A 52999-nucleotide genomic window follows, 5' to 3' on the forward strand; every position below is an offset into this window, starting at 1 on the left:
CCGATCAATATCCTCATCACCGCATCTCCAGATGGAACCGGGAGAATTCTAGGGCCGGACGCTGCGGCTGGCAACATGTCGATCGGGGATGTCGATTGGGCGCTAATCAATCGCCCAATCCTGGCGCGCAATCCCTTGCGCATAAAGCAGCGCCGACAGGTCGCCATGGTCGATCCGCGCGCCCGCGGCGGCGGCGACCAACGGCTTGGCGTGATAGGCGACGCCCAGCCCCGCCGCGCGGATCATGTCGAGATCGTTGGCGCCGTCGCCCACCGCCAGCACCTGGTCAGGCGACAACCGGTATTCGTCGACCGCCGCCTGCAAGGTCGCCAGCTTGGTCGAGGCATCGACGATCGGCCTGGCAACAATGCCCGCCAGCTTGCCGTCGGCAATGTCCAGCCGGTTGGCGATGGCGCGGTCAAACCCGATCGCGCGCGCGACAGGCTCGGCAAAGCGCGTGAACCCGCCCGACACCAGGATCGCTGTCCCGCCGCGAGCCCGCATCGTGGCGACCAGCGCCTTTGCCCCGGGCATGATCTTTACCCGCTCATCGAGGCAGCGCTGGATCACGCCCTCATCCAGTCCTTTCAGCAGCGCGACGCGGGCATCGAGCGCCGCCGCGAAATCCAGCTCGCCGCGCATCGCCGCTTCGGTGATCGTCGCGATCTCGTGCTTGATGCCGGCATAATCGGCGAGTTCGTCGATACATTCGACGGTGATCATCGTCGAATCCATGTCGGCGATCAGCAGCTTCTTCTCGCGGCCGGCGGCGGGCTGGACGACGACGTCGACGCCAAGAATTGCTCCTTCCAGTGCGGACCGGGCGGCGTGTGGTGCCCGTGGGAACGGAATGTCAGCCGCCTTGTCCGGGTCGATCCAGGAAAGCTGACCCGGTTCGCAGCCGGCATCGAGCAACCGTCTTGCGGTGACCGCCAACGTGTCGTGATCGAGCATTTCGGCTGCTATCAACGTCGCGATGAACATGCGCGCTTCCATCATCTCGGTTCGGGCTGAGCAAGCGGAGGTCGGGCCTGATGGCACTTCCTAGGGTCGCGCTCATCGCAGGGCCGACCGCCAGCGGCAAGTCCGCGCTGGCGATGGCGATCGCCCGGCGGCATGACGGGGTGGTCGTCAACGCCGACAGCGCGCAGGTCTATCGCGACCTGCGCATTCTGTCGGCGCGCCCGTCGCCGGACGACGAGGCGGCCGTTCCGCACCGCCTGTTCGGCCATATCGACGGCGCCGACATTTGCTCGGCCGCGCGCTGGGCCGGCGATGCCCGCGTGGCGATCGCCGAGGCGCATGCGGCGGGCCAATTGCCGGTGCTGGTCGGCGGCACCGGCCTGTATCTGCGCACCTTGCTCGACGGTATCGCGCCGGTGCCGGAGGTCGCCCCCGCGATCCGTGCGGAGGTGCGCGCGCTGCCGGTTTCGGTCGCCCATGCCCGGCTGGCCGTGGCCGACCCCGCCGCCGCCATGCACCTCGCGCCTGCCGACACCATGCGGGTGGCCCGCGCGCTGGAGGTGAAGTTGTCGAGCGGGCGGACGCTGGCCGAGTGGCAGGCCCGGCGCGTCGGCGGGATCGGCGAGACGGTGACGCTGTTGCCGATGATCCTGCTGCCCGATCGCGACTGGCTGTTCGCGCGCTGCGACGCGCGGCTGGCGGCGATGGTCGCGGATGGCGGCGTCGACGAGGTGCGCGCGCTGCTGGCGCGACGCGACGTGCCCGCCGACGCCCCGGTGCGCATGGCGATCGGCATGCGCGAGATCGCGGCGATGCTGGCGGGCGAGATCAGCGAAGCGGCGGCGCTGGCTCAGGCCCGCCTGGCCACGCGCCGCTATGCCAAGCGGCAATATACGTGGTTCCGCAATCAGCCGCCGGTGGACTGGACACGAACCAATCACAACGAAACGAACAATATCATACATTTTTTTGAAAGTAAGTTACTTATATAGGGCTTGACGAGTTACTTTTGTAACTCTAGCAGCGCGCTTCCTTTGGCGCTATGGCACGCCACGAAAGGCTGGAACCGATGGCGAGCGAGAAAAGTGGCGCGGATATCCTGATCGAGGCGCTGTGCGACCTGGGGGTGGAAATCATCTTCGGCTATCCCGGCGGCGCCGTCCTGCCGATCTATGACGCCCTGTTCCGGCAAAAGCGTATCCGCCATATCCTGGTTCGCCACGAACAGGCGGCGACGCACGCCGCGGAAGGCTATGCGCGATCGACCGGCAAGCCCGGCGTGGTGCTCGTCACCTCGGGCCCCGGCGCGACCAATGCGGTCACCGGCATCACCGACGCGCTGATGGATTCGATCCCGATGGTGGTGATCACCGGCCAGGTCGCGACGCACCTGATCGGCTCCGACGCGTTCCAGGAAGCCGACACGATCGGTATCACCCGCCACTGCACCAAGCACAATTACCTGGTGAAGGACCCCGCGCGGCTGGGCCCGGTCATTCATGAGGCGTTCCATATCGCGACCAGCGGGCGGCCGGGGCCGGTGGTGGTCGACATCCCCAAGGACGTCCAGGTCGCCACCGCCAGATATGCCCGGCCTGGCCCGATCCAGCACAAGACCTATCGCCCGCAGGTCAAGGCCGACCAGGGCGCGATCGAGCAATTGGTCGACATGCTGGCGGCGGCCGAGCGTCCGGTACTCTATACCGGCGGCGGGATCATCAATGCGGGGCCGGGAGCATCGCAATTGCTGCGCGACCTGGCGCGGATCACCGGCGCGCCGGTCACCTCGACGCTGATGGGGCTCGGCGCCTTTCCGGCGTCCAGCCCGCAATGGCTGGGCATGCTGGGGATGCACGGCACCTACGAAGCCAATTGGGCGATGAACCAGGCCGATCTGATCGTCAATCTGGGCGCGCGGTTCGACGATCGCGTGACCGGGCGGCTCGATGCGTTCGCGCCGCATGCCCGCAAGGCCCATGTCGACATCGACCGGTCGAGCATCAACAAGATCGTCCGCATCGACCTGCCCATCGTCGCCGATGTCGGCCGCGCGCTGGAGGACATGGTCCGCGTGTGGAAAGCGCGCCAGCATCCCAGGCCCGATTTGTCCGATTGGTATGCGCGGATCGACGGCTGGCGGGCAAAGCGCAGCCTCGACTTCATCGATCCGGCGCACGAGATCATGCCGCAACGCGCGATCCGCGCCTTGTGGGAGGCAACGCATGCCCGCAGTCCGATCATCACCACCGAAGTGGGCCAGCACCAGATGTGGGCCGCGCAGCATTTCGGTTTCGAGGCGCCCAACAAATGGCTGACCTCGGGCGGCCTGGGCACGATGGGCTATGGCCTGCCCGCGGCGATCGGCGCGCAACTGGGCAACCCCAACGCGCTGGTCATCGACATTGCCGGCGAGGCGTCGATCCAGATGAACATCCAGGAACTGGGGACGGCGTCGCAATACCGGCTGCCGGTGAAGGTCTTCATCCTCAACAACGAATATATGGGCATGGTCCGCCAGTGGCAGGAACTGACCTATTCGAGCCGCTATGCGGAAAGCTATTCGGATTCGCTGCCCGATTTCGTCAAGCTGGGCGAGGCCTATGGCTGGAAGGGCATCCGCATCGAACAGCGCGACCAGCTCGACGACGGCATTGCCGACATGCTGGCGCATGACGGCCCGGTGATCGTCGATTGCCGCGTGGCGAAGCTCGCCAATTGCTTCCCGATGATCCCGTCGGGCGCCGCGCATACCGACATGATGCTCCAGGTCGCCGAAATCTCCGGCGAGATGAACGACGAAGCGAAGGCGCTGGTGTGATGCGTGAGATCGGCAAAATCCTTTCCGGGACGCGGAGGGATTAAGATGCACATCGAGGAACAGACCGCCGAGCGGCATACGCTGGCCGTGATCGTCGACAACGAACCGGGCATCCTGGCGCGGATCGCCGGCCTGTTCACCGCGCGCGGCTATAATATCGAGAGCCTGACGGTCAGCGAGATCACCGCCGACAAGGCGGTCAGCCGGATCACCATCGTCACCTCAGCCAGTCCGCCGGTGCTCGAACAGATCGTGGCGCAGCTCGACCGCCTGGTCCCCGTCCACAAGGTGCGCGACCTGACCGCAGAGGGCGACCATGTCGAGCGCGAACTGGCGCTGGTCAAGGTGCAGGGCAGCGGCGACCATCGCATCGAGGCATTGCGGCTGGCCGATGTCTACCGCGCGCGGGTGGTCGACGCGACCACGTCGAGCTTCGTGTTCGAAGTGACCGGGGGCACGAGCAAGATCGACAAGTTCGTCGAGCTGATGGGCGAAGTCGGCCTGATCGAGGTCGCACGCACCGGCATCGTCGCGATCACCCGGGGGCGCGAGGCGGCCTGATTATTTCCAGTCGAAAATCGTACCAACGCTGACGACGAGCGAGATCACGCCGGTGGGCAACAACAATAACGGCATGTCGGTGACGGCGGTCAGTATGCCGGGCCATATAGGCCATAATATCAGGCATAATGCCTGGGGCGCGCCGGAACCGGTAATCGTCATTACGACAATCTCGCTGCTCGTCACCGTTTTCGCGGGCTTGTTCCAAAAGCGCCGCCAAATCACATGCAATGCCGGGAACGCCACGGTGGAAATAAGGACGGCCACCGAGAGGGAGGGGTTGATGGATGTTGCCCCCGATCCCCCCATTCAGGAAACAGCCGCGCCGGAATCGTCGGACTCCGCGCTTGCCGTTTGCACGGTCAGCGCGCGTTCCTTGAATGCTCCCGAAAATACCGTAACAGCCAGGCCAATTGCCGCGCCAACGATGGGCAGTAATTCCGGCACCGCCGCTAACGTTATGCCTGCCAGAGCTGCGCTTACGCCCGCGCCCGTAGCCAGACTGCCCAAGGTCAAGAAGGCTTTATCGAAAACCGACGGTCGCATGACTCGTGAACGTAGATATTGAATCGAACCACGTCAATCAAAGGGAGCTAGCAATGCGTGTCTATTACGATCGCGACGCCGATCTGAACCTGATCTCGACCAAGAAGATCGCGATCGTCGGTTACGGGTCGCAAGGCCATGCCCATGCCCAGAACCTGCGCGATTCGGGCGTGAAGGAGGTCGCGGTCGCGCTGCGCGACGGCTCGACGACCGCCCGGAAGGCGATCGATGCCGGCTTCCGGGTGATGTCGAACAAGGAAGCCGCCGGGTGGGCCGACATCCTGATGATCCTGGCGCCCGACGAGCACCAGGCGGCGATCTGGGAGAACGACCTGAAGGGCTACATGAAGCCCGGCGCCGCAATTGCCTTCGCGCACGGCCTGAACGTCCATTTCGGGTTGATCGAGCCGCCCGCCGACATCGACGTCATCATGATCGCGCCCAAGGGTCCGGGCCACACCGTGCGCAGCGAATATGTCAAGGGCGGCGGCGTCCCCTGCCTCATCGCGATCCACCAGGATGCGAGCGACAACGCGCACGACATCGCGCTGGCCTATGCCTCGGGCGTCGGCGGAGGCCGGTCGGGCATCATCGAGACGAACTTTAAGGAAGAATGCGAGACCGACCTGTTCGGCGAGCAGGCGGTGCTGTGCGGCGGCATCACGCACCTGATCCAGGCCGGGTTCGAGACGCTGGTCGAGGCCGGCTATGCCCCCGAAATGGCGTATTTCGAGTGCCTGCACGAGACCAAGCTAATCGTCGACCTGCTCTATGAAGGCGGCATCGCCAACATGCGCTATTCGATCAGCAACACCGCCGAATATGGCGACATCACCACCGGGCCCAGGATCATCACTGCCGAGACCAAGGCCGAGATGAAGCGCGTGCTCGCCGACATTCAGGGCGGCCGCTTCGTCAAGAATTTCGTCCTCGACAACCGCGCCGGCCAGCCCGAACTCAAGGCCGCGCGCAAGGCCGCCGCCGCGCACCCGATCGAGCGGGTTGGCGCCGAACTGCGCGCGATGATGCCGTGGATCGGGGCCAACAAGCTGGTCGACAAGGACCGGAACTGATGCCGGTCCCGACGAACGGAAACGTTGCGTTGCCGTTCCACCGTTTGACGGCGGCGATGCAAGCGGGCACCCTCCCTGTCAGCTAGAACTTGCCCGCCCCCCGGGACTTGCCCGCTCACGGAGTCACCCATATGCGCCATACTGCAGCCTTGATCGCCGCCACCACTCTCATCGCCGTCCCCGTGATCGCGCAGCAGGCGATGACCAGGCCGGGATCGAAGAATCCCGCCTTGGTCACGGCTGGCAGCTATACGGTCGATCCCGGCCATACGCTGGTTGAATGGACCGTCGATCACATGGGTTTCACCCCCTATTTCGGGTTGTTCGGCGACATTACCGGCAAGCTGACGCTCGATCCCAAAAAACTGTCGGCGGCAACGGTCACGGTGACGATCCCGGTATCGAAGATCACCACGGTCAATGCCGCGCTGACCGCGCACTTGACAAGGCCGTCGGCGTCCGGCGGCAAGCCCGACTTTTTCGGCCCGGCGGCGGCCGACGCGACGTTCGTTTCGACCTCTGTCGTCCCCAGCGGCGCGCAAAAGGCGAAGGTGACCGGCAATCTGACCCTGAACGGCGTCACCAGGCCCGTGATCCTCGACGCCGAATTCTATGGCGCGGGCAAGACGCCCCCGCAGATGGGCGGCAAGGAAGCGCTGGGCTTCACCGCTAAGGGCGTCATCAAGCGGAGCGCGTTCGGCCTGGGCTTCGGAGTGCCGGTGGTCGGTGACGACGTCACGCTGAAGATCGCGGCCGGCTTCACCAAGGACTGACGGACACCGCCGCCACCCTGCCCCTTCCCGCGTTTCGAGGCAGATGCTCAGGCGGCCGTCGCCGGGCGGATCCGTGCGAAGCCTTCGAAATGCGCCCGCACCACCGGGGCCGCGCCGGCCACCAGTTGGTCGATCCGATCGGTCACGGCATCGCGATCCCTCTCCGTCCTGCGCGCGGCCATCGCCCAGGCGCCGAACTCGCTTTGATCGATGATCCGGCTGGACAGCGTCACCATTGCGCGATGCCGGGGGTCGTCGGCGATCCTGGCCAAGGTCGTCCGGACGGCCAGGTCGCTTCCCTCCAGCGCCTGCATGAAGCGCTTGCCGTCGAAATACAGCAGCCCGGTAATGCCGGCGTCGGCATTGTTGCGGCGAGACTGGGCGAGTATCGCTGTGACCTCGGATTCGCCGACGCCCGGCGCCACGGTGCTGATATAGACGATCTGCAACATGAACATCTTCCGCTTGTGGTGCTTGCCGAACCTGAACCATTCATATGAATCAACCGTAACTTGACGCAGGTTAGGGGTAGAGATCGACCGGCATTCGGCCTTATGCGGCAATCCACTGGATTTGTGCCCTCCGGTCGGTTAACGGGTTTTCGCGATGAGCGTGTCGATCCTTCTTTCGCTGCTTCGACTTACGCGCCCTTAGGCGCGGCCTCGCCCGCGTGCCCTGCGTACGCAACCCGCCTAAGGGCCTGACCCGTCCGCCTTACCCCAGCGAGAGAGCCATGCTGCGCGACCCATCGACCAAATACCGCCCCTTCCCGACCATCGACCTGCCCGACCGGCAATGGCCGAGCCGTACGATAACGCATCCGCCGCGCTGGCTGTCGACCGATCTGCGCGACGGCAATCAGGCGCTGATCGATCCGATGGACGGCGAGCGCAAGACGCGGTTCTTCGACCTGCTGGTCAAGGTCGGACTGAAAGAGATAGAGGTCGGGTTCCCGAGCGCGGGCGCGACCGAATTCGACTTCATTTTCGGGCTGGTGCGATCGGGACGCGTGCCCGACGACGTGACGATCCAGGTATTGACCCAGGCCCGCCGCGACCTGATCGAGACCAGCTTCGACAGCCTGCGCGGCAGTCCGCGGGCGATCGTCCATCTCTACAACGCCTTGTCGCCGGCCTGGCGCCGGATCGTGTTCCAGATGACCCGCGACGAGATCCGCCAGATCGCGGTCGACGGCGCGAAGATGCTGCGCGACGGTGCCGCCGCGCGGCCGGCCACCGACTGGCAATTCGAATACAGTCCCGAAACCTTCTCGACCGCCGAACTCGACTTCAGCCTGGAGGTCTGCGCGGCGGTGATGGAGGTCCTGCGCCCCACCCCCCGCCGGCCGCTGATCCTCAACCTGCCCGCCACGGTCGAGTGCGCAACGCCCAACGTCTATGCCGACCAGATCGAATATTTCGGGCGGCATATCCCGGATCGCGATTGCGTCGTCATCAGCCTCCATACGCATAACGACCGCGGCACCGGGGTGGCGGCGGCGGAACTCGGGATGATGGCGGGCGCCGACCGGGTCGAAGGTTGCCTGCTCGGCAATGGCGAACGCACCGGCAATTGCGATCTGGTGACGGTCGCGCTCAACATGTATACTCAAGGCGTTGATCCGGGGCTCGATTTGTCGGACATCGACGCGGTGGTGAACACCGTCACCTATTGCAACCAGCTGCCGGTCCATCCGCGCACGCCTTATGCCGGCGACCTGGTGTTCACCGCCTTTTCGGGCAGCCACCAGGACGCGATCAAGAAGGGATTCGCCGCGCAGGCCGAGCGCAACGACGGCTTCTGGGAAGTCCCCTATCTGCCGATCGATCCCCATGACCTGGGCCGCGATTACGAGGCGGTGATCCGGGTCAATTCGCAAAGCGGCAAGGGCGGCGTCGCCTGGGTGCTCGAACAGGACAAGGGACTGAAACTGCCCAAGCGGCTGCAGGCCGATTTCAGCCGCCACGTCCAGGCGCTGGCCGATCGCACCAGCCGCGAGCTCGACGCCGCCGACATCTGGGCGTCGTTCGTTGAAACCTATCGGGTCGAGGGGCCGCAGCGGCTGACGCTGGGCGCCTATGACGAGACGCGCGCCACCAATGGCGACCGGCTGTTCGCCGGGGACATCCAGGTCGACGGGACCCACCGGTCGGTCAGCGGGCGCGGCAACGGCCTGATCTCCAGCGTGCTTGCCGCGCTGGACGAGGGCTTCGGCATCAGGCTCGACGTCGCCGATTATGTCGAGCATGCGATCGGCAAGGGCAGCGACGTCCGCGCCGCCGCCTATGTCGAATGCCGCACGCCCGATGGCGCGACGATATGGGGTGTCGGCATCGACGAGGACATCGCCACCGCCAGCGTCCGCGCAGTGCTGAGCGCGGCCAACCGGATCGCCTGACGGTTCACGCGTCCAGGTTGGTGAAGTCGCCGTCCCATTGCGTCAGGCGGGCGCCGGCATCGACGAACAGCACCTGTCCGGTCACCGATCGCGCGCCGGCCAGGTATAGAACGGCGTCGCCGATATCGTCGGGCGACGGAAGGCGGTGGAGCGGCATCATCGTGCGCAGCCGGTTGATCAGCTCGGGAGAATAATCCTCGGTCGGCATGGTCAGGCCGGGGGCGACCGCATTGACCCGGATCGCCGGCGCCAGCACGCGCGCGGCAATCTCGGTAAGCCCGGCCAGCGCCATCTTCGACAGCGTATAGGCGAACTGGTCGCCATGCGGACGCACGATCCGCTGGTCGACGATGTTGATGACCGAGCGCTCGCCATCCGCGCGGGCGGGCACGGCAAGTGCGGCGAAATGCTGGGTGAGCAAGGCCGGCGCGGCGCAATTGACCGCATAATGTTCGGCGAGCGCCGCCGGCGTCGTATCGGCCAGCCGGTCCTGTCCGAACAACGACGCGCTGTTGACCAGAAGGTCGGGCGCGCGTCCCCATTGCTCGACCACCGCCGGGAGCAGGGCCTCGGCGGCCGCCAGGTCGGCAAAGTCGGCGACGGCGACTCTGAAGCGGGCGTTCGCCGCGGCCAGCACGGCCGCCATCTTGGGCGTGGGCGCGATGTCGTGATGCGCGTGCAGCGCCAGATCCCAGCCAGCCTGCGCCAGCCGCACGGCGATCGCGGCGCCCAGCCGACGACAGCCGCCGGTCACCAGCGCAAGCGGCCTTTTGCTCAGTTGATCAACTCCATCAGCGCCAGGACTTCCTTGCGGCTGCGATCGTCGGAGCGGAACACCCCCATCATCCGGCTGGTCACCATCGCCACGCCCGGAGTGCGCACGCCGCGCGCGGTCATGCAGGCGTGCGTCGCCTCGATCACGACCGCGACCCCCTGCGGCTTCAGGTTTTCCCAGATGCAATCGGCAACCTCGGCGGTCAGCCGTTCCTGCACCTGCAGCCGCCGGGCGAAACCGTGCAGCACGCGGGCGAGCTTGGAGATGCCGACGACATGGTCCTTGGGCAGATAGGCGATGTGCGCGCGGCCGATGATCGGCGCCATGTGATGTTCGCAATGCGACTGGAACGGAATATCCTTCAGCAGCACGATCTCGTCGTAACCGCCGACCTCCTCGAACACCCGGCTCAGGTGGCGGGCGGGATCGTCGTCATAGCCCTGGCAATATTCCTTCCACGCGCGCGCGACGCGCAACGGCGTGTCGACCAATCCCTCCCGCAAGGGATCATCGCCGGTCCAGCGGATCAGCGTGCGGATCGCGTCGGCGACATTATCGGGAACGGGGATCTTGGGCGACGACGCGACCAGGTCGCCATCCTCGATATCGTCTTCGTTCAAGGGCACTGCGGTAACGGCTCCACGGCACGAAATAATATCCTAAGCTAGGAGCACCGCCCATTAAAAACCAGCGAAAACCCTGATCCGGGTCGGGACGGCCTGACCTCCAGGTCGGATCGACAGATAGGTGTTGTCACGGTCGGCGGTCAGCGTCGCGAATACCCGCTCCCAGACTCCGGCATGGCACCAGCGATGCACCGTCTTCCACTTGCCATGGCGCTCGGGCGGGTGCTGCCAGTGTGCGCCGAACGCAGCACCCACAAACATCCGTTCACGAACAAGAAAGCCTGCTGTCCAGATAGCCGAACACGGCCCGGCCGACGCGGTGTCTGAGCCCGGGAAGGTCGGTCTCGGCCAGACGGGCGGCGGAGTCCACCATCGCCCGGACCACCGCGAGGATATCCTCCACCGCCCGGCGATCGATGTCGCGGTCGTACGCGTTAAGGCAGTGCTGGATCACGGCCCTGAGCTCCTCTGCGGTCCGGCCCAGCTGGTCGGCGAGCGGCAGGCGTTCTTCGAGCATGTCGAGCAGCCGGGCCAGGGCCGGACGTCGGAACTGGTGAAACACGGCGATGTCGATCATCCGCTCGAGCCCCGCCCGGCCGTCCGGAACACCCTTGAGCGGAGCCATGTCCTCCATCAGCGACCGCGTCTCGCGGGCGATCAGGGCACCGGTGATCGCGTCCTTGCTGCCGAAATACTGGTATAGCGATCCGATGCTGACGCCGCCGCGTTCGGCGATCGTGTTGGTCGAGTAGCCGCCGAGTCCCTCCGTCTCGAGAATGCGAGCAGCCGCCTCGACGATCGCGCCGACGGTCTCCGCCGAACGGCGCTGTCGCGGCGTCTTGCGAGGGGCGAGCTCCGTTTCGGTGGCACGATTCTTCATGAACCCGGGAAGCGAGTAGCTTTATGAGCGATTACTCGCAATCCTGTCACTCGACGATCGGAGGGACGGAGTTGGAAGATTGCAGCGCTGTTATCAATCGCGAGGGGAGCGGCATCGCTGCCGGTTCTGCGCCGGCCGACGTAGAGTTGCTGCGGGGCGTAGTCGGTGCGGTTGAGGAAGCCGGACGTCGGCTCCAGGAGCGGTTCTCGCCCGAGTCCCGTCCCGCCGACGGTGCCGCGCTTGTCGGGGCCGTGGAGGTGAACGACGCCATATCGACCGCGGTGCTGCGCCCTGCGCTCGTCGCCCTCCGGCCGGGCGTGCATTGGATGGAGCGTGGCGACGGGGACGAGCGCATTCCGGCGGGCGAGTGGTGGGTGGTCGACGCCTGCGAAGGGAACGTGAACCACGTCCACGGCATGAACGACTGGGGTGTCGTCGCCACGCTGGCGCGCGATGCCGAGCCCGTGCTGAGCGCGGTGGCGATGCCGGCCTGGGGAGAGACCTACTCCTCGGTCCGCGGCGGTGGCGCCCACGCGGGGACGAGGCGGCTCCGGGTATCCTGCAAGTCGGACCTGCGCGCGGCCCTGGTCTCGACCGCCCAGGCCAAGCCGGACGAGGGTCCCGAGGCCCGAAGGCGGCATGGGCGGTCGGCCGCCGCCATGCTGGAGACGGCGCTGCTCGTGCGGATGGCGGTGCCGACCACGGTCGAGCTCGTCCGTGTCGCGGCTGGGCACCTGGACGGCTTCTGGCAATTCTCGGACGTTCGGTCCGGGCTGATGGCCGGTGCGCTCCTGGTGTCCGAGGCCGGCGGGATCGTCACCGACGCTCGCGGGCTGGCCTGGACCGGGCGGAGCGACAGCATCGTCGCTGCCGGTCCCGGCGTGCACGGGAGCATGGTCGCAGCGCTCGGCGGTGTCGCGTGATCGGCGGGAGGAAGGCGATGAGGATCCTGGTCCTGGGGGCAACGGGCGGCACCGGACGGCGGATCGTCGAGACGGCCGTCGCCGATGGGCACGAGGTGGTCGCGCTCGTGCGGTCGGTCGAACGCGCTCGCGACATAGAAGGCGCGAGGCTGGTCGAGGGTGACGCCCGCGACGCGAGCGCCGTCGCCGCGGCGCTGGAGGGCTGTTCGGCAGTCGCGTGCTCGCTCGGCGCGCCGATCAGCCTTTTCGGCCGGGTCGACATATTGTCGGAGGCGACGCGTGTGCTGGTGTCCGCGATGACGCGGGGCGGCACGCGCCGGCTGATCTGCGTCACCGGCATCGGCGCGGGGAACAGCCGCGGGCACGGCGGCTTCCTGTACGACCGCCTGATCCAGCCCGTCCTGCTGCGCACGGTCTATCAGGACAAGGACCGGCAGGAAGAGATCGTCCGCGCGAGTGGCCTCGACTGGGTCCTGGTCCGCCCCGTCATGCTGACGGATGGTGCGCCCGCGGCAGCCCGGGCCAGCGCCGATCCCTCCGTTCCGCACGGACGCAGCGTGTCGCGAGCCACCGTCGCGCGCTTCATCCTGGATCAGGCGATTGGAGACGAGTGGCTGCGGCAAGCGCCCATCGTCTGGTCCTGAAGCAACGAGCAACAGCGATAGTCGAGCTTCATTAGGCATATCGTCGCCGCAATGGCGGCATCGGGCGGTCAGACCGCTGGCTTTGGCCTAGGTCGGATCGTCCATTGCGCCTCGCTTACCTCGTATCGCTTTATCCCATCCATCCGGCCTAGCCGAACGTCCGCGCCAGATCGGCATCGGGAGCGAGCGGATCGGGGCCGAAGCGGTTGCGGCCGCTGGTGCCGGGCAGGCACAGGAATACCAGCAGCACGATCGCGCAGATCACGCCGATCCCCACCAACACCGCGCCGGCGATGATCAGCGCAGCCTGCGGCGCGATCATCGCCATGACGATCATCACCGCCCCGACCAGATAGGGACCGACCGGCAGCAGGAGCCACCAGCCGCTTCGGTCGGTATCGTGCAGCCGGCGCACCTGCACCGCCAGATTGGGGAGAAGGATCGCAAGGCTGAATATCCCGCTCAGGATGCCAGTGCGCGTCATGGCGCCGAAATTGTAGCCGAAATTGTAGGCGGCGCTGCCCGAGTTCAGCGTGTTGGTCCGATCGAACGTGGTTTCTCCGCCCAGGCCGAATGCCGCGTCGAGCGCGCTGAGCACGACCGACGCGAGGATGACGAACAGCACCCACAGCCAGAATTCCTTGCGCCGCGACCGCCCCTGAAAGTCGGCATAGCGCCTGAGCGGCATCAACATCCACCGCATCTCACCCCCCTCGCGCGAAAGCGCGACGGCGCGCCTGAAACGCGCCGTCGCTTCGTCATCGAAAGATCCCGGCGACCTGCGCGCCGGTCGGATCGAGCGGATCGGGACCGAACTTATTGGGCCCCTTCGTCCCCGGCAGGCACATCAGCACCAGCACGACGATACCGCCAAGGTACGGTATCAGGCCGATCAGCACGAGCCAGCCGGTCTTGTCCTGGTCATGCAGCCGCCGCACCTGCACCGCGATCGACGGCACGATGAGCCCGAGCAGGACGATGGCAAAGACGGCGTACAGCAGATAGACGACGGCCATCGTGCCGCCGCCGCGCGGCATGCCGGCGACGACCAGGGCGAGCAGCCCCGCCATCAGCGCGTACAGGATCACGATACCCAGGGCGAACATCCAATATTCCGATCGGCTCGATCGTCCCTGAAAGTCGGCATAACGCCTGAGCGGCACTAACATCTGTTCCATCGGCTTCCCCCGTTTGATCTCCTGCGGCTGTCCGCGGCGGCAGACTGGCGCGGGACGGGACGAATTTCAACCACCAAGCGGGCATGGTGCCCGTGATCAGCCGGTCGGCGGTCGGCGGCGATAGCTCAGCGCCTCGGCGATATGCACCCGCCTCACGTCGCCGGCGCCCGCCAGGTCGGCGATGGTGCGCGCGACTCGCAATATCCGGGCATAGCCCCGGGCGGACAGCCGCATCGCGGCGGACGCCTGGGCGAGCAACTGGCGGCCGGGCTCGTCGGGCGTCGCCGCCGCCGCCAGCACGTCACCCTCCGCTTCGGCATTGGTTCGCGCGGCGGCATCGGCGTAACGCGCGCGCTGCACCGATCGCGCGGCGGCGACCCGCGCGGCGACCTGGGCGGACCCCTCCGCCGGCGGCGGCAGGACAAGGTCGGCGGCGCTCACCGCCTGGACCTCGACATGCAGGTCGATGCGGTCGAGCAGCGGCCCCGACACTTTCGCCTGGTAATCGGCGGCGCAACGCGGCGCCCGCGCGCACGCCAGCGCGGCATCCCCCAGATGTCCGCAGCGGCATGGATTCATCGCCGCGACCAGCTGGACGCGCGCCGGAAAGGTGACGTGCGCGTTGGCGCGCGCCACGCTGACCGTGCCGGTCTCGAGCGGCTGGCGCAGCGAATCGAGTACCGCGCGCTGGAATTCGGGGAGTTCGTCGAGGAACAGCACGCCGAGATGCGCGAGGCTGACCTCGCCCGGCCGCACGCGCAGGCCGCCGCCGACCAACGCCGCCATCGAGGCCGAATGATGCGGGCTGCGAAACGGCCGCGCGGTGGTGATCCGACCGCCGTCCAGCGTCCCCGCGATCGACTGGACCATCGACGCCTCCAGCGCCTCGCCGGCGTCCAGCGGCGGCAGGATGCCGGGCAGGCACGACGCCATCAGCGACTTGCCCGCGCCCGGCGGGCCGACCATCAGCAAATTGTGCCCGCCGGCCGCCGCAATCTCCAGCGCGCGCTTGGCGGTCTCCTGCCCCTTGACCTGACGGAGATCGGGGCCGGTCGCCGCCACCGCCGCCTCGCCCGGGCGCGGCGCGGCGATCAGCTGGGTCCCCTTCAGGTGGTTGAGCAGCGACAGGATGTCGGGCGCGGCGACGACGTCCACCGATCCCGCCCACGCCGCCTCGGCGCCCTGCACCGCCGGACAGATCAGCCCCCTGCCCTTGGTCGAGGCGTGGAGCGCGGCCAGCAGCACGCCGGGCGACGGCGCGATCCGGGCGTCGAGCCCCAGCTCGCCGACCACGACGAAGTCGCCCAGCGTCTCGGCATCGACCACGCCCATTGCGCCGAGCAGGGCCAGGGCGATCGGCAGGTCGAAATGCGTGCCCTCCTTGGGCAGGTCGGCGGGCGACAGGTTGACGACGATCCGCTTGGGCGGCAGCGACAGGCCGATCGCCGCGATCGCCCCGCGCACCCGCTCGCGGCTTTCCCCCACCGCCTTGTCGGCGAGACCGACGACGGTGAAGCTGGGGATCCCGGCGATCAGGCTGACCTGCACCTCGACCCCCCGCGCCTCCAGCCCGAGATAGGCGACCGTGGAAACGAGCGCGGTCACCGGAGGACGAGCCGGCGATGAACGCTGAAGAGAACGCCGAAGACCAACGCCTCCCCCCGCGCAGTGTTGCCCCGCCCGACCATAGCCGCAAACGACCGGACGAACAGGCCGATTCGTCGGCCGGTCGCGTTGACTTGGCACGGGGTTGGGGGTATCGGCGCCGGCCAAGAGGCCGTCCCTCCCGGGGCGGCCGTTTCGCGTTGGCATGATCTTAGGGAATGAACGATGAAGCGGACCTTTCAGCCGAGCAACCTGGTGCGCGCGCGCCGGCACGGCTTCCGCGCGCGGATGGCGACGGTGGGCGGTCGCAACGTGATCCGCGCCCGCCGCAATCGCGGCCGCAAGAAGCTGTCGGCTTAACGTCTGGTCCTGCTTTGCAGGATGTTGGTGCCGGCCCGCTCCCCCACCTGGCTTCCCAATCGATTTATCCCATGGAAGGCCGGATGGGGGAGCGGGCCGGCACCGTTCCCAGTATAGCCATGACAACTCTCACAAAACGGCGCGATTTCCTGGCCGCCAATGGCGGTCGGCGCGCACCCATGCCGGCCTTCGTGCTGCTGGTCCGCGATCGCGGTGACGGCGATCCGGCAATGCGCATCGGCTATACCGTGACCAGGAAGATCGGCAATGCGGTGGTCCGCAACCGCATCAAGCGGCGCTTTCGCGCGCTGGCGCGATCGGTGCTGCCCATGGGCGGCGTGCGCGGCGCCGACCATGTCCTGATCGGCCGCAGCGAGGCGCTGGTCCGCGACTTCGCGCGGCTGGAAGGCGATCTGGCCAAGGCATTGCGCAAGGTCGCGCGATGATCGTCCGATGATCGCCCGGCTGCTGATCCTGCTGGTAGTCGGGTGGCAAAGGGGGCCGTCGGCGATGATGCCCCCGACCTGCCGGTTCCAGCCGTCGTGTTCGGCCTATGCAATAACCGCGCTTCGCCGCTATGGCGCGCTGAAGGGCGGGTGGCTGGCGATCAGGCGGATCGGCCGATGCCATCCCTGGGGCGGGTATGGCCCCGATCCCGTCCCCTGATTTCTGACCGAAGGCTGCCGCGCGGGTGAATAACGACAATCGCAATTTCCTGACGTTCGCGGTGATCGCCGCGCTGATCCTGTTCGGCTGGCCGCTGATTGCCGGCCGCCTGTTCCCTACCGCCAATCCGCCGGTGACCCGGGTCGAGGGCGGCAAGACCAGGGTCCAGCCCAATCCCGGGGCGGATCCCACCGCCGATTCGCCGGGTGCGCTGCGCGACCGCGCGGCAGTACTGAAGGAAAGCCCGCGCGTCGTCATCGACACGCCGACGCTGAAGGGATCGATCAACCTGAAGGGCGTGCGGATCGACGACCTGATCCTGGTCCAGTACAAGGAGACGATCGCCAAGGATTCGGCGCCGATCCGCCTGTTGTCCCCATCGGGCGCCGCGAATGCGTATTTCACCGGCTTCGGCTGGCGCGACGACGGGCTGAAGCCGCCGACCGGCGACACGGTGTGGACCGCGTCGTCGTCCGTGCTGGCGCCGGGCAGGCCGGTCACGCTGACCAGCGCCAACGCCCAGGGCCAGCGCTTCGCGATCCGCATTGCGATTGACGACGGCTATATGTTCACGATCGACCAGATGGTGGCCAATGGCGGCAATGCGGCGGTGCCGGTGGCGCCGTACGGCCTGGTCAGCCGCGCGGGCGTGCCCACCGATCCCGATACCTGGACGATCCAGATCGGGCCAATGTCGGTGCATGAGGGCAAGGCCGATTACGGGACGAACTTCAAGGACGTCGACAAGGGGCCGCAACGTTTCACAACGGCCGGCGGGTGGCTGGGCTTTACCGACAAATATTGGCTTACCGCGCTGATCCCCGATCAGAAGGCGCCGTTCGACGGCCAGTTCCGCGCCGGCGCGAACAAGGCGTACCAGGCCGATTATGCCCGCCAGCCCCGCATGCTCGCCCCCGGCACGTCGCTGACCCAGACCAGCCACTTCTTCGCCGGCGCCAAGGAAGTCCGCCTGCTCGATTCGTACGAACAGAAACTGGGTATCGACGACCTCAGCTTCGCGATCGACTGGGGCTGGTTCTGGATGGTCGAGAAACCGATCTTCTACTATCTCGACTGGCTGTTCCGCACGGTCGGCAATTTCGGCGTGGCGATCATGCTGCTGACGCTGACCATCCGCCTGCTGATCTTCCCGATCGCCCAGCGCCAGTTCGCCAGCATGGCGGCGATGCGCGCGATCCAGCCGAAGATGAAGGCGCTCCAGGAAAAGCACAAGGACGACAAGGTTCGCCAGCAACAGGAAGTGATGGCGCTGTACAAGACCGAAGGCGTCAATCCGCTTGCCGGCTGCGCGCCGACGCTGCTCCAGATCCCGATCATGTATTCGCTGTACAAGGTGCTGCTGCTGACGATCGAGATGCGCCACCAGCCGTTCGGCCTGTGGATCCGCGACCTGTCGGCGCCCGACCCGCTGACGCCGATCAACCTGTTCGGCCTGCTGGCCTTTTCCCCGCCGCACTTCATCGCGATCGGCGTGATCCCGATCCTGCTGGGCGTATCGATGTGGCTTCAGTTCCGGATGAATCCGGCGCCGATGGACGAGGCGCAGAAACAGGTCTTCGCACTGATGCCGTGGGTGCTGATGTTCGTCATGGCGCCCTTCGCGGTGGGCCTCCAGGTATATTGGATCACGTCGAACCTGCTGACCGTGCTGCAGCAACGCATCCTCTATGCGCGGCATCCGGCGCTCAGGCAGCCGGTGGCCAAGGTGCAGTGACGGCGTTCGGTGACGATGCGATCGAGGCGGCGCGCAGGATCTTCGCCGGGCCGGTCGGGTTCCTCAAGTCAGCGCCGGCGCTTGAGCATCTGCCTGACGCGGTCGTCCCCGAAGTGGCGTTTGCGGGCAGGTCGAACGTCGGCAAGTCGTCGCTGCTCAACGCGCTGACCAACCGCAATGGTCTCGCGCGCACCTCGAACACGCCGGGGCGGACGCAGGAGCTGAACTTCTTCGACATGGGCGATCCGCTCGCGTTCCGGCTGGTCGACATGCCGGGCTATGGCTTTGCCAAGGCGCCCAGGGACGTGGTCCGCACATGGCGGTTCCTGATCAACGACTTCCTGCGCGGGCGCGACGTGCTGAAGCGCGCGCTGGTGCTGGTCGATGCGCGCCACGGCCTGAAGGATGTCGACCGCGAGGTGATGGACATGCTCGACAAGGCGGCGGTCAGCTATCGCCTGGTCCTGACCAAGGCCGACAAGATCAAGCCGACCGACCTCGACCGCGTCATCGGCGAGACCCGGGCCGAGGCCCGCCAACGCCCCGCCGCGCATCCCGACATCCTGGCGACGTCGAGCGAGACCGGGCTCGGCATCGCCGCCCTGCGCGCCGCGGTCATCGAGGCGATCGGGTAGGATCCAGGCTTGTGAAGGTGCCTTGCCTGCCGCTATCGCCGGCGCATGCTCAAGCTCATCATCGGCAACAAGGCCTATTCCAGCTGGTCGCTGCGCGGCTGGCTGGCCTGCAAGCAATCGGGATTGCCGTTCGAGGAGGTCGTCGTCCCGCTGTACGACGCCGATTGGGACAAGCGCCGGCAAGGCGACGAGTTCGCGCCGTCATCGGGCAAGGTGCCGATCCTGTGGGACGGCGACATCGTCGTGTGGGACAGCCTGGCGATCGTCGAGTTCCTGGACGACCGCACCGGCGGCGAGAAGTTCTGGCCCCATGGCGACGCCGCGCGCGCGATGGCGCGATCGATGGCCGCCGAGATGCATTCGGGGTTCGCCGCCTTGCGCAGCAAGCACGGGATGAATATCCGCAACGTCTATCCGCCGTCACGGCCCGACAACGACGTGCTGGCCGAACTGGAGCGGCTGATGGAATTGTGGGCGCAGGCGCGGGCCCGGTTCGGCGGCGACGGCGAATTTCTGTTCGGCGATTTCGGCGCGGCCGATATCATGTTCGCCCCCGTCTGCACGCGGATCGCGACCTATTCGCTGCCGATCGCGCGCTTTGCCGGGCCGTACGTCACCGCCGTCCTCAACCATCCCTTCCTGCAGGACTGGATCGCCGCCGCGCAGGAGGAGGATTGGGTGATCGAGAAGTTCGAGCAACCGGCGGCGGCCTAGGGTGCGCCAATCGGGATAGTCGCCGGCGCGGGGGCGCGGGGATTGTGTCGAGGTCGAGCTTGGGCAATGCCGTCTTCTTTGCTGGAGACCTTTGGTGCCGGATGTCGTCGAGCTGGCCAGGGCGCTGATCGCCGCCGACAGCGTCACACCGGCGCGCGGGGCGGTCTTCGACGTGCTCGCCCGCTCGCTTGCCGACATCGGGTTCGACGTCGATCGCTTCGTGGTCGGCGAGGCGCCCGACGGCCCGGTCGAGAACATGATCGCCACCCGTCCTGGCAGCGGGCGCCATCTCGCCTTTGCCGGACACCTGGACGTCGTGCCGCCGGGCGAAGGCTGGACCGGCGGCGCGTTCGATCCGGTGGTGCGCGACGGCCTGCTATACGGGCGCGGCGCGGTCGACATGAAGGGGGCGGTCGCCGCGTTCGCCGCGGCCGCGGGCCGCGCCGGGGGATCCACGCTGACGCTGCTGATCACCGGCGACGAGGAAGGGCCGGCGACCCATGGCACGCGCGCGATCATCGAGCGCATGGCGACGCGGCACATCGCGCCGGACATGTGCATCGTCGGCGAACCGACATCGACCGCGCGGATCGGCGATACCGTCAAGATCGGGCGGCGCGGATCGCTCAACGTCTGGATCGAGATACCGGGACGGCAGGGCCATGTCGCCTATCCGCACCTGGCCGACAATCCGATCACGCCGCTGATCGCCGCGCTCGCCCGGCTGCAGGCGATCGAGCTCGACACCGGCACGGCGTGGTTCCAGCGATCGAACCTCGAGATCACCGATGTGGCGGTCGGCAACCCGGCGGCCAACGTCATCCCGGCCAAGGCGGGCGCGCGGCTGAGCATCCGCTTCAACGACCTGCATCGCGGCGAGGACCTGATCCGGCTGGTGGAGGCGACGGTGCGCGCCCATGCGCCCGGCGCACGGTTCAGGGCACGCATCTCGGGCGAGGCGTTCCTGACCGCGCCGGGCGCGCTGTCGGCGCTGGTCGTCGCCGCGATCGCCGAGGTGGCCGGGGTGACGGCCGAGTTGTCGACCACCGGCGGCACCAGCGACGCCCGGTTCCTGGTCAAATTGTGCCCGACCGTCGAACTCGGACTGGTCAACGCGACCATGCACAAGGTCGACGAGGCGGTGACGCTGGACGACCTGGCGATGCTGACCGCGATCTATGCGCGGATCATCGAACGCGCGGCGTGAGACGCAATCCTTCATCGGTGGCTGTTCGACCTTTATCGCCTGGTGCGCGGGGCTGGCTTTGTACATCGAGATGAACCTCGCCAGCCTGTTCACCCTGCTGCTGGCGGTGCTGGCCGATTACCGCGTTACCCGGAAGGGGTGGAGCGCCAGCAATACAAGCCCGTTGCGTTCGGCACCGGCATCTGGATCACGTTATTCCCGCTTGGGCTTGTGATCATCGAACGCATCGAGCTGCGCGAACCCCCAAGACATGACGGCCTACCGGCGACAATGGCGCGATCATTCGACGGTGACGGACTTGGCCAGGTTGCGCGGCTGATCGACGTCGGTGCCCTTGGCGACGGCGACGTGATAGGCGAGCAGTTGCACCGGCACGGCATAGACCAGGGGCGCGATCAGCGGGTGGACCTTGGGCATGGTGATCGTCGCCATACAGCCCTCTCCCGCCGCCCGGATGCCGTCATAGTCGCTGATCAGGATGACCTTGCCGCCCCGCGCCTGGACCTCCTGCATGTTGCTGACGGTCTTGTCGAACAACGGCCCCGACGGCGCGATGACGATCACCGGCACGGCGTCGTCGATCAGCGCGATCGGGCCGTGCTTCATCTCGCCCGCCGCATAACCTTCGGCATGGATGTAGCTGATTTCCTTGAGCTTCAGCGCTCCTTCCAGCGCCAGCGGATAATCGGTGCCACGCCCCAGATAGAGGACGTCGCGCGCGCCCGCGACGTTGTGCGCCATCGCCGCGATCGTTTCGTCATAGGCCAAAGCCGCGTTCAGCGCCGCCGGCGCCTCGCCCAGATGGCGGACGATCTCCTTCTCCTCGGCGGGGCTCAGCCGGCCCTTGGCACGCGCCAGGTTCGCCGCCAGCGCCGCCAGCACCGCCAGCTGGCAGGTGAATGCCTTGGTCGAGGCGACGCCGATCTCCGGCCCGGCATGCGTCGGTAGCAGCAGGTCGGCCTCGCGCGCCATGGTGCTGGTGGGCACGTTGACGACGGCGGCGATCTTCTGCCCCTCGGCCTTGGCGTGGCGGAGCGCAGCAAGGGTGTCGGCGGTCTCGCCAGACTGGCTGATGACGATCATCAGCCCGCCTTCCTCCATTACGGGCGCGCGATAGCGGAACTCGCTCGCGACATCGAGGTCGACAGGCACGCGGGCGAATTGCTCGAACCAATATTTGGCGACCATTCCCGCATAGAAGCTGGTGCCGCACGCGACGATCGTCACGCGCCTGATCGCGCCGAGATCGAAGTCGGGGATCGGCAGCGTCACCCGGTCCTCCATCCGCTGAAGGTAGCTGCGCAATGTCTGCGCGACGACGATCGGCTGCTCGTATATCTCCTTGAGCATGTAATAAGGGTAATTGCCCTTCGACGTCACTTCGTGGCTGGCGCCGGAGATCGTGATCGGTCGATCTACAGGATTATCGTCCTTGTCGTAAATTTGCGCGCCGTCCCGCGTGATGACGACCCAGTCGCCCTCGTCGAGATAGGCAATCCGCTGCGTCAGTGGCGCGAGCGCCAGCGCGTCCGATCCGAGATAGGTCTCGCCATCGCCGTAACCGACCACCAGCGGCGAGCCGAGCCGCGCGCCGACCAGCAATCCGGGATGCCTGCGGAACAGGATCGCCAGCGCGAACGCGCCGTGCAGTCGCGGCAGCACCGCCGCCACCGCCGCGGCAGGGGTCATACCTTCCTCGACCTTTTCGCTGACCAGATGCGCGACCACCTCGGTATCGGTCTCGCTGTCGAACGTCCGACCCCGCGCGATCAGCTCGTCGCGCAGCGGCTTGAAATTCTCGATGATGCCGTTGTGGACCAGCGCCACCTCGCCGGTCGCGTGCGGATGCGCGTTGCTCGTGGTCGGCCCGCCATGCGTCGCCCAGCGGGTATGGGCGATGCCGGTATCGCCGGACAGCGGGTGCGCGGCGAGTTCATTGGCCAAATTGACCAGTTTCCCGGAAGCACGCCGCCGCTCGATCCCGCCCTCGAATACGGTCGCAATCCCGGCCGAATCATAGCCGCGATATTCGAGCCGCTTGAGCCCGTCGAGCAGGCGATCCGCCACCAATTTGGTGCCGACGATACCGACGATACCGCACATGCGGGATACTTTCAGACTAGAGGGTGTAGGGTATCCGAATTCCGGGCATTTCGGGCGGGAAAGCCTTGGTGTTGCGGGTGATGAGCAGGGCTCCGCGAACCCGCGCGGTCGCCAGGATGAGTGCGTCGAGCAGCTTCATGCGGGTGGCGTGGCGGATGTCAGCGGCGATCGTGGCGATCTCTTCGTCGAGCTCCACGACGTCGAAATGCCCGATCATGCGCCTTATCCGTTCACGGGCCTGCGATGGCTCGCCCGCCAGCACCTCGCTCCACGTGACGCGACTGATCCGGTGCGTGTCGTACCGGGCAATCTCCTCCGCCGCTTGCGGATAGCGGCGCAGCCAGTCGATCACGATATCGGTGTCGAAAAATCCAGCGCTCACGGCCAGCGCTCACGGTTCGTCGCGGTCGCGCCGCATATCCCGCTGATACTCGACCGCATCGCCGATATCGTCGCGATCCTTCCAATAGCCGAAGCCCTCACCGTAGATCCACGATTTGTCGACTTCCTCGCGAAGATGCCGCGCCACCGCGTCGCGTATCTCGGCCGCACGTGAACGCTTCGTCCGGGCCGCCAGCGCGTCGAGCTTGCGAATGTCATTCTCGGGGATATCGACCAGCGTGCGCATTGTGTATCGATATCATGACACGATATCATGCGCCAGCCTTTCTCGCCCGCATGCGATCCCGGAAACGCCTTGCCCAGCCGGCCTTCGCGATCTGCTCGGGGCGAGCCAGGCACAATGCGTCAGGCTCGACGTCACGCGTCACCACCGATCCGGCGGCGGTGATCGCCCCTGCCCCTATCGTTACCGGCGCAACCAGCGCCGAGTTGGAGCCGATGAACGCCCCCTCGCCGATCTTCGTCGCGTATTTGAAGAAACCGTCGTAATTGCAGGTAATCGTGCCCGCGCCGACATTCGCCCCGGCGCCGATCTCGGCATCGCCCAGATAGGACAGGTGGTTGGCCTTGGCGCCCTTGCCCAGCACCGCCTGCTTGAGTTCGACGAAATTGCCGACATGTGCCGCCTCGCCCACCACCACACCGGGACGCAGGCGGCTATAGGGCCCGACAATCGCGTCCTTCTCGATGATGGCGCCGGCAATGTGGCTGAAGCCCCTGATCGTGACGCCATCGGCGATGGTGACGCCGGGGCCGAAGATCACGTCGGGCTCGATCGTCACGTCGCGACCGATTATCGTATCGTGCGCGAACCACACTGTCTTAGGCGCAATCAACGTCGCGCCGTCGGCCATCGCCCGGGCGCGGCGGCGATGCTGCCACGCCGCTTCGACGGCGGCGAGTTCGGCACGGCTGTTCACGCCCGCGACTTCCCCGGCGTCCGTCTCGACCACCGCCGATGCGCGACCGTCGCCGGCGGCCAGCATCACGATATCGGGCAGGTAATATTCGTGCGCCGCATTGTCGTTGCCGACGCGGGCGAGCAGCTCGAACAGGTCGGTCGAGCGCACCGCCATCAACCCCGAATTGCAGAGCGTTACCGCACGTTCTTCGAGCGAGGCATCCTTGAACTCGACCATCCGCGCGATCCGGCCTTCGGCGTCGGCGATCACCCGGCCATAAGCGGCGGGGTCAGCGGGGCGGAAGCCGAGCACCACAATCGCGGGGGCATCGGCGGCATGCAGCCGGTCGAGCATGCGCTGCATCGTCGCGGTCGTCACCAGCGGCACGTCCCCATAGAGGATCAGCACATCGCCGGCGAACCCCGTCAACGCGGCCTGCGCCTGAGCCACCGCATGGCCCGTGCCGAGCTGGTCGGCCTGAACCGCTATCCCTACCCCCAACGGCACAACCGCCGCCTCGACCTGATCGCGGCCGGCGCCGGTGACGACAATTGTTCGCACGGCGCCGAGCGTGGCGACGCTGTCGACCAGATGGAGCAGCATCGGCCGCGCGGCGATCGGATGGAGCACCTTGTGCAGGTCGGACTTCATCCGCGTGCCCTTGCCGGCGGCAAGAATGATCGCGGCGATCGGTTCGGGCATGCGGGACCTCCGCCGCGCGCCCTGCCACGAACGTCCTGTCAATTCCATAGCGTCGCTGGCACGGGGAAGTATGACGCCCTTCCCGTTCGACATCGTCGGCTTCGACCTCGATGGAACGCTAGTCGACAGCGCCGCGGACCTTTCGGCGGCGGTCAACCACGCATTGTCGGTCGATGGCCGGGCGATGCTGCCGGTAGATCAGGTCCGGCCGATGATCGGGGGCGGCGTCCGGCTGCTGCTGGAGCGCGCGATGGCGGCAACTGGCGACGCGGATGCGGCCAGAATCGACGCCCTGCTGCCCGTGCTGCTCGATCATTATGCGGCGCATATCGCCGTGCACACCCGGCCGTTTCCCGGCGTGGTGGCGGCGCTGGATGCGCTGGCGGCGCGCGGCGTGACCTTGGCGGTGATGTCCAACAAGCTCGAGCGGTTGTCGGTCGCCCTGCTCGACGCGCTGGGCCTGCGCAACCGCTTCGCCTGCATCATCGGCGGCGACACGATCGGCATCGCCAAGCCCGATCCGGCGCCGATCCGCGAGATGATCCGGCGATGCGGCGGCGGTCGCGCCGCGTTCGTCGGCGATTCGCACTTCGACGTCGCGGCGGCGCACGGCGCAAATATCCCCGTGGCGACATTCGGCGCGATTTCGGGCGCCGATATCTCTTTCACCCGCCATGCTGATCTGCCGGTGGCGCTGGAGGAACTGGCGGCAGGTTCGGGGAGATCGCGGTGGACCTGATGGCATGACCTCCTTTGCATTCTGCTCAGCCGCTCCTGCGCCACTTGGTCCACAAATGCCGCGCCAGGATCGCGGGCGGCATTCTCAGCCAATGCGACCGGACGTAGAATCCCAGCCGGGTAAACGACCGCGTCTGCCGTCCCCAGCCATCGCGCGCGGTCAGCCGCCGGGCGACCAGCGGATCGAGCGCATCCCGCCCCCGCCAGCCGCCGGGTATCTGCGTGCCGTAAAGCGCGTTCGCCTGCCGCGCCGCGCGCGCCACTGCGGGCCAGACGCCATGATGCCGGGCACGCTCGGCCAGTCCGGCGACGCCGAATTCCGCGACCAGGCAATGGATGTCCCACAGGTTGCGCATCCCGCCGCCCAGATCGCCGTCGGCGAACAGGTGCGCGGCGGCATGGCAGATCATATCGGCGGGCGCGAGAATGCCGAGCCCGCCGCGCAGCGGCACCGCATTGGCCAGCATCGCCGCGGCATCGGGCGTCGCTCGCGCGGTCAGCGGCAGAATCGTGTGGTGGACATCGATCAGGCGATCGCGCGCGGCGTGGATCAGCGGCGGCAGTTCGTGCATCCATCGGCGATAATAAGCGTCATCATAGGGGTTTGGCTTGACCCATTCCCATCCGGCATCGAGCAGCGCCCGCTCGACCGCATCGAGCGCGGCGCGCGGTACCAGGATGTCGAGGTCGCCGACAAACCGCCCGCGCCCCGCCTCCAGCCCCGCGGCAAGATAGGCGGTGCCCTTCAGCAGCACGATCGGAACACCTAGCGGGCCAAGCGCGCGGCGCGCCATCTCCGCCTCCCACAAGGCCGCCGTCCGCCCCTGCTCCGCCGACGCGCGCGCGTCCGCCAGGAAACGCGCGGCGGCCGTCGGCATTGCCAGGCCAGCCAGCCGGTATGCCAGCGTGGCGCTCAGCAATTCGGCGCGCGCCATCGTCAGCAACGCGGTCCAGCCGTCGCCATTCAGCCGTTCGACCGACGTTGGATCGGCCAGGGCGCGCGCGAGCAGCCGGGCGTGGTGGCGGACGGTCACGTCGTCGCCCATGCCTGCTCGACCAGCCGCAGCGCGGCTTCGTTATCGGGATAGTCGATCGCGCATGCCGGCACCGTGGTCACCAGCCGGGTCAACGCCTCGAACCCGCGCTCGCCCAGCGCGACGTAGTTGGTCGACGCCTGGGTCAGCCGGACGAACATCTCGCTCGGCGCGACCGGCCGGATGTCGGCATCGTGTCCGAAAGCGGGGAACAGGATCAGCGCCGGATGCGCCGGGTCGGCCATCGCCGCGATCGCCCGGGTGTCGGGCACCAGGTGGCGGATCGCGCCCTTTGGCGTATCGGCCAGCAGCGGCCCCCAGCGTCCTCCGGGCGTGGCCCGTGCGACCACCGCGATCGCCGCGTTCTTCACACTGACGAGCCGGGGAAAGGCATGGACCAGCCTGGTCGCCGGATCGAGCAGCACGAACTCATCGCCCATCAGCCGCCACCCGCGCCCCGCAAGCAGCGCCGCAAGGGTCGACTTGCCCGCTCCGGAGACGCCGGTCATCACCAGCGCATGGCCGTCGCGTTCGACCGCGCTGGCATGGAGCAGCAGATAGCGGCGCTGGCCCAGTGCCATCTGCAAATTCATCGCCATTTCCGCCGCGAGCAGGCCGTGCCGCAAGGCCACGGGCGCCGCCTCGGGCAGGACGAAGTCGCCGCCCATCATCATCTTGGGCCGAATCCAACGACGCCAGGGCCTGGCCGCGAACAGGCGAACGGTAAAATCCGGAATACCGTCCTCACACCCGGGATAGTCGCGATACAGGTCTGCGAGCTGATCGATCGGCGCGCGCCAGTCGGCTCCGACGCGGAAACCGACCGGCCCGATCCGGACATCGAACCGGTGCCTCATTGCCGCTCCACCAGCCCGATCGCCACGAGTTCATCAAGCCGCGCGCGCAGGGCGTCGGCGTCGGCGTCGGCAACGTCGAAATGCTCGTTCAGCCTTGCCAGCAGCGTGTCTAGCGCCAACGCCTCATCGGCCAGCAAGGCGAGAACCTCCGGCATGGGTGACGCGACCAGATGGGTCTGTCCCGACTGACGATGATAAAGCGCGGTCAGCATGTCGATCGGGTGAAGTACGATCGCCGCCGCCGGCACGCCGCGATAACGGGTCACGGCACGACGCTAGCCGCGCGGCATCTGCAGCGAGGCAAAACAGGTAAAGCCGGCGGTCCCCTGCTGAAGGCGACGGATATAGGCGGTATAGGCATTGCTCTGTTCGGAAGTCGTGCCGGGCAGCATGCCGCCCTTGAGCGCGACGCGCACCTCCTCCGCCTTGAACGGCCGCGACACCGGGGGGAACGCACCCTTGGTCCCGGCGGGCACCACCGAACCGTCGGCGGCTATATAATTGCCCGCGCGGCCCGGATCGGGCACCGGCACCTCGCACACCATCACCGAGGCGTTGGCCTGCGCCAGCGCCGGGCGGATCGAGATGACCGCCGACGCGCCTGCGGCGCCGAGCATCAGCGCGCGGCGGGCGCCGTTGCGCGGCCCGTTGAGATCCGTGTGCGTTGGATCGGCCATTGCGCCAACGCCTTTCACATTCGCGGCACCCTGGCAACCCGCTGGCATGGTTATCGGCCGCCGGGTACAGGCGCCGGCAATGGCGCACCTGTTAGGCACCCGTATCATGCTCGCGATGCTTGCCGCGATGGTCGCGGCGGGCGCGGTGTTCCTGCTCGACGCCGATCCGACCGCCGGTCTGGTCGCGCTGGTCGGCGGGATGGCGGCCGCGCTGATCGCGGCCGGAGCGGGCGACGCCGCAGCGCCGCCGCTCCCCGACCCGGAACCTGCCCCGGTCATACCGCCGATCGGGCCGGTGCTGGAGGCGATCGTGGAGCCGTTGCTGGTGGTCGCCGACGGGCGCGTCGGCGACGCCAATGCGGCGGCGCGAAGGCTGCTCGGCAATCACATCATCGGCCAGGACGTGCGGCTGGCGATCCGCCACCCAGCCGCGGCGGACCGTCTGAACGCGCCGTCGGGGCTCGCCGATGCGGCGCCGATCAACCTGGTCGGGCTGGGCACGCTCGACCAACGCTGGGAAATGCACGTCGCCGACGTGCCGTCGGGCCAGCGGATCGTCCATTTGATCGATCAGACGGGCAATTATGCCGCCGAGCGCGTCCGCGTCGACTTTGTCGCCAATGCCAGCCACGAACTGCGCACGCCGCTCGCGTCGATTCTGGGCTTTGTCGAGACGCTTAGCGACGACAAAGCGGGCGCCGATCCTGCCACGCGCCAGCGCTTTCTGAAGGTGATGTTCGACGAGGCGCGGCGGATGCAGCGGCTGATCGAGGATCTGATCTCGCTCAGCCGCATCGAGGCGGAGAAATACCGCCTGCCCGATCGCTCGGTGGCGCTCGCCGCGCTCATCACCGACGTCCGCTCGGAATTGCTCGACACCCACGATCCACGCGCCCGCGCCATCTCGACCGATCTGGCGGAGGGCGTTCCCGCGGTCGTCGGCGACCCTGCGCAGCTGAGTCAGGTGCTCCACAATCTGCTTGGCAATGCCATGAAATACGGGCGTGCCGGCACCCCGGTAATGGTCCGGCTGTGGCGCGATTCGGCGAACATGGTCAGGCTGTCGGTCGCCGACGAGGGCGATGGTATCGCGTCCGAGCATATCCCGCGGCTGACCGAGCGCTTCTATCGCGTCGATGCCGGGCGCAGCCGCTCGCTGGGGGGGACGGGGCTTGGCCTGGCGATCGTCAAGCATATCGTCGAACGGCACCGTGGCCGCCTCGATATCGCCAGCGAAGTCGGCAAGGGCACGATCGTCACAATCGTCCTACCGCCCGCAATGTCATCAAAGAGTAACACGGTTGTCACACAGGATCGCTGAGCGGCCTGTATCCTGGGCATATCGAGGGGGTCGACCATTGTTTCCCCTCGAGGGAGGACTGACATGTTCCGTACCATCGCCCTCATCGCTTTGGCCGCAATTCCGCTTGCAGCGTGCACTGACCAGGCCGGCAATGACGGCGCGACGCGCGACCAGATCAGCGTCGTGGGCTCCTCGACGGTATTTCCGTTCACCACCATGGTCGCCGAACAATTCGTCGCGAAGACGCCGGGAGCCAAAGCCCCGGTAATCGAATCGACCGGGACCGGCGGCGGCATGAGCCTGTTCTGCAAGGGCGTCGGCGGCCAGTTCCCCGATATCGAGGATGCCTCGCGCCGGATGAAGGCCGGCGAATATGCAATGTGCAAGACAAACGGCGTCACCGACATCATGGAGGTCCAGATCGGCATCGACGGCATCGCCTTTGCCGAGGCGGCGAGCGGCCCCAAGCTGCAGCTGACGCCCGCCGACGTCTTCAAGGCGCTGGCCGCGACGCCGATGAACCAGAAGAACCAGGCGAAGACGTGGAAGGACGTCAATCCCGCGCTGCCGGCGACGCCGATCCAGGTCTATGGCCCGCCATCGACCAGCGGCACGCGCGACGCCCTGGCCGAACTGATTTTGGCCAAAGGCTGCGAGGCGCTGATGCCCGCGATGGTCCAGATGAAGGCGTCCTCGCCGGACGGATACAAGACGATCTGCACCAGGATTCGCGACGACGGGGTCTATATCGACGCCGGGGAGAACGACAATCTGATTGTCCAGAAGCTCCAGGCCAATCCCAATGCGGTCGGCATCTTCGGTTATTCGTACCTGCAGGAGAATAAAGGACGGCTGACGGGAGTGCCGCTGAACGGCATCGAGCCAACCTATGAGACGATATCGTCGGGTGCCTATCCCGGAGCACGGCCGCTCTATCTTTACGTCAAGAAGGCGCATCTGGCGGCAATTCCCAATCTGGGCGCCTTCCTCCAGGTTTATGCCGAAGCGTGGGCGCCCGACGGCCCGCTGGTCAAGCGCGGCCTGATCGCCGCGCCCGCCGACATCCGCGCCAAGTCGGCGGCGATCATCAAGGACGGCACCATTCTCGATCCCGCCATCCTGCGCTGACTGATCCAACCGAAAGCGTACCAGTCCGTTGTCGACCCCTGCTTTGTTGTTCCTCGTCGCCGGTCTCGGCCTGATCGGATGGTTGACCGCGCGCGCGCGTGCCGCCGCGTTCCGGCGCGTGTCGACCCGGCGATTCTCTTCGCTGCCGTCGCACCATGCCTGGTTCAGCGCGCTGTGGACCATCCTGCCGCCCCTGCTGCTGCTGCTGGTCTGGGGCGCGGTGACGCCGGCGATGGTGACCAACGAGGTGCTGGCGAGCCCCGCGGCGGCGCAATTGCCCTCGCCGGGCTTTGCCCGTGCGTCGATCCTGTCCGAGGCGCGGGCAATCGGTGCCGGTCGGCGAACGACGGCCATGACCCCGCTGGCGGCAATGCTGGCGCCCGCTTATGCCGATGCGCAACGCCGCTACGACTGGATCGGCGCGGCGATGGCGCTGCTGCTGGCGGTGGCGGGCGGTATTTATGCATTTACACGCATCCGGCCGGGGTTCAACGCGCGCACCCGGCTGGAACGCGTGGTCATGGCGGCCTTGCTCACCGCATCGTTGATCGCGGTGGTGACGACGTTGGGCATCGTCGCCTCGCTGCTGGTCGAAAGCGCGCGGTTCTTCGGGATGGTGCCCGCGACCGATTTCCTGTTCGGCACGCACTGGAGCCCGCAGCTGATCGACCCCACCCGCCCCGGCGCGACGCTGGGCGCGGTGCCGCTGTTCTGGGGCACGTTCTTCATCGGCGCGGTGATCGCGATGCTGGTCGCCATTCCTTTCGGGTTGATGAGTGCGATCTACCTGACGCAATATGCCAGTCCCCGGCTGCGTCGCTGGGCCAAGCCCACGCTGGAGATCCTGGCCGGGGTGCCAACCGTCGTTTACGGCTATTTCGCCGCGCTGACGGTGGGGCCGGCGGTGCGCCGGCTGGGCGTCGCGATCGGCGTTCAGTCGGCGACATCGGAAAGCGCGCTGGCCGCCGGGCTGGTGATGGGCGTGATGATCATCCCGTTCGTCTCGTCGATGGCCGACGATGCCCTGGCAGCCGTCCCCGCTGCGATGCGCGACGGCAGCCTGGCGATGGGCGCGACCAGCAGCGAGACGATCCGCCGCGTGCTGTTCCCCGCCGCGCTCCCGGGCGTGGTCGGCGGGGTGTTGCTGGCGATCAGCCGGGCGATCGGCGAGACGATGATCGTGGTGATGGCGGCGTCGGGCGCGGCGACGATCAGCCTCGATCCCTTTGCCAGCGCGACGACCGTCACCAAGCAGATCGTCGACCTGCTGACCGGCGAGGCCGCGTTCGACAGCCCCAAGACGCTGGCCGCCTATGCACTCGGCCTGACGCTGTTCGTCGTCACCCTGTTGCTCAACGTCATCGCGCTGACTGTGGTGAAACGGTATCGCGAAACCTATGAGTGACACGATTGTAGCCGGCGTGCCGGTGACCAGCGCCCAGCCCGCCAATCGCGCGCCGACCGACTGGCGCACGACATCGATGCAGCACCGGATCCGCCGCCGTTACGCCGCAGAGCGCCGGTTCCGGTTGATCGGATTGCTGGCGGTGGCGATGTCGGTCGGTTTCCTGGTGTTCCTGCTGGCGACGATGGTCGGCAACGGCGCGCGCGGCTTCACCCGAACCGAGATCGCTTTGCCGATCGACTTCCCGGCAAGCGGGCTGGGCCTGACGCCGCAGCGGCTGACGGGTCCCGGCGCCGACCTCGTGCTGGCCGGTGCCGATATCGACAGCGTCGTCGATCAAGCCGCGACGGTCGCCTTCGGCGCGGGGGGCACGGCCTATTTCTCCGATGGCGCGGCCGCGGCGGCGCGCAGCGCGCTTAAGGCCGATCCGGGGCTGGTGAGGCGCAAGGCATTGCTGTGGCTGCCGGCGGCGACCGGTCTGGATGTCGCGGCCAAGGCGAACGGCACGCCAACCGACGAAGCGACTGTAGCGCGCCTGCGCCAGGGCGGCCGGCTGGTCACGCGATTCAATTCCGGGTTCCTGACGATGGCGGATTCGACCGACCCGACGATCGTCGGCATCTGGGGCGCGCTCAAGGGATCGCTGCTGACGATGGCGGTGACGTTGCTCATCGCCTTCCCGGTCGGCGTGTTGTCGGCGCTCTACCTGGAGGAATATGCCCCCCGCAATCGATGGACCGATTTGATCGAGGTATCGATCAACAATCTGGCCGCGGTGCCGTCGATCATCTTCGGCCTGCTTGGCCTGGCGGTATTCCTCAACATCTTTCACCTGCCACGATCGGCGGCGATCGTCGGCGGGCTGACGCTGGCATTGATGACGATGCCGGTCATCGTCATCGTCGGCAGGAATGCGATCAAGGCGGTGCCGCCGTCGATCCGCGACGCCGCGCTGGCGCTGGGCGCCAGCCCGGTGCAGGTGGTGTTCGATCACGTCCTGCCGCTGGCATTGCCCGGCATCCTGACTGGCACGATCATCGGCATGGCGCGCGCCCTGGGCGAGACCGCGCCGCTGCTGATGATCGGCATGCGCGCGTTCATCGTTACCCCGCCCGACCGGCTGACCGATCCGGCGACGGTGCTGCCGGTACAGATCTTCCTCTGGTCCGACGAGATCAGCCAGGGGTTCGTCGAAAAGACCAGTGCCGCGATCATCGTGCTGCTGGTGTTCCTGCTGGCGATGAACGGCATCGCCATCTATTTCCGCAACCGTTTCGAGACGCGCTGGTGACCGGCCCCCGCCCTGCCCCGTACAAGATGACCGCGCGCAATGTCAGCGTCTTCTACGGCGCCAAGCAGGCGCTCGATCAAGTCTCGATCGACGTCAACCAGGACAAGGTGACCGCGCTCATTGGTCCGTCGGGCTGTGGCAAGTCGACCTTCCTGCGGACGCTCAACCGGATGAACGACACGATCCCCTCGGCCCGCGTCGAAGGCGAGATCGCGCTGGATGGCGAGGACATCTATGCGCCCGCGATGGACGTCGTCCAGTTGCGCGCGCGGGTCGGCATGGTGTTCCAGAAGCCAAATCCGTTCCCCAAGTCGATCTATGAGAACGTGGCCTATGGCCCGCGCATTCATGGCCTGGCCTCGTCCAAGGCCGAGATGGACCAGGTCGTCGAACAGTCGTTGCGACGCGCAGGGCTGTGGGAAGAGGTCAAGGACCGGCTGAGCGACACCGGCACCGCCTTGTCGGGGGGGCAGCAGCAGCGGCTGTGCATCGCGCGTGCGATCGCGGTCGATCCCGAAGTGATCCTGATGGACGAGCCATGCTCTGCGCTGGACCCGATTGCGACCGCCAAGATCGAGGAGCTGATCGCCGAGATCAAGGGTCGCTACGCGATCGTCATCGTCACCCACAACATGCAGCAAGCCGCGCGCGTGTCCCAGCGGACCGCGTTCTTCCACCTCGGCAGCCTCGTCGAATATGGCGAGACGTCGGACATCTTCACCAATCCCCGCGAAGTGCGGACCAAGGATTACATCACCGGCCGCTACGGCTGAGGAACCGCGACATGTCCACCGGCCACGAGCATACCGTCAAGGCGTTCGATCACGACATCGGCCAGATCCGCGCGCTCATCTCGCAGATGGGCGGGCTGGCGGAACAGGCGATCGTCGACGCGATGCAGGCGTTGCAGCGCAACGACCTGGACCTGGCGCAGCAGGTGCGCCGCGCCGACAAGGAGATCGACCGGATCGAGGCCGAAGTCGAACGCATGGCGGTAACGGTCATCGCGTTGCGGGCGCCGATGGCCGACGACCTTCGCGAGATCATTGCTGCGCTGAAGATCGCCGCCGTGGTCGAGCGGATGGGCGATTACGCCAAGAACATCGCCAAGCGCGTGCCGATGATCGAAAGCGAGATCACGATCGAGCCGATTTCGGTCCTGCCGGCAATGGCCAAGCTGGCATCCGAGATGGTCCATGACGTGCTCGACGCCTTTGCCGCGCGCGATGCGCAAGGGGCGGTCGCGGTGTGCGAGCGCGACCGCACGCTCGACGATTTCTACGACAGCATCTTTCGCACGCTCGTCACCTTCATGGTCGAGAATCCGAAGACCATCACCCAGGTCGCGCACCTGCTGTTCGTCGCCAAGAACCTGGAACGGATCGGCGATCACGCCACCAATGTCGCCGAAATGGTCTATTTCGCCGCGACCGGCACGAAGATGGCGGAGCGTGACCGCGGCAAGAATTACATCGGCTGAACGGAGGAAACGATGGCGCGCGCCAAGATGCTGCTGGTCGAGGATGATGCTGCGCTAGCCGAATTGCTGGTATGGCATTTCCGTCGCGAGGATTTCGACATCACGCAGACACCGGACGGGGAAGAAGCGCTGCTGCTCGTCAAGGAGGCGACGCCCGACATCGTCCTGCTCGACTGGATGGTCGAGGGGTTGAGCGGGATCGAGGTGTGCCGCCGGCTGCGACGCATGCCGGAGACCGCAAACGTGCCGATCATCATGCTGACCGCGCGGGGCGAGGAAGAGGATCGCGTACGCGGGCTGGAGACGGGTGCCGACGATTACGTGACCAAGCCGTTCTCGCCGCGCGAACTCGTCGCCAGGGTCGGCGCCGTGCTGCGTCGCGTTCGCCCCGGGCTGGCGGGCGAGCAGCTGATCTATGCCGATATCGAGATGGACACGGTCGGCCACAAAGTTCGCCGCGGCGGCAATGTCGTGCCGCTGGGGCCGACCGAATTCCGGCTGCTCAAGCACTTCCTGGAACATCCCGGATGGGTATTCTCCCGCGAACGCCTGCTCGATGCCGTATGGGGACATGATTCGGAAATCGAGTCGCGCACGGTTGACGTCCATATCCGCCGCCTGCGCAAGGCGATCAACCATGGCGACCGGCCGGACCTGATCCGGACCGTGCGCTCGGCCGGTTATGCGCTCGATACCGGCAACTGACGACGAACGCCCTTGAATCGGGGGCGAAACGATGGACCCGGGAACGGATTGGGACGTTTGACCTTCAAGGCATATCGTCGAGGAGAGTGAAATGAAACTGATCATCGCAACGGCACTGGCCCTGGTCGCGATCCCCGCCATCGCCCAGGACACGCCGGCTCCGGCGCCGATGCCGCAGGACATGCCGGCACCCGCGCCGGGCCCGGGCGCGATCCCACCCGCGCCGATGGCGCCGCCGGCTGCCGTACCGATGGCGTCGCCCGCGCCGATGTCCGATCCGGCCGCGCCCCCGACGACCGCAACCGCGTTGCCGTCCCCCTCGGTCGACCCGGCATCGCCCGCGCCGGCACCGCTGGCCAGCTACCCGATCTGCAAGAAAGGGCAATATGACAAATGCATGGAGCGCGGCAGCCCCAAATGAACTGATTTTCCGCGGGTTGTTGGGGGATCGTTAACACCGATTTGCGATCCGCCCATCATGCCCGATGAGCCCCTGTCCGAACATTGTTCGCTGATGGCCAGGTCCGGCGGACCGCCCAAGCCCAAGGAACGGCCGGCGGACTGTCCGCCGGACGCTGCCTATATCAAGACAATCGGCAAGGGGGGTGCTTGGACCTTACCGAGCACAACGTTCCCGATCGTGTTCGAAGGCGGCGACGGCGACGACAAGGTCACCGTCATCGGCAATGGCGGCAAGGGCGTGCTGGTCTCCGGCGGCAAAGGCAATGACAGCCTGACCGTCGAAAGCGACTGGGTATGGCTGTCGAACACCATCGGGCCGGGGGCCAGCCTGATGCTGGCGGCGCTGGTAATCGTGTTGGCCGCGATCGTTATCCTGGCCTGGCGCGCGCTGACGCCGGGGGATCGCGACCCGCGCTGACCCGGCATAGCGATCAGTCCACGACCAGCTTCAACAGCCGCCGCTCGATCGGGGCCAGCACCGGTCCCAGGTCATGGCCGCGCTTCATCACCGCGCCGTGCTCGTTGACCAGCGCCCAGATGCCCTGTCGCGTCCGCAATACGGGGCGCTTCTCGATCCGCAGTTCGGGATGCTCGGCCGCCCGCCTGAATGCCGCGAACACGGCGGCGTCCCGTCCCAGCTCGATCGCATAATCGCGCCAAAGGCCTGCGGCGACCATGCGGCCGTAGAGATCGAGGATACGGGTAAGTTCGAGACGATCGAAGCCGATCTGCGTCGGCCGCCCGCCGGGCAGCGGAAACGGCGTGATGCTGCCCATCAGGCGCGGTCGCGCTCCGGCTCATGTTCCTCGAGCAATGCATCCAGCCGCTTGCGCAGCGTCTCCACCTCACAGCGGAGCAGCTCGACCTTCTGCGTCGCCGGGTCGAACGCCTCGCTGCACGGCGTGCCGTAAGCCAAAAAGCTTTGGTCGCGTCCTTCGACCATGATCGGACGCGCCGGGATACCCACCATCACCGCACCCTCGGGTACATCCTTGGTAACCACCGCATTGGCGCCGATCCGCGCGCCGGGGCGGACGGTGATCGGCCCCAGCACCTGCGCGCCCGAACCGATGATGACATTGTCCATCAACGTCGGATGCCGCTTGCCGGCAATACCCTTGTCGGGGCTGGTGCCGCCCAGTGTCACGCATTGATAGATCGTGACGTTGTCGCCGATTTCGGCGGTTTCGCCGATCACGGTGAAACCATGGTCGATGAAGAAGAACCGGCCGATAGTGGCGCCCGGATGGATATCGATGGCGGTCAGGAACCGCGCATAATGGTTGACCAGCCGCGCCAGGAAAAACCATCTCGACCGATAGAGCTTGTTGGCGACGCGATGAAACCCGAGTGCCCAGACACCCGGATAAAACAGAATCTCCGCGAGCGATCGCGGAGCGGGATCGCGGGCCCGGATCGAATCGAGATAGGCCGTCATTCCACGCAGCATCGCGCGTCCCCTTCAGCGATCGCCGCTATCTAGGGGTTCATGTCGGCGATTGCCAGCATCGTCCCGCCCGCGCACAGCCGCCAGATCAGGCGGTCGCGGCGTGAACCGTCGCCACCGCGGTCATCACCGCGCCCCAGCGGACCGCGTCCTGGATCGCCTGCGCCGTCACGCCCGCCTTCTTCAAGACCTGCTCATGTGAATCGATGCACATGCCGCACCCGTTCATCGCGCTTACCGCCAGGCTGAACAATTCGAAGTCGGCGTGATCTATACCCGGCTGGCCGATCAGGTTCATGCGCAGCTTGGCCGGCATGTTGCGATATTCCTTGTTCCCGGCAAGGTGCGTGAATCGGTAATAGACGTTGTTCATCGCCATGACCGCCGCTGCCCCGCGCGCCGCATTGGCGGCTTCCGGCGACAGCTTGCCCTGAACCTCGGCCTCCGCGGCGTCGACCAGCGGCTTGTAGCCCGAGGCATGCGCGCAGCACAAAGCGAGCCCGTATTTGCGTAGATCCCCCAGCGATGTCTCGTTGAGCAGCGAGCTTACGTTCAGCCGGATGTCCTTGGCGAAATCGGGAAGCGACTGAGCGAAGTCCTTGAGCGACATGGTGATCCTTTTCAGACAAGCGGCCACCCCGGCGAGAGCCGGGGTGGCCGGGATACGATGGCGCGGGACCAAGGGGACCAGGCCCCGCGCCGGGGCGCGGCGCTGAGGCCGCAACCATTCAGCCGGCGAAGATCACGCCGCGATCTTGAGGACGTCGTCGCCCTTGTTCCAGTTGCACGGGCACAGTTCGTCGGTCTGGAGCGCATCGAGCACGCGCAGCGTTTCCGCCGGATTGCGCCCCACGTTCAGCCCGTTGACCTGCACCGCCTGGATGACGCCGTCCGGATCGACCGTAAACGTCGCGCGATAAGCGACGTTTTCCTCGCCATCCACGATGCCCAGCGCAGAGGCGAGCTTGGCGCCGTTGTCGGCGATCCACGGAAAGTCGGCCGCCGCGAGATCGGGGTCGGACTTGCGCCATGCCAGGTGGACGTGGCTGGTGTCGGTCGACGCGCCGATCAGCACCGCATCGCGGTCCTCGAAATCACCCTTCAGGCCGGCATAGCCGACGATTTCGGTCGGGCAGACGAAGGTGAAGTCCTTGGGCCAGTAGAACACGATCTTCCACTTGCCGGGAAAGGCGGTGACGACGTTCAGCGTCTCCCCGGCCGGCAGAGCATCGATTCCTTGCTGCACTGCAACGGCGAGATCGGGAAACTTGTCTCCAACGGTCAGCATGATTGATAAACTCCGGTCTTTGAAACGGTGACGATAACAATGGGCGGCGTCGAACGCCGCCTTGCTGCAACGCACATATATGCCTGGCAATTCACCAATCCAATGGGTTATTTACCCGCCGTTGATTGACTGGGACGATGAATGGCAACGTACCTGCCGACCTTGAAGCAGCTGCAATATCTTGTGGCGCTGAAGGACCACGGTCATTTCGGCCGCGCCGCCGAGACCTGTTTCGTGACGCAATCCACCATGTCGGCAGGCATCAGGGAGCTTGAGACACTGATCGGCGTGACGCTGGTCGAGCGCACGCGCCGCGTCGTGCGCTTCACTCCCCTGGGGGATCGGATCGCCGACAAGGCGCGCCGCGTCCTACGCGAAGCCGAGGAACTGGGCGACATGGCGCGCGCGGCGGGGCGACCGCTGTCGGGCGAGATGCGGATGAGCGTCATCCCGACGATCGCCCCGTTCATGCTGCCCCGCATCCTGCCCCGGCTGCGCCGCGATTATTCGGACCTGCGGCTTTATCTGCGCGAGGAGCCGTCGGGTGCCGCCTGTGAGGGATTGCATCACGGTCGTACCGACTGCGTGCTGCTGGCATTACCTTACGCGTGTGGCGAGGTTACCGCCCGGGCGTTATTCGGCGACCGGCTGTATGTCGCCTTTTCGAATGCCGAGCTGCCTGACCCGCCGAGCACGATCCACGCCGACGAAATCGACGAGAACCGGCTGCTGTTGCTGGAGGACGGCCATTGCCTCAAGGATCATGCGCTGGCCGCCTGCAACCGCCCCGAGCTGCGCGCCGAGGCGATGATGCTGGGCACGTCGCTCCACACGATCGTCCAGATGGTCGATAACGGACTGGGCGTCACCATGCTGCCCCAGATGGCCGTGGATTCAGGCATTCTGAACAACACCGATATTTCAGCGCGGCCGCTCGCCGCCAATCACGCCGAGCGCACGATCGCCTTGGTGTGGCGGCGCGCCAGCCCCCGCGAGCGCGACTTTCAGCTGCTCGCCGACGTTCTTGCCGAAGCCCGCTGACCGCAACCGTTTCGATCGTGGATCGTATCTATCCGGTGGCGGCGCCCGTTTATGCGGTGCCCCAGAACCAGATAATCCGGAGAAGACGATGAAGCCAATCTCGATCCCCTTCCTGGCCCTCGCCGGCGCCCTTGCCGCTGGCGGCGTGGCGATGGCGCAGGACAAGCCGGCGTCCAGCGCGGCACCTGCCCCAATTGCCACGCCCGCCGCATCCGACGTGCCCAATCCCACGGTCGGCGGCGCGGCGATGGATGCGACCAAGACGATCGTCGCCAATGCCGGCGCCGCGCCCAACCTGACCACGCTGGTGAAGGCGGTGACCGCGGCGGGACTGGTCGAGACGCTGTCCGGCCCCGGCCCGTTCACGGTGTTCGCGCCGACCGATCCTGCCTTTTCGCGTCTCGCGCCGGGTACGGTCGATCAGCTGCTGAAGCCCGAGAACAAGGCGGCGCTCACCAAGGTGCTGACCTATCACGTCGTGTCCGGCACGATCACCTTTGCCGATCTCAAGGCGAAGATCGCGACCGGCGGCGGCACCGCCACGCTGACCACGGTCGAGGGCGAGCCGCTGAAGGTGACGATCACCGGGGCGGACGTCGTCACGCTGACCGACGTGAACGGCAATATCAGCTATCTTGAGACACCCGACGTCCGCCAGTCGAACGGCATCGTCCACGTCGTCAACGGCGTGCTGCTGCCAAAGCTCAACTAACCCGCCAGCGGTCGGCGGCGCGACGGTCTTCGTCGCGCGCGTCGACCCAGCGGGGGCCGCCGTCCCGCGCCTCGCGCTTCCAGAACGGCGCGTCGGTCTTCAGCCGATCGATCAGGAAGGCGCAGGCCTCCAGCGCCGCGGCACGATGCGGTGCGGCAGCGCCGACGAACACGATCCGCTCCCCCGGCCGCATCGTCCCGACGCGATGGACAATGGCCGCGCCGGTCAGCGACCAGCGTTCGATGGCGTCGCGAGCGAGCCGTTCCAGCGCCGCCTCCGTCGCCCCGGGATAATGTTCGAGGAACAGCTCGCGCACGTCGCCGTCGGCACGTACCAGGCCGGTGAAAATGGCTACGGCCCCCGCCCCGCCAAGCTCGATCGCCGCCTGTTCCCTGCCGACGTCGATCTCGGCCCCGCTCACCAGGATGCGGATCATCCGCCCGTTACCGGAGGAAAGATCGCCACCTCGCGGGCGGCGCCCAGCGGCGTGTCCAGAGAAACAAATATCTGATTGGTCGCCGCGCGCAGCCTACCCGGCTCGGCCAGCATCGCGGCATGGCCTGGTCCCCGCGTCGCCAGCCAGGCGATCAGATCGGCCACGGTGACCACACCGGGCGGCGGGTCGACCCGCTCCGCTCCCATGCCGATGCCTTCGCGCACCCACGCGAAATAGAGGATGTCGAGCGCCATCAGTCCATATGCTTCAGGCCGACGCGCAGATAGTCCCAGCCGGTAACCAGCGTCAGCATCGCGGCGCCCCACAACGCCGCCAGCCCCACCGAATGGACCCATGCCAGCGCGGGGAGCGCGCCGGCCAGGATCAGCGCGCCGAGCGCCATCAGCTGCAACGTCGTCTTCCACTTCGCGAGCTGCGACACCGGCACCGAAACCTGCAATTGGGCCAGGAATTCGCGCAGTCCCGACACCGCGATCTCGCGCAGCAGGATGATCAGCGCGGCGATCAGGTGGATGCCGCCAATGTCGTGCGTCCCCACCAGCATCAGGATCACCGCGGCGATCATGATCTTGTCGGCAATCGGATCAAGGAACACGCCGAGCTTCGATACCGTACCCTGGGCGCGGGCGAGATAGCCATCGAAATAGTCGGTCACGCCCATCAGGCAATATAGAGCGAACGCAATCGCATAGCCGGCCGGCCAGCCGGGCCACCATAGAGACGCGACAAGCAGCGGCACCGCGACGATCCGCGACAACGTCAACAGATTGGGCAACGTCCACATTGATGGTGCCCTAGGGGCCGTGCCCGGTTCCCGCAACGGTCGTGATTGTCGAGGCCGGCGCCACGATTCCCCGCCGTCCGGGTACCCGCCGGCGAAATCCTTTAGGATTGTCGATTGCCCCCGCGCTCGGCTATGCGGTGCTTCCTTTCACGATCGGGCACACTCTCCACATGCTGAATGCGCTCGGGTTGTTGAAGGAGCGCCATTTCCTGCCGCTGTTCGTCACGCAGTTCCTGGGCGCCTTCAACGACAATCTGTTCAAGACCAGCATGGTGCTGTTCGCGACCTACCAGATTTTCAACGACGCCCGCGTGGAACAGAATTTCAACGCGCTGGCCACCGCGCTTGGGGTGCTCCCGTTCTTTCTGCTGTCGGCGCTGTCCGGGCAATTGGCCGATACCAACGACAAGGCCAGGATCATCCGCATCGTCAAGACGGCGGAGATCGGCATCATGCTGCTGGGGGCGGCGGGCATCATGGTCGCGCGCTGGGGCGTGATCGACGACATCGGTCTGGCCAAAAGCGCGGGCATGGGCATGATGCTGGGCGCGACCTTGTGCCTTGGCGTGCATTCGGCGTTTTTCGGCCCCATCAAATATGCGATCCTGCCACAGCATTTGGAGCCCGAGGAAGTGCTGGGCGGCACCGGGCTGGTCGAGGCCGCGACCTACCTGGCCATCTTGATGGGAACGGTGCTCGCGGGTTTCCTTGCGGTGCAGGCCGCCGCGGCCGTCGTGATAATTGTCGCATTGGTCGGGTGGGTAGTGGCGCTGCGCGTGCCGCCGGCGCCGCGTGCGGGACCCAAGCTGGTCATCAACTACAACCCGATCACGTCGTCGTGGCGACTGGTCAGCGGGACCATGCATATCCGCCGGCTGTTCCTGGCGATCTGCGCGATCAGCTTCTTCTGGACGATGGGCGCGGTGCTGATCATCATCTTCCCCCCGCTGGCAAAGAACGCGCTGACCGCCGACAAGCACGTGTCGACAATCATGATCGCGCTGTTCTCGGTGGGCGTGGCGGTCGGGTCGGTCGTGATCAACGCGCTGCTCAAGGGACAGACGTCGGCGCGCTATGCGCCGGCCTCCGTATTGGCGATGGGTGGTTTCGTGATCGCCTTCTCGCTGTTGGTGCGCGCCTGGCCTGCGCCTCCCGGCGGCGGGCTGTACGACTGGATCAGCTTCTTCGAGATGCCGCGCTCGATCCTCATCGCACTGTCGCTCATCGGCATCGCCATTACGGGCGGAATGTTCGTCGTGCCGCTCTACGCCTTTCTGACGACAACCGTCAGCAAGGATCAGACGGCACGCACGGTCGCGGCCAACAATGTCGTCAATTCGGGCGCGATGACGATCGGCGCCGTGGTCGTCCAGATTCTGTCCGGGGTCGGCATATCGCCGGCCAACATGCTGTTCGTCGTCGCGGCGATGTGCCCGATATCGGCGTGGCTGGCGCAAAAGCTGCACCGCGCCTGTGACTGAGCGCCTCAGCAGATCAACGTGTAGATGCAGATGAAAAAGGCCGTGAAGCTGAGCGCGAACAGCTTCAGGTCGGTCTCGTCCGAACGCCGGGAAGGCTCAGCAAAGGCAGCCACGCGCCGCCGCAGGGGATGGCCGGGGCCGCGAACGGTTGTGCTGGTAAGCTGATCCATGGCCGCAGGTTAACGCGCCGTTTACGCTTCCGGCCAGCGCAAAGAATAGTTAACCGCCGTCCCGGCGGGAGACAAAGCACAGCAGACGCGGTTAACGCCCGACGCGCCTCAGCGCGCCATTACCGCAATCGGACAAACAATGGTCGGCAAGGGTGGTGGAGCCGAGGGGGATCGAACCCCTGACCTCTGCAATGCCATTGCAGCGCTCTCCCAGCTGAGCTACGGCCCCATCCGTCCGGAAAGGCGCCCTAAACCAAGCGGCGCGCCTTTGGCAAGCGGAGCGGTTTACCCTCCGCCGCCGGTCATCCTGAACATCCGATCATCCTGAACCCGGTCACTCTCGATGTCCGATCAATGTTCGTCGTCATCGTCCTTGGTCGCGACCCCCAGGTCGTCGTCACCGCCCAGATCGACCTCATCATCGGCAGAGGGTTCCTCTTCCTCGCCGATATCCAGGTCTTCGCCTTCCAGGTCGCTGTCGGACTTCTCCGGCTTGGCGGCCTTGACCACCTCGAACGGCATCGGCTGCTTCGACTTGAGGATCGGTTCGGGCTGCCACGCGGCGCCGCAATTGATGCACGTGACCGGATCGTCCTTGGTCAGGTCATAGAAACGCGTCGCGCATTTCGGACACGTGCGTTTCGTGCCCCATTCCGGCTCAACCATGCCGTAGATACCTTTCGATTTCGCTTGGGTTGCCGGGATGGCCGGCAAAGTGGGGTGCGCCTTGCCATAGCGCAGGGCGGCTGTCAAAGCGCCGCATCCATGTCGTATCAGGCCGCCAAACCGCTTCAGATCGCCCCGGCGCGTACGCTTTCGGGGACTGTTTCGGTGCCCGGCGACAAGTCGATCAGCCATCGCGCGCTTGTGCTGGCGAGCCTGGCGGTCGGCGAAAGCAGCATATCGGGCCTGCTGGAGGGTGACGACGTGCTGGCCACCGCCGCCGCGCTGCGCGCGATGGGGGCGATGATCGAGCGCGGCGACGACGGGACCTGGCGCATCCGCGGCGTGGGGGTCGGCGGCCTGCTGCAGCCGCCGGGCGCGCTCGACATGGGCAATTCGGGGACCTCGACGCGGCTGCTGGCCGGGCTCGTCGCCAGCCATCCGATTCACGCGACGTTTATCGGCGACGCTTCGCTGTCCCGCCGGCCGATGGGCCGCATCATCGATCCGCTGTCGCTGATGGGGGCCGACATCACCGCCAGCCCGGGCAGTCGCCTGCCGATGATGGTGGGGGGGGGGTGTCCGGGGGTGCCGATCAGATATATGCTCCCGGTCGCCTCGGCCCAGGTCAAGTCGGCGATCCTGCTGGCGGGGCTAAACACGCCCGGAATCACCCGCGTGATCGAGCCGGTCGCGACGCGCGACCATAGCGAGCGGATGCTCACCGGCTTCGGCGCGGAAATCGCGATCGAGGAGACCGATCGCGGGCGCCTCATCGCGATCACCGGCGAGGCCGAGCTGAAGCCGCAGCATATCGTCGTCCCCGGCGATCCGTCCTCGGCGGCATTCTGGGCGGTGGCGGCGTCGATCGTCCCCGGCGCCGCGCTGACGATCCGCAATGTCGGGCTCAACCCGACCCGCGCCGGCCTGTTCACCGCGCTCAGGATGATGGGCGCCGACATCACCGAATGCGACCCGCGCAGCGTCGGCGGCGAGCCGGTCGCCGACCTGCTCGTCCGCCACGCCAGCCTGACCGCGGTCGACGTGCCGCCCGAACTCGCGCCGAGCATGATCGACGAATATCCGGCGTTGTTCGTCGCCGCCGCCTTCGCCGCCGGGCGCAGCGTCGCGCGCGGCGCGCAGGAATTGCGCGTCAAGGAATCGGACCGGATCGCGACGATGGCGGCGGCGCTGGGCAAATGCGGCGTGACGGTGGAGGAATTTGCGGACGGTCTGGCGGTAACCGGCTCAGGGGGCGAGGCGATTGCCGGGGGCGCCACCGTCGCGACGCATCTCGACCATCGCATCGCAATGGCAATGACGGTCGCCGGGCTCCACGCCAGGGCGGCGGTGACGATCGACGATGCCGCGCCGGTCGCGACGAGCTATCCCGATTTCTTCGCAACGCTGGCGCGGCTGGGCGGCGCGGCATGCTGATCGATCGCCGCCTGCTGATCGGCGGCGGACTGGCGAGCCTGGCGCTTGCCGGCCTGCCGCGCCCGGCCCGGGCCCGCGGACCGGCGAGCTATCCGGCGCCCGATCGCGAGGCGATGGTGCCGGTCCCCGGCGGCAGGGTCTATGTGCGGGTGAATGGCGACCTGGCCGGACCCCGCGCGCCCATCGTCCTGATCCACGGCGGCCCGGGGGGGACGCACGCCGCCTATCTGGATGCGCTGGCGCTGGCCGACGAGCGCGCGGTGATCCTTTATGACCAGCTCGATTCAGGGCGGTCGGAGCGGCCGATGAAGCCGGCCAACTGGCGGGTCGGCCGCTTCGTCGACGAGGTCGCGGCGATCCGCGCCGCGCTCGGCATTACCCGCTGGCACGTATTGGGCCACAGCTGGGGCGGGACGATCGCGCTCGAATACGGAGCGCGGGGTGCCGCCGGGCTGTCGAGCCTGATCCTTGCAAGCCCGTTGGTATCGACCGCAAACTGGCTGGCCGACGCGCGGGTCCGGCTCGGCGAACTGCCGCCCGCCATCGCCGGCGAGATCGCCCGGTGCGAGCCCCTGCCCAGCCCCCGCCCGGCGACGTGCGAGGCGGCAACCAACGCCTTCTACGCCGCGTTCAACGGGCGAGAGACGGACAGCGACGGCATGATCGCTTATTATCATGACAATGCAGGGCCTGGCTTCAACGCGACGCTCTACCGCGCAATGTGGGGCGACAGCGAATTCGTCGCGACCGGCTCGCTGCGCGGTTACGATGGCGAGCCGTTGCTGGCCCGGCTGGATGGCGCACGCACGCTGTTCGTCGGCGGCCAGTATGACGAGGCGCGTCCGCAGACGCTCGCCGCCTTCGCCGCGCGCGTGGCCGGGGCGGAACTGGCGACGATTCCCGGCGCCGCGCACGGCATCTTCACCGACCGTCCCGAGGAAACAATTGCGCTGCTGCGCGGCTGGCTACGTCGCAAGGACGCGGCATGATCATCGCCGTGGATGGTCCGGCGGCGTCGGGCAAGGGCACCGTCGCCCGCGCGCTTGCCCGCCATTACGGCCTGCCGCACCTCGACACCGGACTGCTCTATCGCGCGATCGCCCATAACGTATCGCGCGAGGAGCTGAACCCGGAGCGTGAGGCCGATGCCGTCGCGGCGAGCAAATTTCCCGACAGCCTGCTCGATGACGAGGCGTTGCGATCGGACGAAATCGGCCGGCTCGCCTCGATCGTCTCGGCGCATCCGCTGGTCCGTGCCGCCTTGCTCCACCGCCAGAAGCGCTTTGCCGCACGGCCCGGCGGCGCGGTGCTCGACGGGCGCGACATCGGCACGGTGATCGCGCCGAACGCCCAGGTGAAGCTGTTCGTCCGCGCCACGCCCACTATCCGTGCCAAGCGCCGCCATGCCGAACTGCGCGCGCGCGGATCGACGATCAGCCTCGACCGCGTGCTCGCCGACATCCGCGCCCGCGACCTGCGCGACACCGGCCGCAGCACCGCGCCTTTGGTGATGGCGGCCGACGCGATCCTGCTCGACACCAGCTTCCTGTCGATCGACGCGTCGGTGCAGAAGGCGATCGAGCTGGTCGACCACCGCCGCGCCCATCGCCTGCCCGCCGGATAGCGCGTCATCGCCAGCCGACAGCTTGCTTTTCCGGTGTTCCTCGGCTAGCGCGCCCGCATCCGGCGAGACAGGTGCTCGTGGGGGGTGGCGCGGAGGTTTCCCTCCTGCGCCTTTTTCGCTTTGGCGCAACCTCCATGATCGTTAATTGCCGGTGTCGCGAAGGGCATCCGGCCATCGCGGCACATCGGCCCAAGACCGCCGGATACAACCGGCTGGCCGGAAACGTCTGATTAGGAACCGCAGCTTTTATGGCCAGCCTGGCAAACCCCACCCGCGAGGATTTCGCGGCCCTGCTCGAAGAGACCCTGGGCAGCGCAGACGGCTTTGAGGGCCGCGTCGTCAAGGGCACCGTGACCGGCATCGAGAACGACATGGCCGTCATCGACGTCGGCCTGAAATCCGAAGGCCGCGTGCCGCTGCGCGAATTCGCCGCGCCGGGCCAAAAGGCCACGCTGGCGGTCGGCGACGAGGTCGAGGTGTTCGTCGACCGTGTCGAGAACGTCCATGGCGAAGCGATGCTATCGCGCGACCGTGCCCGCCGCGAAGCCGCCTGGGACAAGCTGGAAACCGAATTCACCCAATCGGCACGCGTCGAGGGCGTCATCTTCGGCCGCGTCAAGGGCGGCTTCACGGTAGACCTCGATGGCGCCGTGGCGTTCCTGCCCGGCAGCCAGGTCGACATCCGGCCGATCCGCGACGTCCAGCCGCTGATGGACATCCCGCAGCCGTTCCAGATCCTGAAGATGGACCGCAAGCGCGGCAACATCGTCGTGTCGCGCCGCGCCGTGCTCGAGGAAACCCGTGCCGAACAACGCTCTGGCCTAATCCTCAGCCTTGCTGAGGGGCAGATCATCGACGGCGTGGTCAAGAACATCACCGATTATGGTGCATTCGTCGACCTGGGCGGCATTGACGGCCTGCTCCACGTCACCGACCTGAGCTACAAGCGCGTCGGGCATCCGAGCGAAGTGATCAACATCGGCGATACCGTGCGCGTCCAGATCATCCGCATCAACAAGGACACGCAGCGTATCTCGCTGGGCATGAAGCAGCTCGAAAGCGATCCGTGGGACGGCGCCAGCGTCAAATACCATATCGGGGCGAAACTGTCGGGACGCGTCACCAACATCACCGAATATGGGGCGTTCGTCGAACTGGAGCCGGGCATTGAGGGCCTGGTCCATGTCAGCGAGATGAGCTGGACCAAGAAGAACGTTCATCCCGGCAAGATCGTGTCGACCAGCCAGGAAGTCGACGTCGTCGTGCTCGAGGTCGATCAGGACAAGCGCCGCATCTCGCTGGGCCTCAAGCAGGCGCAGGCCAATCCGTGGGAGAAGTTTGCCGAGGAGCACCCGGTCGGCTCGACGGTCGAGGGCGAGGTCAAGAACGCCACCGAATTCGGCCTGTTCATCGGGCTGGACGGTGACGTCGACGGCATGGTCCACATGTCCGACATCGCCTGGGGCATTTCGGGCGAGGACGCGCTCAACCTGCATCGCAAGGGCGAGACGGTATCGGCCATCGTGCTCGACATCGACGCCGAAAAGGAACGTATCTCGCTCGGCATGAAGCAGTTGGAGCGTGGCGGTCCTTCGGCGGCGGGCCCGGCGTCCGGCGGCGCCGCGGCGGGTGGTGATCGGCTCAACAAGAATGCGATCGTCACCGTCTCGGTCCTCGAAGTGCGCGATACCGGCCTCGAAGTACAGGTCGGCGAGGACGGCGCGACCGGCTTCATCAAGCGCACCGATCTGGGCCGCGACCGCGACGAACAGCGTCCCGAGCGCTTCCAGGTCGGCCAGAAGTTCGACGCCATGGTCACCGGCTTCGACCGCTCGAAAAAGCCCACCTTCTCGATCAAGGCGATGCAGATCTCCGAGGAGAAGCAGGCCGTCGCGCAATACGGATCGTCCGATTCGGGTGCGTCGCTGGGCGACATCCTGGGCGAGGCGCTGAAGGCCCGCGACAAGAAGTAAGGCCGCCGGGGCGGCCGGCGCCGGCCGCCCCGCACGCTGCTCGAACTGGCACAGCGCCGGCAGCGAATCGTCCTATCGACCGTCCGGGTTTGCCCTTATGGCGGTCTCTCGATAGAGGATCGCCGCGGACAAGACCGGCAGGAGAGGAAATGACGGCCGGCTTGCCGGCCACGTGTCGTTTGGGGAGACGTTTTGCGATGATCCGGTCGGAGCTTATTCAGGAACTTGCCGAACAGAATCCCGATCTCTCGCTGCGAGACATCGAGGCGATCGTGACCACGTTCTTCGATGAAATCTCGCGGCGGCTGGCGGCCGACGGCCGAGTCGAACTGCGCGGTTTCGGCGCCTTTTCGACCCGCGCGCGCGACGCCCGCACCGGCCGCAACCCCCGCACCGGCGAAATCGTCGACGTTGTCGCCAAGCGGGTGCCCTATTTCAAGCCGGGCAAGGAAATGCGCCTGCGCCTCAACGTCTGACCGCTTCGCACTTGACGCTCGCGCGCCCCTGCGCTTCGTGGGCAATGCGGCGGACGTGGCGAAATCCATAGATCAACATGTGTCGTCCGCCAAAAAAAGCGCTCTACGCCGAGCCAGTGACACAGAACCTGCGTACAGATCGCACATCGTCCTTGGCCTAGACTCGCCACCCGCTTATGCTGGGCGGCGGTGTGCGGGCGTGGCGAAATTGGTAGACGCACCGGACTTGAACGACTTGAGTGCGCGCGGGGAAATCCGCGACGTAGAACTGCTCAAATTCGGGGAAGCCTGTTAAATGGTAATCCCGAGCCAAGCCCGTTCGCGGGAAGGTGTAGAGACTAGACGGGCAGCGCCTAACCCCCGCAACGGGGCAAGGCGAAGGGATAGTCCAGACCCCGAACGCCCTAGGGCGGCGGCGAAAGCCGTGGCGGGTATGAAAATCCGTAGGGCCGCAAGGCCTGTGGGGGTTCGAGTCCCCCCGCCCGCACCACTCCCTTAAGCCATAAAAGGAAGGCTGTGTGAGAGACTGTCTGAAACGCGCTGAGGGCGCGCTGTAACGAATGCCGTCGAGTATCACGAGCTGCCGTTCGGATACGTCGGTTCGTGGGTGTCGGATCGGCGAGGTGGACGAAGGCGCGGCCGGAGCGGCGCGGCCGGACATCCGGGCAGGCGGGTTCGAGTCCCGCCGTCCGCACCAAGCGCCCGGCACCATTGGCACATGGCGTCGTCCGCGGCGTTCTGACAGAAGGCGGGCCATGCCGCCGCGCGCCCTTATCGCCTGTCTCCCTTTGCTGGCGCTGACCACGAGCGGATGCGACCGGCGGCTGGACAAGCGCGCGGTGATCGTCAGCGCGATCGGCGGCCCACCGGGCTATGGCGACGTCGACCGCCGCCCGCTGGACAGCGCGCAACGCCTGCTGATCACAGCAACCGCGCAGGGGCTGGTCCAGTTCGATGCCGCCGGCCAGATCGAGCCGGGCCTGGCCGAGCGCTGGATCGTCATCGATCAGGGCCGCAGCTATATCTTTCGCCTGCGCGAAGCCGAATGGGCGGACGGCAAGCCGGTGACCGCGGGCGACGTCGTCAAGATATTGCGCCGCGCGATCGACGGTCGTTCGAAGAACCCGCTGAAACCCTTTCTCAGCGCGATCGGCGAGATCAAGGAGATGACGCCGCGCGTGATCGAGATCGACCTCGCCCGGCCGCGCCCCGACCTGCTGAAACTGTTCGCGCAGCCCGAGCTGGCGATCCTGCGCCCGGCGCCGGCAATCGGCAGCGGGCCGTTCCGCGTCCTCGGCCTCTCAACCAACACCGTCGCGTTGCGCCCGGCATTCGACCCGGGACGGTCGCCCGACGAGGAAACAGGAGAGCCGGGCGCCGACCAGGACATCGCGCTGATCGGCGAACGTGCCGCGCGCGCGATCACCCGTTTCCGGCAGCGCAGAGCGGATCTGGTCCTCGGCGGCGGCTTCGACGAATGGCCGTTGCTGGCGGCCGCCGGGATGGCATCGGCCAATATCCGGCTGGACCCCGCCCCCGGGCTGTTCGGCCTGGCGGTGGTCAATCGCGCGGGGTTGCTCGAGGCTGTTGCGGGACGCGCGGCGATTGCGGGGACGATTGATCGCGCGGCGCTGCTTGCCGCGTTCCGGCCGGACTGGCCGGCGGCGACCCGGCTCCTGCCCGACCAGCTCGATTCGGCGGCGGCGCCCGGCATTGCCTCCTGGTCGACGCTGTCGGGCGCCGATGCGCTGACCGCCGCGCGGCAGCAGGTGGCGGCGTGGCGCGGCGCCCATCCCGGGCCGATCATCCTGCGGCTGGCATTGCCGGCCGGCCCGGGCGGCACATTGCTGTTCGCGCACCTCGCCGCACGGTGGCGGCTGCTGGGGATCGGTGTCGTACGCGTCGCGTGGACCGCACCGGCCGACCTGCGCCTGATCGACGCGGTCGCGCCCTACGACAGCGCGCGCTGGTATCTGGCGACGGCATGCCAGGCCTGCAGTCCCCAGGCCATGGCCGCGCTGGATGCCGCGCGCGAGGCGCCGACCATGGCCGACCGGGCGCGCGATATCGCCGAGGCCGATGCGGTGCTGACCGGCGACGTCGCCTTCATCCCGATCGCCCAGCCGCTGCGCTGGTCGCTGGTCGCGCCGCGGCTCGACGCCTGGCAGGGGAACCCGCGCGCGTGGCATCCGTTGAACAGGCTTCGAGCCGACACCAGATAAGGGCGGACATGGCCAATACCTCTCCCCTGCCCCCGCTCGGCCTTGCCGCCGTCCCGCTGGGCGCCGACGCCGCCTCGGTCCGCCGCCGCATCGAGACCATGGAGCATCTGCTCGAAGGGCTGTTCCGCATTCCCGGCACCAACCGCAAGGTGGGGCTCGACGTGATCCTGGACCTAATTCCCGGCATCGGCGACGCGGTCGGTGCGGCGATGGGCGCCTATATGGTCTGGGAAGCCCGCAACCTGGGCATGAGCAAGGGTCAGATGGCGCGCATGTTCGGCAATGTCGGCATCGACTTCGGCCTGGGGCTGATCCCGTGGATCGGCGCCATTCCCGACTTCCTGTTCCGGTCGAACACGCGCAACCTGAAGATCATCAAGCGGCATCTCGACAAGCACCACCCGGCGACCGCGGTGATCGAAGGCTGAACCGCGGTTCCGCGATCCGCTATCGGTCGCCCCGCCAGATCCTGACCCGCGTTTCCGGCGCGACGCCGCCCGACCCCGCGCGGCATTGCGCATAACGATATCGCTTGTCGAGGCACAGCCACAGTTCGTCCAGCCAGCCGTCCCGCGTTGTCGTAACCCGGACGGCGTTGGCCGGCAGCCGCGGATTGGCGGTGGCGATCGCCGCGGCAAGAGCGCCGGCGGTCAGCGCACGACGCGACAGGACGCTCATGTCGGGAGAGGACAGCGCGCGATACAGCCCGGTCGAGCGCGCGAAATACGCATCGGCGGTCATGCCCGTACAGGTCCCGTGCTTGGCCCATTCGTGCTGGATCAACTGCGCCGACGGAGTCGCGCACAGCACCCCGCGGATCGTCGCCGGGGGCAGCAACGCGGTCGCCGCGCAATATTGCGGCCATTCCTTGCCGACGCCGTCGGGCCACAGGCCGTGGAGCGCGAACCCAAACCGGTTGCCGCTGGCGCATTCAAAGCGCGCGGACGGGCTGAAC

64 protein-coding genes and 2 tRNA genes (2 of these 66 only partly in view) are annotated in these 52999 nt (G+C 66.9%); 38 read left to right on the plus strand and 28 right to left on the minus strand.

Annotated features, from left to right (window positions below; genetic code table 11):
* Nucleotides 1-17: the 5' end (the start) of a hypothetical protein gene (locus ACFE7K_RS00590; protein WP_375396206.1), read on the minus strand. Its footprint begins 319 nt before the window's first position; 17 of the gene's 336 nt are visible here — the first part of the coding sequence; its start codon is at nucleotides 15-17; its stop codon lies beyond the left edge, outside the window.
* An 85-nt stretch (nucleotides 18-102) separates the two neighbouring features.
* Nucleotides 103-984, minus strand: a complete 882-nt coding sequence (gene serB, locus ACFE7K_RS00595; RefSeq protein WP_375396207.1) for a phosphoserine phosphatase SerB — start codon at nucleotides 982-984, stop codon at nucleotides 103-105.
* Between the two features lie 50 nt (nucleotides 985-1034).
* Here serB and miaA point away from each other — a divergent pair, with 50 nt between their 5' ends.
* The 6 genes from miaA (at nucleotide 1035) to ACFE7K_RS00625 (ending at nucleotide 6734) form a co-directional block, all read left to right on the plus strand.
* Complete coding sequence (gene miaA / locus ACFE7K_RS00600) at nucleotides 1035-1955, plus strand: tRNA (adenosine(37)-N6)-dimethylallyltransferase MiaA (RefSeq protein ID WP_375396208.1); 921 nt, start codon at nucleotides 1035-1037, stop codon at nucleotides 1953-1955.
* Between the two features lie 77 nt (nucleotides 1956-2032).
* Nucleotides 2033-3781, plus strand: coding sequence for an acetolactate synthase 3 large subunit (locus ACFE7K_RS00605; RefSeq protein ID WP_375396209.1), 1749 nt, complete (start codon nucleotides 2033-2035; stop codon nucleotides 3779-3781).
* A gap of 45 nt (nucleotides 3782-3826) precedes the next feature.
* Nucleotides 3827-4342: an acetolactate synthase small subunit gene (ilvN, locus tag ACFE7K_RS00610; RefSeq protein ID WP_375396210.1), complete on the plus strand. Its 516-nt coding sequence runs from the start codon at nucleotides 3827-3829 to the stop codon at nucleotides 4340-4342.
* A gap of 52 nt (nucleotides 4343-4394) precedes the next feature.
* On the plus strand, nucleotides 4395-4910 hold the full coding sequence (locus ACFE7K_RS00615) for a hypothetical protein (RefSeq protein WP_375396211.1): 516 nt from the start codon (nucleotides 4395-4397) through the stop codon (nucleotides 4908-4910).
* 31 nt (nucleotides 4911-4941) lie between these two features.
* Nucleotides 4942-5961, plus strand: coding sequence for a ketol-acid reductoisomerase (ilvC, locus tag ACFE7K_RS00620; RefSeq protein ID WP_375396212.1), 1020 nt, complete (start codon nucleotides 4942-4944; stop codon nucleotides 5959-5961).
* Between the two features lie 131 nt (nucleotides 5962-6092).
* Nucleotides 6093-6734, plus strand: a complete 642-nt coding sequence (locus ACFE7K_RS00625) for a YceI family protein (protein WP_375396213.1) — start codon at nucleotides 6093-6095, stop codon at nucleotides 6732-6734.
* 47 nt (nucleotides 6735-6781) lie between these two features.
* Here the strand turns inward: ACFE7K_RS00625 and ACFE7K_RS00630 are convergent, their stop codons facing one another.
* Nucleotides 6782-7186, minus strand: a complete 405-nt coding sequence (locus ACFE7K_RS00630; RefSeq protein WP_375396214.1) for a BLUF domain-containing protein — start codon at nucleotides 7184-7186, stop codon at nucleotides 6782-6784.
* Between the two features lie 281 nt (nucleotides 7187-7467).
* Between ACFE7K_RS00630 and leuA the strand changes: the two genes are divergently transcribed.
* Nucleotides 7468-9132, plus strand: coding sequence for a 2-isopropylmalate synthase (leuA, locus tag ACFE7K_RS00635; RefSeq protein WP_375396215.1), 1665 nt, complete (start codon nucleotides 7468-7470; stop codon nucleotides 9130-9132).
* A 4-nt stretch (nucleotides 9133-9136) separates the two neighbouring features.
* Here leuA and ACFE7K_RS00640 read toward each other — a convergent pair whose 3' ends face one another.
* The 3 genes from ACFE7K_RS00640 to ACFE7K_RS00650 form a co-directional block, all read right to left on the minus strand.
* On the minus strand, nucleotides 9137-9886 hold the full coding sequence (locus ACFE7K_RS00640; RefSeq protein ID WP_375396216.1) for an SDR family oxidoreductase: 750 nt from the start codon (nucleotides 9884-9886) through the stop codon (nucleotides 9137-9139).
* A 20-nt stretch (nucleotides 9887-9906) separates the two neighbouring features.
* Nucleotides 9907-10527 (minus strand): GTP cyclohydrolase I FolE, encoded by a 621-nt coding sequence (gene folE, locus ACFE7K_RS00645; RefSeq protein WP_375396217.1) that lies wholly within the window; start codon nucleotides 10525-10527, stop codon nucleotides 9907-9909.
* A 271-nt stretch (nucleotides 10528-10798) separates the two neighbouring features.
* A complete protein-coding gene (locus ACFE7K_RS00650; protein WP_375396218.1) occupies nucleotides 10799-11413 on the minus strand; it encodes a TetR/AcrR family transcriptional regulator in 615 nt (204 codons plus the stop codon).
* Between the two features lie 23 nt (nucleotides 11414-11436).
* On the opposite strand from ACFE7K_RS00650, the gene ACFE7K_RS00655 reads away from it, so the two are divergent.
* Complete coding sequence (locus tag ACFE7K_RS00655; protein ID WP_375396219.1) at nucleotides 11437-12336, plus strand: inositol monophosphatase family protein; 900 nt, start codon at nucleotides 11437-11439, stop codon at nucleotides 12334-12336.
* 17 nt (nucleotides 12337-12353) lie between these two features.
* Entirely contained in the window at nucleotides 12354-12980 is a 627-nt protein-coding gene (locus tag ACFE7K_RS00660; protein WP_375396220.1) for an NAD(P)-dependent oxidoreductase, read from the plus strand.
* 148 nt (nucleotides 12981-13128) lie between these two features.
* Here ACFE7K_RS00660 and ACFE7K_RS00665 read toward each other — a convergent pair whose 3' ends face one another.
* The 3 genes from ACFE7K_RS00665 to ACFE7K_RS00675 form a co-directional block, all read right to left on the minus strand.
* Nucleotides 13129-13683 carry a DUF805 domain-containing protein gene (locus tag ACFE7K_RS00665; RefSeq protein ID WP_375396221.1) on the minus strand — a complete coding sequence of 185 codons (555 nt, stop codon included), beginning with the start codon at nucleotides 13681-13683 and terminating at the stop codon, nucleotides 13129-13131.
* A gap of 55 nt (nucleotides 13684-13738) precedes the next feature.
* Complete coding sequence (locus ACFE7K_RS00670; RefSeq protein WP_375396222.1) at nucleotides 13739-14158, minus strand: DUF805 domain-containing protein; 420 nt, start codon at nucleotides 14156-14158, stop codon at nucleotides 13739-13741.
* 96 nt (nucleotides 14159-14254) lie between these two features.
* The gene (locus tag ACFE7K_RS00675; RefSeq protein ID WP_375396223.1) at nucleotides 14255-15763 is read right to left on the minus strand and encodes a YifB family Mg chelatase-like AAA ATPase; all 1509 of its coding nucleotides are present in this window, start codon (nucleotides 15761-15763) and stop codon (nucleotides 14255-14257) included.
* A gap of 225 nt (nucleotides 15764-15988) precedes the next feature.
* Here ACFE7K_RS00675 and rpmH point away from each other — a divergent pair, with 225 nt between their 5' ends.
* The 8 genes from rpmH (at nucleotide 15989) to ACFE7K_RS00715 (ending at nucleotide 21294) form a co-directional block, all read left to right on the plus strand.
* Nucleotides 15989-16123, plus strand: a complete 135-nt coding sequence (gene rpmH / locus ACFE7K_RS00680) for a 50S ribosomal protein L34 (protein WP_066589281.1) — start codon at nucleotides 15989-15991, stop codon at nucleotides 16121-16123.
* Nucleotides 16124-16242: 119 nt separating this feature from the next.
* Nucleotides 16243-16569, plus strand: a complete 327-nt coding sequence (rnpA, locus tag ACFE7K_RS00685; protein ID WP_375396224.1) for a ribonuclease P protein component — start codon at nucleotides 16243-16245, stop codon at nucleotides 16567-16569.
* 7 nt (nucleotides 16570-16576) lie between these two features.
* Nucleotides 16577-16789: a membrane protein insertion efficiency factor YidD gene (gene yidD / locus ACFE7K_RS00690; RefSeq protein WP_375396225.1), complete on the plus strand. Its 213-nt coding sequence runs from the start codon at nucleotides 16577-16579 to the stop codon at nucleotides 16787-16789.
* 25 nt (nucleotides 16790-16814) lie between these two features.
* A complete protein-coding gene (yidC, locus tag ACFE7K_RS00695; protein WP_375396226.1) occupies nucleotides 16815-18524 on the plus strand; it encodes a membrane protein insertase YidC in 1710 nt (569 codons plus the stop codon).
* Nucleotides 18521-19159 (plus strand): ribosome biogenesis GTP-binding protein YihA/YsxC, encoded by a 639-nt coding sequence (gene yihA, locus ACFE7K_RS00700; protein ID WP_375396227.1) that lies wholly within the window; start codon nucleotides 18521-18523, stop codon nucleotides 19157-19159. The genes yidC and yihA overlap by 4 nt, the downstream gene beginning before the upstream one ends.
* A gap of 45 nt (nucleotides 19160-19204) precedes the next feature.
* Nucleotides 19205-19873 carry a glutathione S-transferase family protein gene (locus ACFE7K_RS00705; RefSeq protein ID WP_375396228.1) on the plus strand — a complete coding sequence of 223 codons (669 nt, stop codon included), beginning with the start codon at nucleotides 19205-19207 and terminating at the stop codon, nucleotides 19871-19873.
* Nucleotides 19874-19967: 94 nt separating this feature from the next.
* Nucleotides 19968-21080 (plus strand): succinyl-diaminopimelate desuccinylase, encoded by a 1113-nt coding sequence (dapE, locus tag ACFE7K_RS00710; RefSeq protein ID WP_375396229.1) that lies wholly within the window; start codon nucleotides 19968-19970, stop codon nucleotides 21078-21080.
* Nucleotides 21052-21294 carry a hypothetical protein gene (locus tag ACFE7K_RS00715; RefSeq protein ID WP_375396230.1) on the plus strand — a complete coding sequence of 81 codons (243 nt, stop codon included), beginning with the start codon at nucleotides 21052-21054 and terminating at the stop codon, nucleotides 21292-21294. The genes dapE and ACFE7K_RS00715 overlap by 29 nt, the downstream gene beginning before the upstream one ends.
* Nucleotides 21295-21359: 65 nt before the next feature.
* On the opposite strand, the gene glmS is transcribed toward ACFE7K_RS00715, so the two are convergent.
* From glmS to glmU, 4 genes are read right to left on the minus strand one after another with little or no spacing between them, the layout of a single operon-like run.
* The gene (glmS, locus tag ACFE7K_RS00720) at nucleotides 21360-23183 is read right to left on the minus strand and encodes a glutamine--fructose-6-phosphate transaminase (isomerizing) (RefSeq protein WP_375396231.1); all 1824 of its coding nucleotides are present in this window, start codon (nucleotides 23181-23183) and stop codon (nucleotides 21360-21362) included.
* 16 nt (nucleotides 23184-23199) lie between these two features.
* Nucleotides 23200-23565 (minus strand): type II toxin-antitoxin system VapC family toxin, encoded by a 366-nt coding sequence (locus ACFE7K_RS00725; protein ID WP_375396232.1) that lies wholly within the window; start codon nucleotides 23563-23565, stop codon nucleotides 23200-23202.
* Nucleotides 23566-23574: 9 nt separating this feature from the next.
* Entirely contained in the window at nucleotides 23575-23811 is a 237-nt protein-coding gene (locus tag ACFE7K_RS00730; RefSeq protein ID WP_375396233.1) for a ribbon-helix-helix protein, CopG family, read from the minus strand.
* A 25-nt stretch (nucleotides 23812-23836) separates the two neighbouring features.
* Nucleotides 23837-25189 carry a bifunctional UDP-N-acetylglucosamine diphosphorylase/glucosamine-1-phosphate N-acetyltransferase GlmU gene (glmU, locus tag ACFE7K_RS00735; RefSeq protein ID WP_375396234.1) on the minus strand — a complete coding sequence of 451 codons (1353 nt, stop codon included), beginning with the start codon at nucleotides 25187-25189 and terminating at the stop codon, nucleotides 23837-23839.
* Nucleotides 25190-25259: 70 nt separating this feature from the next.
* On the opposite strand from glmU, the gene ACFE7K_RS00740 reads away from it, so the two are divergent.
* The gene (locus ACFE7K_RS00740; protein ID WP_375396235.1) at nucleotides 25260-25928 is read left to right on the plus strand and encodes an HAD-IA family hydrolase; all 669 of its coding nucleotides are present in this window, start codon (nucleotides 25260-25262) and stop codon (nucleotides 25926-25928) included.
* A 25-nt stretch (nucleotides 25929-25953) separates the two neighbouring features.
* Here ACFE7K_RS00740 and ACFE7K_RS00745 read toward each other — a convergent pair whose 3' ends face one another.
* Genes ACFE7K_RS00745 through ACFE7K_RS00760 form a run of 4 tightly spaced genes read right to left on the minus strand, consistent with a single transcriptional unit; the run spans nucleotide 25954 to nucleotide 28495 of the window.
* Nucleotides 25954-26973: a nucleotidyltransferase family protein gene (locus ACFE7K_RS00745; protein WP_375396236.1), complete on the minus strand. Its 1020-nt coding sequence runs from the start codon at nucleotides 26971-26973 to the stop codon at nucleotides 25954-25956.
* Nucleotides 26958-27818: an HprK-related kinase A gene (locus tag ACFE7K_RS00750; RefSeq protein ID WP_375396237.1), complete on the minus strand. Its 861-nt coding sequence runs from the start codon at nucleotides 27816-27818 to the stop codon at nucleotides 26958-26960. Before ACFE7K_RS00750 ends, ACFE7K_RS00745 begins: the two co-directional genes overlap by 16 nt.
* Nucleotides 27815-28084: an HPr-rel-A system PqqD family peptide chaperone gene (locus ACFE7K_RS00755; protein ID WP_375396238.1), complete on the minus strand. Its 270-nt coding sequence runs from the start codon at nucleotides 28082-28084 to the stop codon at nucleotides 27815-27817. Before ACFE7K_RS00755 ends, ACFE7K_RS00750 begins: the two co-directional genes overlap by 4 nt.
* Nucleotides 28085-28093: 9 nt before the next feature.
* Nucleotides 28094-28495, minus strand: coding sequence for a hypothetical protein (locus tag ACFE7K_RS00760; RefSeq protein WP_375396239.1), 402 nt, complete (start codon nucleotides 28493-28495; stop codon nucleotides 28094-28096).
* Between the two features lie 79 nt (nucleotides 28496-28574).
* Here ACFE7K_RS00760 and ACFE7K_RS00765 point away from each other — a divergent pair, with 79 nt between their 5' ends.
* The 9 genes from ACFE7K_RS00765 (at nucleotide 28575) to ACFE7K_RS00805 (ending at nucleotide 36687) form a co-directional block, all read left to right on the plus strand.
* The gene (locus ACFE7K_RS00765) at nucleotides 28575-29816 is read left to right on the plus strand and encodes an ATP-binding protein (RefSeq protein WP_375396240.1); all 1242 of its coding nucleotides are present in this window, start codon (nucleotides 28575-28577) and stop codon (nucleotides 29814-29816) included.
* A gap of 63 nt (nucleotides 29817-29879) precedes the next feature.
* Nucleotides 29880-30926, plus strand: a complete 1047-nt coding sequence (locus ACFE7K_RS00770) for a substrate-binding domain-containing protein (protein WP_375396241.1) — start codon at nucleotides 29880-29882, stop codon at nucleotides 30924-30926.
* Nucleotides 30927-30954: 28 nt separating this feature from the next.
* Complete coding sequence (gene pstC / locus ACFE7K_RS00775; protein ID WP_375396242.1) at nucleotides 30955-32331, plus strand: phosphate ABC transporter permease subunit PstC; 1377 nt, start codon at nucleotides 30955-30957, stop codon at nucleotides 32329-32331.
* Entirely contained in the window at nucleotides 32324-33622 is a 1299-nt protein-coding gene (pstA, locus tag ACFE7K_RS00780; RefSeq protein WP_375396243.1) for a phosphate ABC transporter permease PstA, read from the plus strand. The genes pstC and pstA overlap by 8 nt, the downstream gene beginning before the upstream one ends.
* 26 nt (nucleotides 33623-33648) lie before the next feature.
* Nucleotides 33649-34395 (plus strand): phosphate ABC transporter ATP-binding protein PstB, encoded by a 747-nt coding sequence (gene pstB, locus ACFE7K_RS00785; protein WP_375396281.1) that lies wholly within the window; start codon nucleotides 33649-33651, stop codon nucleotides 34393-34395.
* Nucleotides 34396-34406: 11 nt separating this feature from the next.
* Nucleotides 34407-35102 carry a phosphate signaling complex protein PhoU gene (gene phoU, locus ACFE7K_RS00790; protein ID WP_375396244.1) on the plus strand — a complete coding sequence of 232 codons (696 nt, stop codon included), beginning with the start codon at nucleotides 34407-34409 and terminating at the stop codon, nucleotides 35100-35102.
* Nucleotides 35103-35114: 12 nt separating this feature from the next.
* Entirely contained in the window at nucleotides 35115-35807 is a 693-nt protein-coding gene (gene phoB, locus ACFE7K_RS00795; protein WP_375396245.1) for a phosphate regulon transcriptional regulator PhoB, read from the plus strand.
* Nucleotides 35808-35898: 91 nt separating this feature from the next.
* Nucleotides 35899-36228 carry a hypothetical protein gene (locus ACFE7K_RS00800; RefSeq protein WP_375396246.1) on the plus strand — a complete coding sequence of 110 codons (330 nt, stop codon included), beginning with the start codon at nucleotides 35899-35901 and terminating at the stop codon, nucleotides 36226-36228.
* Between the two features lie 57 nt (nucleotides 36229-36285).
* Nucleotides 36286-36687 carry a hypothetical protein gene (locus ACFE7K_RS00805; RefSeq protein WP_375396247.1) on the plus strand — a complete coding sequence of 134 codons (402 nt, stop codon included), beginning with the start codon at nucleotides 36286-36288 and terminating at the stop codon, nucleotides 36685-36687.
* Between the two features lie 13 nt (nucleotides 36688-36700).
* On the opposite strand, the gene ACFE7K_RS00810 is transcribed toward ACFE7K_RS00805, so the two are convergent.
* The 4 genes from ACFE7K_RS00810 to ACFE7K_RS00825 form a co-directional block, all read right to left on the minus strand.
* Entirely contained in the window at nucleotides 36701-37045 is a 345-nt protein-coding gene (locus ACFE7K_RS00810) for a DUF2794 domain-containing protein (protein ID WP_375396248.1), read from the minus strand.
* The gene (gene epsC, locus ACFE7K_RS00815) at nucleotides 37045-37719 is read right to left on the minus strand and encodes a serine O-acetyltransferase EpsC (protein WP_375396249.1); all 675 of its coding nucleotides are present in this window, start codon (nucleotides 37717-37719) and stop codon (nucleotides 37045-37047) included. The genes ACFE7K_RS00810 and epsC overlap by 1 nt, the downstream gene beginning before the upstream one ends.
* 85 nt (nucleotides 37720-37804) lie before the next feature.
* Nucleotides 37805-38326: a carboxymuconolactone decarboxylase family protein gene (locus ACFE7K_RS00820; protein ID WP_375396250.1), complete on the minus strand. Its 522-nt coding sequence runs from the start codon at nucleotides 38324-38326 to the stop codon at nucleotides 37805-37807.
* 132 nt (nucleotides 38327-38458) lie between these two features.
* Nucleotides 38459-39004: a peroxiredoxin gene (locus tag ACFE7K_RS00825; RefSeq protein ID WP_375396251.1), complete on the minus strand. Its 546-nt coding sequence runs from the start codon at nucleotides 39002-39004 to the stop codon at nucleotides 38459-38461.
* A gap of 141 nt (nucleotides 39005-39145) precedes the next feature.
* On the opposite strand from ACFE7K_RS00825, the gene ACFE7K_RS00830 reads away from it, so the two are divergent.
* A complete protein-coding gene (locus ACFE7K_RS00830) occupies nucleotides 39146-40045 on the plus strand; it encodes a hydrogen peroxide-inducible genes activator (protein ID WP_375396252.1) in 900 nt (299 codons plus the stop codon).
* A gap of 88 nt (nucleotides 40046-40133) precedes the next feature.
* Nucleotides 40134-40757: a fasciclin domain-containing protein gene (locus tag ACFE7K_RS00835; RefSeq protein WP_375396253.1), complete on the plus strand. Its 624-nt coding sequence runs from the start codon at nucleotides 40134-40136 to the stop codon at nucleotides 40755-40757.
* On the opposite strand, the gene ACFE7K_RS00840 is transcribed toward ACFE7K_RS00835, so the two are convergent.
* From ACFE7K_RS00840 to pgsA, 3 genes are read right to left on the minus strand one after another with little or no spacing between them, the layout of a single operon-like run.
* Complete coding sequence (locus ACFE7K_RS00840) at nucleotides 40750-41193, minus strand: molybdenum cofactor biosynthesis protein MoaE (RefSeq protein ID WP_375396254.1); 444 nt, start codon at nucleotides 41191-41193, stop codon at nucleotides 40750-40752. The genes ACFE7K_RS00835 and ACFE7K_RS00840 overlap by 8 nt on opposite strands.
* Nucleotides 41190-41447, minus strand: a complete 258-nt coding sequence (moaD, locus tag ACFE7K_RS00845; RefSeq protein ID WP_375396255.1) for a molybdopterin converting factor subunit 1 — start codon at nucleotides 41445-41447, stop codon at nucleotides 41190-41192. Before moaD ends, ACFE7K_RS00840 begins: the two co-directional genes overlap by 4 nt.
* The gene (gene pgsA, locus ACFE7K_RS00850) at nucleotides 41447-41998 is read right to left on the minus strand and encodes a CDP-diacylglycerol--glycerol-3-phosphate 3-phosphatidyltransferase (RefSeq protein ID WP_375396256.1); all 552 of its coding nucleotides are present in this window, start codon (nucleotides 41996-41998) and stop codon (nucleotides 41447-41449) included. Before pgsA ends, moaD begins: the two co-directional genes overlap by 1 nt.
* Nucleotides 41999-42168: 170 nt before the next feature.
* Between pgsA and ACFE7K_RS00855 the strand changes: the two genes are divergently transcribed.
* Nucleotides 42169-43479: an MFS transporter gene (locus ACFE7K_RS00855; RefSeq protein WP_375396282.1), complete on the plus strand. Its 1311-nt coding sequence runs from the start codon at nucleotides 42169-42171 to the stop codon at nucleotides 43477-43479.
* Between the two features lie 5 nt (nucleotides 43480-43484).
* Here ACFE7K_RS00855 and ACFE7K_RS00860 read toward each other — a convergent pair whose 3' ends face one another.
* From ACFE7K_RS00860 to ACFE7K_RS00870, 3 genes are all read right to left on the minus strand, one after another.
* Complete coding sequence (locus tag ACFE7K_RS00860; protein WP_375396257.1) at nucleotides 43485-43649, minus strand: hypothetical protein; 165 nt, start codon at nucleotides 43647-43649, stop codon at nucleotides 43485-43487.
* Between the two features lie 153 nt (nucleotides 43650-43802).
* Nucleotides 43803-43878 (minus strand) — tRNA-Ala (locus tag ACFE7K_RS00865).
* 122 nt (nucleotides 43879-44000) lie between these two features.
* On the minus strand, nucleotides 44001-44315 hold the full coding sequence (locus ACFE7K_RS00870) for a TIGR02300 family protein (RefSeq protein ID WP_375396258.1): 315 nt from the start codon (nucleotides 44313-44315) through the stop codon (nucleotides 44001-44003).
* A gap of 99 nt (nucleotides 44316-44414) precedes the next feature.
* Between ACFE7K_RS00870 and aroA the strand changes: the two genes are divergently transcribed.
* From aroA to ACFE7K_RS00910, 8 genes are all read left to right on the plus strand, one after another.
* A complete protein-coding gene (gene aroA / locus ACFE7K_RS00875; protein WP_375396259.1) occupies nucleotides 44415-45749 on the plus strand; it encodes a 3-phosphoshikimate 1-carboxyvinyltransferase in 1335 nt (444 codons plus the stop codon).
* Nucleotides 45743-46738 (plus strand): proline iminopeptidase-family hydrolase, encoded by a 996-nt coding sequence (locus ACFE7K_RS00880; RefSeq protein WP_375396260.1) that lies wholly within the window; start codon nucleotides 45743-45745, stop codon nucleotides 46736-46738. The genes aroA and ACFE7K_RS00880 overlap by 7 nt, the downstream gene beginning before the upstream one ends.
* Nucleotides 46735-47373: a (d)CMP kinase gene (locus ACFE7K_RS00885; protein ID WP_375396261.1), complete on the plus strand. Its 639-nt coding sequence runs from the start codon at nucleotides 46735-46737 to the stop codon at nucleotides 47371-47373. The genes ACFE7K_RS00880 and ACFE7K_RS00885 overlap by 4 nt, the downstream gene beginning before the upstream one ends.
* A 248-nt stretch (nucleotides 47374-47621) precedes the next feature.
* On the plus strand, nucleotides 47622-49346 hold the full coding sequence (gene rpsA, locus ACFE7K_RS00890; RefSeq protein ID WP_375396262.1) for a 30S ribosomal protein S1: 1725 nt from the start codon (nucleotides 47622-47624) through the stop codon (nucleotides 49344-49346).
* Nucleotides 49347-49543: 197 nt separating this feature from the next.
* Nucleotides 49544-49822, plus strand: coding sequence for an integration host factor subunit beta (locus ACFE7K_RS00895; RefSeq protein WP_375396263.1), 279 nt, complete (start codon nucleotides 49544-49546; stop codon nucleotides 49820-49822).
* A 623-nt stretch (nucleotides 49823-50445) separates the two neighbouring features.
* Nucleotides 50446-50519: transfer RNA gene (locus ACFE7K_RS00900), tRNA-Ser, on the plus strand.
* A 58-nt stretch (nucleotides 50520-50577) separates the two neighbouring features.
* Nucleotides 50578-52044, plus strand: a complete 1467-nt coding sequence (locus ACFE7K_RS00905; protein WP_375396264.1) for an ABC transporter substrate-binding protein — start codon at nucleotides 50578-50580, stop codon at nucleotides 52042-52044.
* Nucleotides 52045-52052: 8 nt separating this feature from the next.
* On the plus strand, nucleotides 52053-52472 hold the full coding sequence (locus tag ACFE7K_RS00910) for a DUF4112 domain-containing protein (protein WP_375396265.1): 420 nt from the start codon (nucleotides 52053-52055) through the stop codon (nucleotides 52470-52472).
* A gap of 19 nt (nucleotides 52473-52491) precedes the next feature.
* Here the strand turns inward: ACFE7K_RS00910 and ACFE7K_RS00915 are convergent, their stop codons facing one another.
* On the minus strand, nucleotides 52492-52999 hold the 3' portion of the coding sequence (locus ACFE7K_RS00915) for a ribonuclease T (protein ID WP_375396283.1). It continues 200 nt past the right edge of the window; 508 of the gene's 708 nt are visible here — the last part of the coding sequence; the start codon falls outside the window, past its right edge; it ends in the stop codon at nucleotides 52492-52494.

Source organism: uncultured Sphingomonas sp. (genome assembly GCF_964244265.1).
Taxonomy (GTDB): Bacteria; Pseudomonadota; Alphaproteobacteria; order Sphingomonadales; family Sphingomonadaceae; genus Sphingomonas.

Coding starts and splice junctions, on each gene's coding strand:
- ACFE7K_RS00870 (WP_375396258.1), bottom strand. CDS start 44,315: ATGGTTGAGCCGGAATGGGGCACGAAACGCACGTGTCCGAAATGCGCG.
- glmU (WP_375396234.1), bottom strand. CDS start 25,189: ATGCCCGAACCGATCGCCGCGATCATTCTTGCCGCCGGCAAGGGCACG.
- ACFE7K_RS00885 (WP_375396261.1), top strand. CDS start 46,735: ATGATCATCGCCGTGGATGGTCCGGCGGCGTCGGGCAAGGGCACCGTC.
- serB (WP_375396207.1), bottom strand. CDS start 984: ATGTTCATCGCGACGTTGATAGCAGCCGAAATGCTCGATCACGACACG.
- leuA (WP_375396215.1), top strand. CDS start 7,468: ATGCTGCGCGACCCATCGACCAAATACCGCCCCTTCCCGACCATCGAC.
- ACFE7K_RS00715 (WP_375396230.1), top strand. CDS start 21,052: ATGCGCGGATCATCGAACGCGCGGCGTGAGACGCAATCCTTCATCGGT.
- rnpA (WP_375396224.1), top strand. CDS start 16,243: ATGACAACTCTCACAAAACGGCGCGATTTCCTGGCCGCCAATGGCGGT.
- ACFE7K_RS00765 (WP_375396240.1), top strand. CDS start 28,575: ATGGCGCACCTGTTAGGCACCCGTATCATGCTCGCGATGCTTGCCGCG.
- ACFE7K_RS00730 (WP_375396233.1), bottom strand. CDS start 23,811: ATGCGCACGCTGGTCGATATCCCCGAGAATGACATTCGCAAGCTCGAC.
- ACFE7K_RS00840 (WP_375396254.1), bottom strand. CDS start 41,193: ATGATCCGCATCCTGGTGAGCGGGGCCGAGATCGACGTCGGCAGGGAA.
- ACFE7K_RS00660 (WP_375396220.1), top strand. CDS start 12,354: ATGAGGATCCTGGTCCTGGGGGCAACGGGCGGCACCGGACGGCGGATC.
- ACFE7K_RS00625 (WP_375396213.1), top strand. CDS start 6,093: ATGCGCCATACTGCAGCCTTGATCGCCGCCACCACTCTCATCGCCGTC.
- phoU (WP_375396244.1), top strand. CDS start 34,407: ATGTCCACCGGCCACGAGCATACCGTCAAGGCGTTCGATCACGACATC.
- yidD (WP_375396225.1), top strand. CDS start 16,577: ATGATCGCCCGGCTGCTGATCCTGCTGGTAGTCGGGTGGCAAAGGGGG.
- ACFE7K_RS00835 (WP_375396253.1), top strand. CDS start 40,134: ATGAAGCCAATCTCGATCCCCTTCCTGGCCCTCGCCGGCGCCCTTGCC.
- ACFE7K_RS00665 (WP_375396221.1), bottom strand. CDS start 13,683: ATGCGGTGGATGTTGATGCCGCTCAGGCGCTATGCCGACTTTCAGGGG.
- ilvC (WP_375396212.1), top strand. CDS start 4,942: ATGCGTGTCTATTACGATCGCGACGCCGATCTGAACCTGATCTCGACC.
- ACFE7K_RS00740 (WP_375396235.1), top strand. CDS start 25,260: ATGACGCCCTTCCCGTTCGACATCGTCGGCTTCGACCTCGATGGAACG.
- moaD (WP_375396255.1), bottom strand. CDS start 41,447: ATGGCGCTCGACATCCTCTATTTCGCGTGGGTGCGCGAAGGCATCGGC.
- ACFE7K_RS00855 (WP_375396282.1), top strand. CDS start 42,169: ATGCTGAATGCGCTCGGGTTGTTGAAGGAGCGCCATTTCCTGCCGCTG.
- ACFE7K_RS00655 (WP_375396219.1), top strand. CDS start 11,437: ATGAGCGATTACTCGCAATCCTGTCACTCGACGATCGGAGGGACGGAG.
- ACFE7K_RS00630 (WP_375396214.1), bottom strand. CDS start 7,186: ATGTTGCAGATCGTCTATATCAGCACCGTGGCGCCGGGCGTCGGCGAA.
- ACFE7K_RS00905 (WP_375396264.1), top strand. CDS start 50,578: ATGCCGCCGCGCGCCCTTATCGCCTGTCTCCCTTTGCTGGCGCTGACC.
- ACFE7K_RS00670 (WP_375396222.1), bottom strand. CDS start 14,158: ATGGAACAGATGTTAGTGCCGCTCAGGCGTTATGCCGACTTTCAGGGA.
- pstB (WP_375396281.1), top strand. CDS start 33,649: ATGACCGCGCGCAATGTCAGCGTCTTCTACGGCGCCAAGCAGGCGCTC.
- rpmH (WP_066589281.1), top strand. CDS start 15,989: ATGAAGCGGACCTTTCAGCCGAGCAACCTGGTGCGCGCGCGCCGGCAC.
- ACFE7K_RS00750 (WP_375396237.1), bottom strand. CDS start 27,818: ATGAGGCACCGGTTCGATGTCCGGATCGGGCCGGTCGGTTTCCGCGTC.
- ACFE7K_RS00910 (WP_375396265.1), top strand. CDS start 52,053: ATGGCCAATACCTCTCCCCTGCCCCCGCTCGGCCTTGCCGCCGTCCCG.
- ACFE7K_RS00895 (WP_375396263.1), top strand. CDS start 49,544: ATGATCCGGTCGGAGCTTATTCAGGAACTTGCCGAACAGAATCCCGAT.
- ACFE7K_RS00745 (WP_375396236.1), bottom strand. CDS start 26,973: ATGGGCGACGACGTGACCGTCCGCCACCACGCCCGGCTGCTCGCGCGC.
- ACFE7K_RS00830 (WP_375396252.1), top strand. CDS start 39,146: ATGGCAACGTACCTGCCGACCTTGAAGCAGCTGCAATATCTTGTGGCG.
- ACFE7K_RS00705 (WP_375396228.1), top strand. CDS start 19,205: ATGCTCAAGCTCATCATCGGCAACAAGGCCTATTCCAGCTGGTCGCTG.
- glmS (WP_375396231.1), bottom strand. CDS start 23,183: ATGTGCGGTATCGTCGGTATCGTCGGCACCAAATTGGTGGCGGATCGC.
- ACFE7K_RS00770 (WP_375396241.1), top strand. CDS start 29,880: ATGTTCCGTACCATCGCCCTCATCGCTTTGGCCGCAATTCCGCTTGCA.
- aroA (WP_375396259.1), top strand. CDS start 44,415: ATGTCGTATCAGGCCGCCAAACCGCTTCAGATCGCCCCGGCGCGTACG.
- pstA (WP_375396243.1), top strand. CDS start 32,324: ATGAGTGACACGATTGTAGCCGGCGTGCCGGTGACCAGCGCCCAGCCC.
- ACFE7K_RS00860 (WP_375396257.1), bottom strand. CDS start 43,649: ATGGATCAGCTTACCAGCACAACCGTTCGCGGCCCCGGCCATCCCCTG.
- ACFE7K_RS00810 (WP_375396248.1), bottom strand. CDS start 37,045: ATGGGCAGCATCACGCCGTTTCCGCTGCCCGGCGGGCGGCCGACGCAG.
- rpsA (WP_375396262.1), top strand. CDS start 47,622: ATGGCCAGCCTGGCAAACCCCACCCGCGAGGATTTCGCGGCCCTGCTC.
- epsC (WP_375396249.1), bottom strand. CDS start 37,719: ATGCTGCGTGGAATGACGGCCTATCTCGATTCGATCCGGGCCCGCGAT.
- pgsA (WP_375396256.1), bottom strand. CDS start 41,998: ATGTGGACGTTGCCCAATCTGTTGACGTTGTCGCGGATCGTCGCGGTG.
- ACFE7K_RS00800 (WP_375396246.1), top strand. CDS start 35,899: ATGAAACTGATCATCGCAACGGCACTGGCCCTGGTCGCGATCCCCGCC.
- miaA (WP_375396208.1), top strand. CDS start 1,035: ATGGCACTTCCTAGGGTCGCGCTCATCGCAGGGCCGACCGCCAGCGGC.
- phoB (WP_375396245.1), top strand. CDS start 35,115: ATGGCGCGCGCCAAGATGCTGCTGGTCGAGGATGATGCTGCGCTAGCC.
- ACFE7K_RS00650 (WP_375396218.1), bottom strand. CDS start 11,413: ATGAAGAATCGTGCCACCGAAACGGAGCTCGCCCCTCGCAAGACGCCG.
- ACFE7K_RS00820 (WP_375396250.1), bottom strand. CDS start 38,326: ATGTCGCTCAAGGACTTCGCTCAGTCGCTTCCCGATTTCGCCAAGGAC.
- ACFE7K_RS00880 (WP_375396260.1), top strand. CDS start 45,743: ATGCTGATCGATCGCCGCCTGCTGATCGGCGGCGGACTGGCGAGCCTG.
- ACFE7K_RS00605 (WP_375396209.1), top strand. CDS start 2,033: ATGGCGAGCGAGAAAAGTGGCGCGGATATCCTGATCGAGGCGCTGTGC.
- ilvN (WP_375396210.1), top strand. CDS start 3,827: ATGCACATCGAGGAACAGACCGCCGAGCGGCATACGCTGGCCGTGATC.
- ACFE7K_RS00805 (WP_375396247.1), top strand. CDS start 36,286: ATGCCCGATGAGCCCCTGTCCGAACATTGTTCGCTGATGGCCAGGTCC.
- ACFE7K_RS00825 (WP_375396251.1), bottom strand. CDS start 39,004: ATGCTGACCGTTGGAGACAAGTTTCCCGATCTCGCCGTTGCAGTGCAG.
- ACFE7K_RS00760 (WP_375396239.1), bottom strand. CDS start 28,495: ATGGCCGATCCAACGCACACGGATCTCAACGGGCCGCGCAACGGCGCC.